Raw genomic sequence first — 57,671 nt, forward strand, 5'->3', positions numbered from 1 at the left:
CTAAAATCAATGGTGAACCCGTTACCAACGAGCATGCAAATATTTCCCATCCAAATCCCTCCTTTCATTCTAAAGTCCGTCCATACTTTACATGGTAAAGTATCAACATATGACTCACTTTTTAAACAGCAATGCTCCTGGCACTTCCTTTGTCGAAAATGAAAGAAAAGTATTCTAGTTCAAGTAGACCACTATCCTTTTTTTCGATAGAATAGAAGTATTGTAATTAAAGGAGAGAACGAGAATGCAGCAATCCAGACAGCTTAGAGGAATTATTATCATATCAACAATTGTTGCTATCATTTTTATACTAGTAATGATGTTTAAAATGAGGGATATCCTACACAGCACGAACGAAGCTGAAGATAATAGAACGATGGTCGCGATTATTACCTCCGATGAGGTGGTGGACCAAAGCTGGGGAAGTCTTGCCTATTTGGGCCAGTTAAAAATCGAGGAGCAGTTTCCCGTGATAGTGAGCTTTTCTAGTGAAAAAAATACGGAGGAACGGATGGAGATGGCAACTATGGAGGCTATCGATGCTGGGGCTGAGGTGATCATTGGTCACGGTCGAGAATTTTCTGGTGTGTTTACAGAAGTGGCTCCGTCCTACCCAGACATTCATTTCGTCACTATTCACGGTAACAGCGAACACCCGAATCAATCGGTTTATACGTACTGGCAAAATGAAATGGAGTATTTCCTCGGCTTGGCAGCGGCCCTAAAAACAGAAACGAATAAGGTTGGTGTACTTGACCCTATTCACCCGAGGGAGCAAGATCCCCAATTTGAAATAGGCTTACAGTTTTATAACCCTGATGCTTCCCTTTACTATAGTACTGTTGGGAGCAGGGAAGATGGGGAAAAAGCCGTGGAACTGTTTCAGGAGATGATCGACAATGGGGTTGACGTCATCTACACAAAGGGGAACGCGTACAATAGAGACGTCATTGAACATGCGAAAAAACATGGAATATATGTTATTGGTTATTTAGATGACCAGTCCTATATGGCGGAGAACCTCGTGTTAACCTCCATGTTAAATGATGTCTCCCAAGCCTATGTGGAGATTATGAATGATTTTTTCAGTGAAGCAGGTATACCTTCTGGAAAAAATATATTGGACGAGACACACGGAGTATATAGCTTAGCGCCATTTGGACCAATGTTTACTGAGGAAGAAAAAGAATTTATCCAAGGGGAAATGCAAAAATTTTCCCAAGGCAAATTAACCTTCCCCGAAACAAATTGAAGCAAACTGTTTTAGAAAATATAATGCTATTTTTTAAAAAGCTTGGAGAAGCGGAAGGCGTCCGCCTGAAGCCTATCCAAGCCAAATTATATCCTATAAATCTTGAATACACCGAAATAATAAAGGAGGAGAGGGTATGAAAAATTTTCTAAGAAACTTAACATTTCGAAGCAAGATCTTATCTGTCCTTCTCCTAGCTACGATACTTTTAAGTAGCTTCTCCCTCGTACTCATTACCTCTGTAGGGAAGATGAACGAGGTTAGTAATGAAATTATTTACAGCAATATTCCGGAATTAGTCTGGCTTTCCCATTGGGATGAGGACCTTAAGGCGAAGGAACAATTTGTGAATCGATCTATAAACAATGAATTTTGCTGTGACTTTATTGAAAACTATGAAGCTATCACAAGAAATTCTTTAACTGAGCTTTACGAGAAGTATGGGGAAGTCCCTCCTTCGTTAGAAAAAATCCAACGTGAAATAAACAGACTAGATTTTCTAATCATTAATAATGTACAGGGACTTCTTGATATGAATGATCAAGAAGCAGCAGCCCATTTTGTTAATAGGGAGTATATTCCCAATCTGCATCAAATAAAGGATGAAATGGGAGCTGTAAAAAATGGTGTTTTTGTGAGTCTGCATACCCATGCCGATTCCTTTACCGCGATTATTCGCGACGCATTGGGCATGCTATTGCTAGTTACCATATTGGTTATTGCCCTATCCATTTATTTTTCCTATCGAATTAGTGAGAATTTAACGTACCCAATAGAAAATATGGTGAAAAAGGTAGATCGTATTGCGAACGGGGATTATGGGTTAACGATTAAAGAAGCGTCACAGGTAGAATTAAATCTCTTAACGACCTCTATTAATGAAATGTCCGTCCGTTTAAAACAGTCCTTTCATACGATCATGAACGATAAAATGTATCGGGAGCAAATCTTAAATTCCATGCCTATAGGTATCGTCACCTATGATCAAGAAGGGACGGAGTTCTCCTTCAACACAGCGGCAAAAAATCTATTAGGGACGGAAAAAGCCGTTAAAGATTTACTTGAGAAGGGGGCTCCCCTTAAAGGGAATAATGTTTTCTGGGAGTATTTTCAATCCCAGGAAATCATGCAAAACGTGAAGGTTCCTTTTGTATACGGAGAAGAAAAGCGTGCACTTCTCCTTTCAAAATCAAAGTTATTGAACGAGCGTGGGGAAGTGATTGGGCGTATTTTGCAATTTATTGATATTACGGAAACAGAGGAGTTAGAACAGAAAATACATCAAAAGGACAAGCTTGCTCTCTTAGGGGAGTTGGCAGCGGGAGCCGCCCATGAAATTCGCAATCCATTAGCCGTTATTGACGGTTTCCTATCCTTAATGAATTATTCCTTTTCAGATAAGGAGAAGGATCAGTATCACCTCCCCCTTTTGAAAAAGGAGCTAGAACGAATTAACTCCATCATTGAGGAGATGCTCCTCCTTACGAAGCCAAGCGCACCGCATTTTAAAGAGGTTTATGTAGAAGATATCATAAATGACATCGTACCCCTTATGTCTGATTTGGTAGAGTACAAGGATATTTCTTTTCATGTTAACCTTCATCGAGAAGCATTGACTATCGATGAAAAACAGATGAAACAGGTCTTTCATAATTTAATACGCAATAGCGTGGAGGCTATGGAAGCAAAGGGAACGATCACCCTTACCTCTAAGGTGATTGGAGGATGGTATTTTATTTATTTGAAAGACGAAGGACCAGGCATCCCGGAGAGCGTGCAGTCCTCCATTTTCGACCCATTCTTAACATTAAAAGAGACGGGAACAGGATTAGGATTAACCATTGTTCAGCGAATTATAGAAAACCACAAAGGGAAAATCGAATTAAAAGCATCTTCACCGGAAGAGGGAACGACATTCGTCATCAGCCTTCCACGATCAACAGTAAAACCAGCAACCAAAGGAGCTTAGCCCGCCTGTAACGAGTTCGAGCGATAATCTATGCGAGTTAAACAACGTTTTCCATAATACAACTAAAGTACTATTAATCTATATCGTTGGGGCAATAGATTAGCGCTTTCCCCTGTTGCATAATAAAAGGGAACCTTTCATCCAGGGAAAGGTTCATCCCGACATTGGTTAGTGGAACCCCCATTAGACCAGTTCGGGATTTTTTTTCCTTTGAAAACCCACGATGGGAGTCTAACCTGAAAATACAAACTCCATGTTGCCGTTTGCCCTCTCAAAGGAGAGAAAGGCGGCGACTCCAGTGGGAAAAGCAATAGGCGAAGACACCGCAGGGTGCACTTCCCGAGGAGGCTGAGGCATTGCCCCGCGGAAAGCGTCCGCCTGAAACGGATTCGAGAGACAATGTACAATTTTCATTCTCCATGGTGCAAGCTTTCTATTGCATGAAGGTCTAACCTGAAATACAAATCAGGTTGTCATTCGCTACGGGCCACTCCCTTTCCGCGGACGACCTGTCAAGCCCCCACGGAATTTGCCCTGTGTGGTCTTGCCTGGCTCGTTCTCCCGCAGGAGTGTCGTGGACCTTCGCTCATTCCGGATAAATTAATTGTCATTTCCACATTTTTTTGCCACCATCAATAGGTTTACCATAGATTTCTAGTCAAATAAAATGGCAACTTTGTTTGTTTTTCTGTGGTTTACTAGTAAAATAAATATACGGAAAATTCAGTACAAATCAAATGGAGCGTAACCACCATGAATACTTCAAAACGAGAACAATTGGCAAAAGTTTATATGATGGGCCTTTCTATAGGAGGCTGGTGTGTGGTAGCGGGAAGCTTTTTTTATATGGAACTGCCTGCAACAAGTCAAATTCTTTTATACCTTATGCTTGTGGCATTTCTAGCGCTTACAGAGTATTTCCCCATTCCAGTGTGGAAGGGGAACAGTTCCATTAGTTTTCCAATCATCTACGCAATGGACCTTGTTTTCGGTCTGCCCGTGCTGCTCATGAGCTACGCGGTCATTGTTTTCCTTATTAACTATTTACATAGACGGCCAATAAGAATAATATTTTTTAACCCCGCACAGCTAGTGGTGAGCTATTTTCTAGCGAAAAACCTCACCGATTTTTTAACCAATGTTACAGCAAACTTTTCCCAGCCCGTTGGACATTTGCTTTTTGAACTGACGCTGCTCGTGTTTTTCTTCTATCTTATCAACAATATTATCGTGGATATCGTTTTATGGATTCGCCCGCAGCCCTATCGTCTCACCGTTTGGTTGCAAAAATGGGGATCGGAAGTTTTTAGCGCAGGCATTGCCTACTTTTACGTGGCGCTCATGATTTTTCTAGGGGCTCAAGGGAGGTCCCATCTCGATATATTCGCCGCCTTTTTCTTTTTCTCCCCATTAGTGGGCTTTTCTCTCCTGTCTTCTAGCATTGCAAGGTTGCGAAAGGAGAGAAATCGCCTGAAGGCCATGTTTGCCTTTACGAATGATCTCAACAAGACACTTCCTTCCCAGGAATGGATCTCTTCCTCCGCCCATCATTTGCAGGAGCTTCTGGATGTGCAGGCCATCATGCTACTCAGCCGCGACGGAGAATGGCAGCAGGAGTATAAGGAAGGCCTTGTCCTTGGGAAAAAAATAGATACGAGCCATCTGGAGCCATTAATGGAAACAGAACTCATTATGAATCGGCGAAAGAAATCAGGTCCCTTGGACACTTATTTTCACCCAAGTATTAACGCCTTGGTCTATGCTCCTCTGCTTCTAGACGAGGAGCCCGTTGGATTGCTTGTGGTTGGAAAAACCCGTACCTTCAGCTTTGACGATGAAGATGTGAGGTCGATTTCCACCCTCGCAAACCAGCTTGCTGTCGCTATTAAAACAAAGCTATTAATCTCTGAACAGAAGGAGAAAAGAGTGTTAGAAGAGCGGAATCGCATTGCTAGGGAGATTCACGATGGGGTAGCACAAACCCTTGCTGGAGCCGTCATGAACTTGGAAACGGCGCAAAAGAAGTTTTCCAAAAGCCCAAGTGATTCCTTGACTCTCGTTGAAAAAAGCTTAAGTGGACTCCGGAATGGGTTAAAGGAAATTCGCCAATCCATTTACGCCCTGCGGCCAAAGGGATCGGAAAGGGTAGGGCTGGAGCAAGCCATTAGAAAAAGAATTGAAATCATTCGACAAGCATCGTTAAACATTTCCTTTGAGGTCCGTGGAAAAATAAGGCTCCTCCCTGGTGAAGTGGAGAAGGTCATGTTTGAAACATTCCAAGAGAGTGTACAAAATACGATGAAACATGCGGAAGCTACGAAGGTGGATGTTTTATTAAGCTATCAAAGCAAACATGTGCTGTTAAAGGTGAAGGACAATGGTCGCGGTTTTTCCTTATATGATGCCCTGTTAAAGGCAAGGGAGGAACCCCATTTCGGCCTGTTGAGTATGAATGAAGAGGCAGAAAAGATTGATGCCTCTTTGCAGATCGACAGTAAACCTGGAGAAGGTACGGATATCATCTTGACGATACCACTGGAAAAAATAGAAGGGGATGATTTGGATGATTAAAATCATGCTAGTTGACGATCACGGCGTTTTACGGGACGGGCTGAAAAATATATTTGAGATGGAAGAGGATATGACTGTAGTGGGGGAGGCCGTGAGCGGTGCCGATGCCCGGAGGAAACTGAAGGATTCCAAGGCAGATATTATCGTTCTCGATATTAACCTCCCCGATGTAAATGGAGTGGATATGATTAAGGAGTTCAAGGAAAACAAGGAAGATATGAAAACCTTAATTTTGACGATGCACAGTCATAAAGAGTATTTTATGTCTGCCATCCGGGAAGGTGCCGATGGTTATTTATTGAAGGATTCCCCATCGGATCAAGTAGTGGAAGCAGTACGGACAATCATGCGAGGAGAATCGGTCATCCATCCAGTGATGACAAAAAAGCTCATTAGCTTCCACCATGAAGAAAATAACAAGGAAAAGGAAACGGTTTTGACAGAGAGGGAAAAGGAAGTCCTCGTCTGCCTTGTGGAGGGTCTCAGTAACAAGGAAATAGGGGAAAAACTATTTATCAGTGAAAAAACAGTAAAAATACATGTTAGTAAAATTTTTAAAAAATTAAAGGTGAAGTCCAGGTCCCAAGCAGTCATCCACGCCGTCCAGGAAAAGCTTGTGCCATTACCATAGATCCTGGTACCTTAAACAACCATTGTTGATAGATGTGTTTTGGGCTGTTCTCTAAAAATGTTGTTTTTAAGAGGATATAATTCGGCTTGGTTACGCTACAGGCGGATCAATACGCCTCAACGACAGAGCATAACTAGCAGAGGAAGAGACAGAGTCCTAGGACCATGTTTTTTCCTCTACAAGGAATAGCTTATGATGATTGGGATTTTTTATTAAAAAATACAAAAAACACCGCAAAATGCGGTGCAAAACGATTTTCATTCTATATTTGAATTTTACGTTTTTTGTGTGTTTTGCGATGGGAAACGGAACTTGTTAGCCATCACTCGCACCTTTTTTTAATTAATCATTTTCGTTCTGGCGTTTGATTTTTTTGTTTGCCAAATAGTAAAGGCAATGGACAATGCTGCAAGAATTAAAAAGGTTAATGAAATTGGTCTTGTCAAGAATAATGTCCAATCTGGATCAGACATAAATGCCCTTCTTAAATTTACTTCTGCTATAGGTCCTAAGATTACACCGATAATTGCAGGAGCTAAAGCAAAATCATACTTTGTAAAAAGATATCCAATTATCCCCATGATCAATAAGATGTATAAATCTGTCAAGCGGTTGTTTAACACGAACGTCCCAACTACACATAAGAATAAAATAATAGGGACTAACACATGTGTCGGGACAAGCGTTACTTTCATGAAGTAGCGAATTCCAAAAAATTGTGTAATTAACATCCAAAAGGAAGCAACGAAAAAGGCAAAAAAGATTCCACCTACTATATTAGGCTCATTAACAATTAATAAAGGTCCAGGGGAAATACCATGTACCATTAATGCGGAAAGCAATACGGCGGTAACTGCTGATCCTGGTATACCTAAAGCAACAGTTGGAATTAAATCTCCACCTACAGTAGAGTTATTTCCAGCTTCAGAGGCAATAACACCTTCTTCACAGCCAGTTCCGAATTTCTCTGGTTTCTTGGACCACTTTTTAGCTTGGTCATATGCAACAATATTAGCAATGCTTCCTCCTGCACCAGGAATTGCTCCGATTATGGAACCAATAGTGGAAGCCCCTATTAAGTTACCAGGCTTAGATAAAACAATACGCAATGTTTTTAATGGTTGAAGGACAAATTTCACACTTTCGAGCTTGTCCTTTTGCTTTTCAGCACTATCCTTCGTCAATTCTTTCTGTTCTAGTAATACTAGCAAGCGAGAAATGGCAAACATACCGATTAGGACGATTAAAAAAGGTATACCTGCTCTTAATGCTCGCAAATCAAAAGAAAAACGTGAGATTCCTGATATCGGATCCGCTCCAACGGTTGCAATTAACAGTCCGAATAGTCCTGCAATTAAACCTTTAATAATCGACTTCCCAGTCACACTAGCGATAATCGTTAATGAGGCAATAATAAGTGAAAACATTTCCCAAGGACCAAACATTAATGCAAACCTAGCTATTTGTGGTGCTATCGAAACTAATAAAAATAAACTAATAATAGAACTTAAAAATGAGGCCCAAATTCCGATAGAGAGTGCTTTACCTGGTTCTCCATTTTTAGCCATGGGATATGCGTCAAAGGTAGTGGCTATAGAGGAAGGGGTTCCCGGAATTCCTAGTAAGGCTGCACTTATAAGACCGCCTGACATACCACCAACAAATACACCGATCATTGCCGCTACACCTGCTATAGGGTCCATTCCAAAGGTAAGTGGTAATGTAAGTACAATCGCCATAGCTACTGTAAATCCAGGGATTAATCCTGCTAAAACTCCTACAATAACCCCTAAGAAAATAATAATTAATATTCTAAGTTGAAATATTTCCGAAAATCCTAGAATTAATAAATCAAACATGGTAATAACCTCCTTTCCTAGTTTCTAGAACAATACCCCTGTCGGGAATCTGACATGTAGTACATTTTGAAAGAATGCATAAACACTAAACGTAATAATCACAGACACAAGTGAAATAATCAACAGGTCTTTTTTTGATTTTGGACCAATTACGTACCCGGTTACAATAATGAATAGGATGGTTGTTACAATAAATCCTATATATTGCATAAGGAAGATATATCCTAAAAGACTGAACAAGGTAAAAAAAACTAGCTTGTATTCTTTTATTAATTTTTTCACGTACACTTTGACATCTACTTTTTCCAATTCGGCACGTTTACTAAGTAATTCCTTTACTTTTGAGATTACTAAGATGAGTGATAGAAACGCTAGTAATATGGCAATTAGCTTTGGAAATGACCCTGCATTTAAATGGACTTCATTAAAATAGGGAAAATCTCCAGATTGAAAGTAAATAATAATGCATAATATGATAATAACAATCCCAATAAGTATCTCTCCCATGTTTATCCTCCTTTCAGTAAGGCGCTCTTAAAGGAAAAAAAGGGGCCAGGTCTTGACCCCTTTAATGAAATAAAGCTAGTAGCTTTATTCTGAAATTTCTTGAATAATTTCTTTGATAATTGCATTTTGTCTATCTAAGTGCTCTTTATAAGCTTCAGGTCCCATAAAACTTACGGAAGCTCCAACATTTCCAATTGCTTCAAGGAATTCTGGGTTATTGGCAGCTTCTTCAAAAACTTTCCCTAATTTCTCGATAATTTCTTGTGGTGTACCTTTTGGAGCAACATATCCTCTGTGAAGACCAAGTGTAATATCATAGCCATTTTCTACAAATGTAGGTAAATCAGGTGCAATCTCAACTCTTTCTTCTGTACCAATTGCAATAAATTTCATATGACCTGCTTCAACAAAATCACTAGCAGACGCATAGTCAACGATAGCTGCATCAATATGGCCACCGGCAAGTGCTTGAATTGCTTCACCCAATCCTTCATAACCAACAAGATTATAATTAATGCCTAGTGCTTGTCCCATTTGCTCGACCCAAACACGAGGGATACCTGCAACAGTTCCACCAAATCGAACTTCTTCCGTCTGACCATATTCAACAAATTCTTCTAATGTATTGATATTAAGATGGCTAGCTACAGCTAAAATTTGATCGGTAGAGGACATAGCTGCAATTGGTTCGAAGCTGTCATAATTAATTGGTGTAATACCAGAGTGGTGTGCAACAATTAGTCCTTCATGAATTTGTCCGAGTGTGTATCCATCTGCTGTTTTCTCTTCAAGTTCTTCTAGACCAACTGTTCCCCCAACTCCAGGAAGGTTAATAGGAACAATATTACTTTCAAGGTGGTTTTGTACATGTTCAATTACAATTCTTCCTTCGATATCACTTCCGCCACCTGGTGCCCACGGAATAATCATTTCAATCTCTTTTGTTGGAAAATCATCAATGGATGCTTCTGAATTGTTACAAGCAACTAAGGATAATCCAATTAGTGAAGCAACAGATACTTTTGTGGCAGTTTTTATAAGTTTTTTAATCATTATTATTTCCCCTTTTTAGTAAATGTATATTTTTATAGGAAATTACCATTCGGTAATAAATCCACTTTGTTAATTTACAAACTTTTCCGATAATTTGTTGCGTTTAGTTCTTGGTAAGTAAAACATGGTGTTTTATTCCATTTCCTAATAATTGATCAAAAAAGTTCGTCTCTTTCTTAATGGCTATCCAGAAAATACGCATTAGCTATAGGCCGTGATTGAATAGGATAGAAAAATATAGTGTTTGTTAATCATTTGCTTCAGTCCACTTCGTTTTCTGCGGATATAGATTGGAATTAATAAATAATTAATTCGGTTTATAAATATAAAATATGTTTTTATCAGTATAATCCAATCCGAATTTTCAGTCAATATGAAATTTGTCAAAAATTCTTTCTAAAAGATATAAAAATTTATTAATAGGTTACAATATGTTTTATTTTATAATTCAAATAAACCATAATGCGTAACTCTAATAACTTATCTTTTTTTGAAAAATAAAGGAGAATTTATATTCTAGAATATTATTATCTTTATAATCAAGTAATAATTAAGCTCCAAGAAATATTGCCCCATATAGTAATGCACCGACAATAACGATGGATGGATGAACGTTCATTTTTTCTAATAGCATTAAGCTCACAATAGCGATAATAATAGTTTGAATGAGTCCCGTAGTATACCAAGAGGTAGAGAAAAATTGAAATGCAAGTACTCCTAATAATACAGCTATCGTTGGTTTAATTAGGGCGGTCATTCTCTTCACTCTAGGTGAGTCTTTAAATTTATATAATAGACCTAATAAAAACAACATGGCGATTAAAGAAGGAGCAACCGTTGCAAATAGAGCTACAAAAGATCCGAAAGCACCTCCAACTTCATAGCCAATATAGCCAGCCATTTTCGTAGCAATAGGTCCTGGGAGTGCATTTGCAATGGCTAATAGTTCCCCAAATTCTTCAACAGTTACCCATTCATATCGGTCAACTACTTCTGCTTGAATGAGTGGAATAGAAGCTGGTCCGCCACCGTAGCCCACAATTCCTGGTATGAAAAATGCAATGAAAATTTCAATGTAAAGCATTGTTTTACCTCCTAACTAGGTACTTTTTGTTTCTTTTCTTCGGATTTTATCGAATCTTTTTTCTTTGCTTCTCCCTTTGTAAGGTCGTAGATAATGAGGATTCCAATAACAATTGCTGGATGAATATTTAATAAAGAATAAGCAATGATACTGATGACTGTTAATAAAATTGTTTGAATCGAACCAAGCCCTTTTTTTGATTGTTTCAAAAACTGATAACATAAGACGATCATCATTATACCAACAACTGGTGTAATGGCTTGTGTCATGCCGATTACTATTCTTGAATCACGATAGGTTGATAAAATTCCAATTAATCCTATTAAAAAAAACACTGTTGGCAATATGGTTGCCAAAATGGCATTAACTAGTCCAAGCCATCCGCCGACCCTGTAGCCAATATAACCAGCCATTTTCGTAGCAATAGGACCTGGTAATGTATTCCCTAATGCAAGCACATCGGCAAATTCTTCATCGTTCATCCACTTAAACTGTTGTACAACTTCTTTATGAACTAATGGAATGGTTGACGGGCCACCTCCAAATCCGAGTATTCCAGATCGAAAAAAAGCAATAAAGATATTCCTCTGAGTTTTCCAAACCAAACTCACACACTCCCCTCTTACTAAATGTAATGAAAAATATAATAATAATATATTTATGATTGTATATAATCATGTTTGAATTTACAAATGAAATTTATTTTTGTTTTTATATTTCCTTTTGTAAAAGAGTAGAAAAAGAATCATATTTCTAATAATAAGGCTCTGTTAAAGGTCATTGTTGATTTTTAAACAAGGTTGATTGTAGCGAGCGTCCTGAAGCGAAAATCAACATCAAAGTTTAACAGAGCCAATAATAAAGATAACTTTTAGACTTAAATGATGTTTTACTTTTTTAGTAGGATAAAATTGGTTATAATTAAATTTAAATTCTATTTTATAAGTGGTGAATCTAATGGCAATTGATCAGACAGACAAGAAAATTCTTCAATTATTAATAGACAATGGCCGGATGTCATATGTGGATATTGCAAAAGAGCTTGGTTTATCCCGTGTGGCCATTCGCGAACGTATCAATCAGTTGATAGAAGAAGACGTAATTGAAAAATTTAGTGTTGTCGTTAACTCTGATAAAGTTGGAAAAAAAGTATCCGCTTTTTTTGAGGTCGACTGCGAACCTAAATCATTAGTCTCCGTGGCAGAAACCTTAGTGGAAAATCCTAGAGTAGCCAGCTGTTATCAAATGACTGGACCAAGTACACTACATATGCATGTTCTTGTTGAAGATTTCGAGGAATTAGAGTATTTTATTAACGAAGAGCTGTATGCTTTAAAAGGGATTACTCGAGTGGAAAGTCATATTCTCCTTCGGCGTTTTAAAAGTAGAAGTGGACTTAAACTATAAGGTCTGTTCAAAAAGAGGATGTTTCTCCCCCTTTGAACAGACCTTTTATAAGAAAACTTTGTTTTGGTACATAGTTGATTTTCAACTGAGTTGATTGGAGCGTAAGGCACGAGACTCCTGCGGGAAAAGCAACAGCTGAAGACACCGCAGGGTGGGTTTCCCGAGGAGGCTGAAGCGTTGCCCGCGGAAAGCGAGTGTCTGGAGCGTAAATCAACTTCCAATATTAGTATTAGTAAAACAAGTTTTCATTTATCGTGGTGTCTGTAAAGACATGGAAGATTTGACCACTCACTATAGAGGATGACTTAGAAGGTAAACGACCTTTTGAGTCATCATCAACATTAAGTGTATTTACAAAAATCAATTATCTTCGACTTACCATGCAGCGACTTCTCCGTCGGTGCGTGGTTCTGTAGCACCACAAAGGACTCCTGTTTTATTATTTCTCCAAATAATTTGGCCGCGACCAAAGCCACCCTCGTCTAGATTTCTCACTATATTATGTCCTTTTCTTTCCAATGCCCTTGCAATATGATCTGGGAAGTGAGGCTCAACAACCACTGTTTTCCCTTCCGTCCATAACCAACGTGGAGCATCCAAGGCTGCCTGTGGATTTAAATGAAAATCAATGGTATTCATTATTACTTGTACATGACCTTGAGGCTGCATAAAGCCGCCCATTACACCGAATGGTCCAATTGGCTCATTATCCTTTGTAAGGAAACCAGGAATAATCGTATGATAAGTCTTTTTCCCAGGCTCAAGATAATTGTCGTGCGTTGGGTCAAGTGAAAAGTTATTACCACGATTTTGAAGGGAGATCCCTGTATTAGGAATAACAATTCCTGAGCCAAAGCCCATATAATTACTTTGAATAAATGAAACCATATTTCCTTCACCATCGGCAGTGGAAAGATAAACCGTTCCACCTTTTGGCGGGATCCCAGGCTCTGGAGTAAGTGCCGTTTCACTAATTAGTGCACGACGAGTTTGAGCATAATCTTCAGATAAAATATCATCTACAGATACAGACATAGAGCTTGGTTGGGTAATATATTTTAGCCCATCTGTAAATGCTAGTTTCATTGCTTCAATTTGCTTATGGTATGTCTCAACCTCATCTTTGCTATTGAAGGTAAACCCTTTAAGTATATTCAATGCCTGTAACGCGATTAAACCTTGTCCATTCGGAGGGATTTCCCAAACGTTATAGCCACGGTAATTCACATTGATTGGTTTTACCCATTCTGGAGTATAGGCAGCCAAATCACTTTTTCGAATGAGACCGCCATACTCTTTTGAAAAGGCATCTATTTTATCGGCAAGTTCTCCTTTATAAAAGGCTTCCCCATTCGTTTCTGCGATGAGACGCAATGTATCTGCATGTCCTTGAGATTTCCACACATCGCCAGCTTTTGGAACTTTGCCCTCTGGAATAAAGGTGTCAAACCAAGAAGTAAACTCTTCTCCTTTTAGTACTTTGGAAAACTGTTCATACGCTTTTTTCCAATACTTGGCAAGGGTTGGGGAAAGGGGATATCCATTTTCAGCGTATTCAATAGCTGGAGCTAATACTTGTGTTAATGGGAGCTTTCCAAATTTTTTCGATAGTTCAGCCCATGCCCCAGGAGCTCCTGGCACCGTTACTGGAATTAATCCATATTTAGGCATTTCTTTTGTAAACCCTGCTTCATTTACTGCTTCAACGGTTAACTTTTCAGGAGCTTGTCCACTAGCATTTAATCCATGAAGCTCTCCTTTTACCCATACTAATGCAAATGCATCAGAACCAATTCCATTGGATGTTGGTTCTACTACTGTTAAGCATGCCGCTGTTGCAATCGCTGCATCAATAGCATTTCCGCCTTCTTTTAGTATTTGCAAACCAGCTTGAGCAGCTAATGGTTGAGAGGTTGCTACCATTCCCTTTTGACCATAAACAACATTCCGCTGAGAAGCATATGGGTAATAAAGTGAATCATTATTTAACAAATCAATCGCCTCCATAATTAAGTTATATTTTTAAATGTAAGTAAAAATGCATAATTACTTCCCTTTTAAGTGATAATAAGAAATAAATACATACATTTTGTATTGTTTTATTATAATTTATTATCTTTTTGTCGTCTAGTTAATTAACGTTATTTTGAGAATATTCATAAAAGACGTGTGAATTATAGTTAAGCCTATTTTTGGTCGAATTGAACTCAAACGAAGATATTATAAAGATCGAACAATAAGAGTAATGGCCTATATACGAAGAGCCAGGAGAAAAACGAAAAGGGTAGATAGATTAAGATAGCTAGTGTTCATCAAGGGTGGGAAGTCAATGGAAAACCGAAAAAAATGCCCACTAATGATTGACACAAACTCCAGTTTTTTATTTGTTGATTTTTCCGTAAATATCATGTACGATAAAAATAATTAAATATTTGCATCTATGTTACTGATCAGATCAGGCATGGTGGTATATGTGAGAGAAGGAGTAGTGTATTCTCTTGTGTACCCCCATGCCTTTTTGTATTGTCGAAAGAAGATGACTTGCTTCCTCAAATTTTAGACTAGTGGGCTCATAGTAAATCCCATTAGGCATCTACTTTTTTTGTGGACATATGAAATTAACACACCATCCTAAGGGGGGAATAAGAAGGTAAACATGACGATTTTACTGTTAAACTCTGCAAAGTGTATAAGACCATTTTTTATAAAAAATAATAGGTTCAAGTCGAATTAATAAGTCTTATTTATACAACGATTTTAAAGAAGTTAAAAGGACAGGTGAAACAACTTATGTTAAATAAGCTCTTTAAAAAAGCAAAGTTATTGAAAATATATGCCCCAATCAATGGGGAAATCGTTCCGTTGGAAAGCGTTCCTGACCCTGTATTCAGTCAAAAAATGATGGGAGAAGGAGTTGCGATCATCCCAAATAATGGTAACGTTTCTTCACCGGTTGAAGGAGAGGTTGTACAAGTAGCACCTACGAAGCATGCGGTGGGATTGCGGGCCGAAGATGGCACAGAAGTTTTAATTCATGTTGGTTTAGAAACGGTTGAATTAAAAGGAAACGGCTTTTCCTTAAATGTCAATGTGGGAGATAAGGTGTCAGTTGGGGATTCGCTTATGGAAGTTGACTTAAACTATATCCGGGAGAATGCGGAAAATATCATCACTCCGATTGTAATTACAAACAGTCAGGAAAGTGGGAAATCCTATGAAATAACTAATGAGAAAAGTGCTGCAGCTGGGGAAACCATAATTATCTCCTCAGGGAAGTAAGTAGTTAGTCACTATAACTACTAGATAAGGACGTGACTTTCTTATGAAGATAACAAAAATCTTAAATAATAATGCTGTTATTATTAAGGACGATGACCAGGAGAAAATCGCTATAGGGACCGGTGTCGGCTTTAATAAGAAGAAAAACGACATCGTTAATGTCAATAAAATAGATAAGATATTCGTATTAAGGGAGCATGAGCAATTACAGCAACTATTGCTTCGTATTCCGGAAGAACATTTTACACTTTCAAAGGAAATCATTTCCTATGCGGAAAAGCAGCTTGGAACAACACTGAACGACCGGATCCTATTAGTTTTAACAGATCACCTCTCATTTGCGATTGAGAGGGAAAAAGATGGGATTCAATTAAAAAATAAGTTACTGCAAGAAATAAAAATACTTTACAACCAGGAATTTCAAATTGGATTATGGGCGATCGAAGAGATCAAAAAGAAATTTGATATTGAAATGCCTGTTGATGAGGCTGCTTTTATTGCACTTCATATCCATACCATGAAAATGAAAGGGGGTGATTTACGGAGAACGGTCAGGCAGACAACGATTATAAGGGATATGGTAGAAACAATTAAGAGATTTTTAAACATTACGATTAATGAAGTCGATCTTTCTTACGAGCGCTTAATTACACACCTTCGCTTTTCGCTGACGAGAGCAGAACATTTTGAGACTCATTCCATGGATGAGGAAATGCTTGAAATGATTAAAAGGAAGTTTTCACTTTCTTTCCGCTGTGCTCAGGAAGTGGCAAGGGAGTTGTCTTCCAGCTATGGTATTGATCTGCCAGAAGAAGAGTTAGGCTATATTACACTTCATATTGAACGTTTGAGAAAATTTTAAATTTTGAAAAGGTTACCAACTTATTATTCTTGCTGCACAGTTCAATCATTTTTATTTAAATTGGTAGCGGATTCAAACAGGAATGATATATATAGTACTTTGTGTTTGACTGTATGATGTGTATCGAAAATATACTTTTCACTTAGAGGTTTCGACGTTCATTAGTAAAAAATCAGGAGGTTATTCAAAATGATGAAATATGTACAACGACTAGGTCGTTCCTTAATGCTTCCGGTAGCAGTTTTACCAGCAGCGGCCATTTTAATGGGGATCGGTTATTGGATCGATCCTACCGGATGGGGTGCTGATAATGCAATCGCTGCATTCTTAATAAGTGCAGGGGCTTCTATTATTGACCATATACCAATTTTATTTGCAGTTGGTGTAGCGTTAGGGATGTCAAAAGACAAGGACGGTTCCGCTGCATTGAGTGGTTTGGTGGCTTACCTTGTTATTACCACTCTATTATCAACCGATACGGTCGCAATGCTTCAAGGTACTGATCCTGAAAGCGTTAACATCGGATTTGGACAAATTGAGAACGCTTTTGTGGGTATTATTTCAGGTATTATCGCGTCTATGAACTACAACCGATTTAGTCATGTGAAGTTACCGGATGCGTTAGCATTCTTTAGTGGAAAACGTTTAGTTCCAATCATGTCAGCTGTTTCCATGCTGCTTATTTCAGCGGCTATGTTCTTTATCTGGCCAGTAGTTTATTCCGGATTAGTGGCATTTGGTACGTCCATTAGTAATCTAGGGGCAGCTGGTGCTGGATTGTATGGATTCTTTAACCGAATTTTAATTCCTACAGGTTTACACCATGCATTAAACGCTGTGTTCTGGTTTGATGTTGCAGGTATAAATGATATTGGTAAATTCTGGTCCGGACAAGGGGAAGTCGGTATTACTGGTAGGTACCAAGCCGGGTTCTTCCCGATCATGATGTTTGGACTTCCGGCAGCTGGTTTAGCAATGTATCATGCAGCTAAAACGCAGAAGAAAAAAGAAGTCGCATCATTAATGATGGCAGCAGGTTTCGCAGCATTTTTCACCGGTGTTACGGAGCCACTCGAATTTTCATTCATGTTTGTTGCTCCATTACTTTATGTTGTTCACGCAGTATTAACTGGACTTTCCTTGGCAATAGCTGCAACATTCCAGTGGACCGCTGGGTTTGGATTTAGTGCGGGTCTTGTCGACTTTGTATTAAGCTTTAACTTACCGATGGCGAATCAGCCGTATATGTTAATTATTCAGGGGTTAGTATTTGCGGTTATTTACTATTTTCTTTTCCGTTTTATCATTGCGAAGTTTAACTTAATGACGCCGGGACGTGAAGAAGATAAAGGTGGTGTTAGTGTAGAAACAGCCCCTGTAAAAGATAAGTTTGCGGATATGGCAGCTAAAATCTACGAAGGTCTTGGTGGAGATGACAATGTCGTTTCTGTTGATAATTGTGTTACTCGCTTACGTGTTGATGTGAAAGATATGGATGCTGTCGATCAGGATAAGATTAAAGCCACAGGTGTACCGGGAATCAAAATTGTCGGAAGCCAAAGCATTCAAGTTGTTGTCGGTACAAATGTACAGTTTGTTGCAGATGAAGTGGAGAAAATCCGAAACAACAAATAAAATGCTGCTGGGTTCATGTAATCTTGGTAAGAGGCAGTTGCAGTATGCAAAGGAAAAAGGTGCCTTTGTCATTGGAATTACGTCTCTTGAGTATTCACGAAGTCAACCTTCTAGACACAAAAGTGGAAAACACTTATATAGCTCGGTAGACATAGTAATTAACAACTTCTCCGTTAAAGGGGATGCCGTTCTTTCTTACGAAAAAGTAAAAGAGCCATTTGCACCGACATCCACCGTAATAGGTGCAACAATCCTTAATAGTATATTTGCGGAATCTATTAAGTTAATGACCGATCAGGAATTTGATCCACCGGTATTTTTGAGTGGAAATATGGAAGGATCTGACAGACATAATGAAGCATTAATTGAAAAGTATCATAAACGAATTCCTTTATTATCATTAAATGCGGAATAGTATAATATAGTAGCTACTGAAAAATTTAATAATGGTATTGGAGTCCACAGAATAATAGCTTCCTATACCAGGAAACAAGCAAACATGAAAAAAGGCATGAAGAACGGAACTCTTCGTGCCTTTTTACAATATGAATACGTCCATTCTTTTTTCAACGTCTACTACTTTCGTATTAGTTGAAAATACAACTTCCGGGCATAAGATTATACCTTCTGTTGAATAGAGAGTCCTACAATTACTTGGGATAATAAAGGTAATTGTTGAAATATTCAAATATGGGGGAGAGGTATGATGAAGAAGGTAGTTACGTTATTTTTAGCGATTGTGCTCGTATTTTCCTTGTTTTATCCTGCTGGGGTGATGAAGGGAACAGCAGAAGAGAAAAGTTTACTAGTTACTTTGGATGAGCAATTAACGGATATTTTAGCTACGGCTGCGACCAATCCGTTAGAAGTTGTTGTTACATTTACGGGAGATGGTGCTCCTACAGACGACAACATGAATCTACTAAAAAGTGTAGGAATTGATGTAGGAGTATCCTTTCAGAACTTCCCCATTGCAGGTGTCATTGCAACACCTGATCAAATCATTACCTTAACGGAATCGGATCAAATTCGATCCATTTACTTAAATCAAACCATTAGCTATGAAAATCATGTATCAACGGCTATCACAGGAGTAGATAGGGTTCGTACAGATGATGGATTCCGAAAAGCCAACGGCGGACTCCCTGTATCGGGGAAAGGTGTTGGTGTGGTGGTGAACGACAGTGGAGTGGACGGGACCCATGACGACCATAAATTAGGGGAAAACCTTGTCCAAAACGTTATGGCTGCAACGAATTTAAATGCATTAAGTGACTTACTCCCAATCACGTATGTGGAGAACGTTCCAAATACGGATTCCGATTCTGGACATGGTACCCATGTAGCCGGTACTGTCGGTGGAACGGGAGCAAAATCTGGTGGGAAATATGAAGGGGTAGCCCCTGGTGCAGATTTAATTGGTTATGGATCTGGAGCGGGTGTTGCTATTTTAGATACCATTGGTGGATTTGATTATGCTTTAACCCATCAGCATCGATATGGCATTCGTGTCATTACAAATTCATGGGGTACCACGGGAGACACGGGAAGTGACTTTAATCCAGATAACCCAATTAATGTGGCAACGAAAAAACTTTTTGACAGAGGAATTGTAACAATTTTTTCCGCTGGGAACTCAGGGCCTGGAGAATCTAGTATTACTGGAAACTATAAAAAGGCCCCGTGGGTCATTACGGTAGCTGCAGGAACAAAGGATGGGAAGTTAGCTAATTTCTCTTCAAGAGGTGTGGATGGAAAAGGTGGAACAGTAGTGGTCGATGGGGAAGAGTGGACGTGGGAGGACCGCCCAACAGTGACAGCTCCTGGAGTCAATATTATTTCTACTCGTACCCTTAACCCGTTAGATGCCTTATCGTTAGATAGGGATGCAGAACATATTGAATTGGCTTATTTACCTTATTACTCCATGAAGAGTGGAACATCCATGGCAGCGCCTCACGTGGCAGGAATTGTGGCATTAATGCTAGAAGCAGATCCAACTTTATCCCCTTTAGAGGTTAAAGAGATTATCCAAGCGACGGCTACAAACATGCCTGGTTATGAAGCATGGGAAGTTGGAGCAGGATACGTGAATGCTTATGCTGCTGTGGACCATATTTTTAATGGTACAGAATATGGCGCAACCTTAAATATGAACCGTGAATTTCACGCAAATGCAGAGGTAGAAGTGGAAAGAAAACCTGTTACGATCAATTATAGTCCTTTATCTTTAACTGGAAACTCTTATAAGTTCGAGGTGGAAGAGGGGTTAACGGAGCTTTTAGCAAGAATTAATGCCTATGGTGTAATAGGTTTAACAGGTAACCCAGTAAATCTAATATTAGTAGATCCAGATGGGAACGAATATCGATCTGGGATAAGTGCTTTGTTTACCTTGTTTACGGATCGGACGGTGCAAGTGTTATCTCCTCAGCCTGGAACGTGGGAGATGAAAATAGAAGGACTTTACGGTCTTGCTTCTCCGGAATCCATTAATGGAGAATTGACCTTTAAAACAGCTGGAAATTATACAGGACTAGATGATATTGCCGGACATGAAGCAGAGGATGCCATTCGAGTGGCGGTATTCCATCGACTTGTGGACAGCTTTAATGACAATCATTTCCGCCCAGACCATCGATTGACTAGGAAGGACTTAGCGAAGTATTTAACGATGGGTGCAGGGATTCGTCAAGCATCCGGGGGAAGCATACAGGATGCCCGTGGTGAATTTGCTCCTTATATTCATTCGGTAGTGGCCGACGGAGGAGCTTTGCGTGATGTTCATCAAGTACAAGATGGTGTTATGCTTCTTCGTGATAACGGCAAGTTCCGGCCTAACCAAGAGGTTACAAGAGAAGAACTGGCCTATAGCCTCGTTCAAAGCTTAGGGCTTCAGAAGGAAGCCCGGGAGCACACTGGTGATGTAACGGTTGTCTATAATGGAGAGCGTGTGAAATTGAAGGATTCAGATGACATCTCCTCGGAGTTTAGGGGATATGTGCAGCTGGCGTTAGATTTAAATATTATGAATGCCCAATTTAGCGTAACCCAAGGTCGCTTTGATTTAACACCGACTATTGAGGCTGTTTTCGAACCAGGTGAAACGATGACCCGTGCTGACTATGCGGTAGGAATTACAAGATTTTATGGAGCGTTTTTAGATTAATAGAAAAGAACGAGTTAGTTTTTCGGATGGTGCGGTAAAGCGTGCACCATCCGTTTTTGTCTGGTTTCATAAAGCGTTCATGGAACGCGTAACGAAACGGAAGCATGCCTTACCTGTCTCATAAAGCGTTCATGGAACGCGTAACGAAACGGAAGCTTGCCTTACCTGTCTCATAAAGCGTTCATGAAACGCGTAACGAACTGGAAATGCCACTTACCTGTTTCATAAAGCGTTCATGAAACGAGTAACGAAAAGGAAACGCCACTTACCTGCCTCATAAAGCGTTCATGGAACGCGTAACGAACTGGAAATGCCACTTACCTGTTTCATAAAGCGTTCATGGAACGCGTAACGAACTGGAAATGCCACTTACCTGTTTCATAAAGCGTTCATGAAACGCGTAACGAAAAGGAAACGCCACTTACCTGCCTCATAAAGCGTTCATGGAACGCGTAACGAACTGGAAATGCCACTTACCTGTCTCATAAAGCGTTCATGGAACGCGTAACGAACTGGAAATGCCACTTACCTGTCTCATAAAGCGTTCATGGAACGCGTAACGAAATGGGAAAACAACGAAATATTTTCCAGAAATGAACTAATACAAAAGGTACACCACCTACTACTTTAGTACACCCCCAGGTTAGTACCTCCAGACCCCATATTTATACCCTTTGCTCAATTGTTCCACCCCACAAAACAAAGGAAAATAGAGTTAGAAAACCAGCTAGTTTTTACAAAAACAACAACAATCAACAAAAGGAGTGGGTTATTAGTGAAACGTGTATTTATTGGGTTTCTTGCTGTGTTATTGATGGTACCGTATTTATTCACACAACCAGGCAATTCACAAGCGAGATTACTAGACAAAGTCTCCCTTGATCCTTTATTGGAGGAGACATTGAAAACTGTTTCCTCGAGTACTAGTCTCGAGGTCATCGTTACTTTCAAAGGGGACGGTCCGCCGACAGAAAACCAAATCAATTTATTAGAGGATTTAGGTATCTCTACCGGACTTTCCATGGAAAGCTTGCCAATTGCCGGTGTGGTTGCAACGAAATCACAAATTGAAAAGCTGCAGCAAAGTGATGAGGTCCTTTCTGTTTATAAAAACACTCCCCTAGAACTCCTGAACCAAGATTCAACGGAACTTACAGGAGTGCAAAAGGTTCGTACGGATGACGACTTCCGTAGAGCGAATGGGGGTCTGCCTGTTTCCGGAAAAGGCATCGGTGTTGTCGTGAACGACAGTGGTGTAGATGGGACGCACAATGACCACAAATTCGGGGAAAACCTTGTGCAAAATGTCCTTGCCACAACGAATCTTAATGCAGTTTCATCTCTGCTCCCAGTGACCTACACAGAAAACGTCATTAACACGGACACGAACTCTGGTCACGGTACGCATGTTGCCGGTACGATCGGGGGAACGGGTGCACAATCTGGAGGGAAATACGAAGGTGTTGCTCCTGGAGCAGACCTTATTGGCTACGGTTCCGGTGGTGTGCTCCTCATTCTCGATGGGATTGGCGGCTTTGACTATGCCATTACGAACCAAGCTAAATATGGTATTCGCGTCATTAACAATTCATGGGGATCTTCAGGAAGCTTTGATCCGTATCACCCTATCAATGTAGCTAGTAAGAAGGCGTATGACCGGGGAATTGTTACTGTTTTTGCGGCCGGAAATAGTGGGCCAGGGGAAAACACACACAATCCATATGCAAAGGCTCCATGGGTTATCTCCGTTGGTGCCGGTGTAAAGGATGGTTCCTTAGCTAACTTTTCTTCAAGGGGTACCCAAGGCAAAGGGGGGACCTTTGAAATGGATGGGGAAGAGTGGACATGGACGGACCGCCCTACGGTAACGGCTCCGGGAGTAGACATCATTTCTACGAGAGTCCTAGCACCTCTATCGGCCCTAGCAGTGGATAACGACGCAGAAATGATTGAAACAGCATATCTCCCTTACTATACAACTATGAGTGGAACTTCCATGGCAGCGCCGCATGTGGCAGGGATTGTGGCACTTATGCTAGAAGCAAATCCACTCCTTTCTCCATCGGAGGTAAAGGAAATTCTCGAGCAGACAGCGACGAACATGCCTGGGATGGAGCCTTGGGAAGTGGGAGCCGGCTACGTAAATGCCTATGCTGCAGTGGATGCAGCCATAAATGGAACGGAATATGGGCAAACATTAAACATGAATCAAACCTTTAACAGCTCTGTAAAAACACAAGTGGAGGAGTCTTCATTTGAGGTGGATTTCAATCCATTACTTTTTCTCTCTGACAACAGCTATGAATTCGAAGTAGCAGAGGGAGTGGCCAACATTACTGCCCAAGTAGATGGAAGGGGGTTAATGGAGGAAACGGGTAATCCAATTAACCTTGTTTTAATTGATCCAAATGGGGAAGAGTACAGTTCCGGTATTAGCCTGCTGTTTGCCATTGATTGGACGAGAACCGTATCCGTTAGCTCTCCAATCCCTGGGAAGTGGCAGGCGGAAATCCGCGGTCTTCGAGGAGATGAAATCAATCCATTCGGAACTGCACTCCCTGAAACCGTGAATGGAACGCTGCGGTTCACCACTGTTGGCGAGTATTCAGGTCTCGATGACATCGCAGGCCATGAGGCAGAAGGGGCTATCCAATTAGGAATCAGCGAACGACTTTTTGATGGGAAAGGGGACGGAACCTTTGCCCCTGATGAAAAACTAAGTCGTGCAGACTTAGCGAAATTTTTAGTCATGGGAGCAGGAATTCGTCAATCAAAGGGTCATTCCTTCAGCGATCTAAGAAAAATAGAGTCGTCCTATATTGAAGCTGTTACAGCTAAAGGCTCAGCCCTACGTGACATTTTCCATCAGCAAAACCCAGTGGTACTTCCTAAGGAAGAGGGTAAATTTGCACCAAATAGCAGCGTCACAAGAGAAGAATTAGCCTATTCCCTTGTCCAAAGCTTAGGGCTGCAGGAGCTAGCTTTAGAACATGAAGGGGACCTCACTGTTCAATACGGGAATGATAGAATTAAATTGGATGACGGGAATCAAGTTTCCGATCATTTGAAGGGCTATGTGCAGGTGGCACTAGATTTAAATATTTTGAATGCCCAGTTCTCCGTGACGCAAGGACGCTTTGACTTGCGCCCAACCGTTCACGCTTCCTTCTCACCACAGGAAGAAGTAACCCGCGGAGACTTTGCAGTAGCAATGACAAGATTTTATCAAGCTTATTTAAGATAAACAAAGCTTAGGCACACCAACAATCAGGGTGTGCCCTTTTCGTTGACAAACAAAACTTCCACTCTTTTCATTTAATACTATCTACCTCTAGTAATCTTCTCGTAAATCGCTAAAATGAAAGAAAGGGATAAATATGATGGGGGATCTTCAATGAGAAATCGAGTCATAATTGGATTAGTTTTAAGTGCGATCATGGTGATTGGTGGAGGAGTTATTTATTATGCTTACAAGGTTGATCCCCCGGTGTTTAGCACGATAGAGGCTGCGGATGATATTCTGGATACGCTGGAGTTCCCGTTAGGTCCGTTCCAATTAACGTGGTTGGGATCGGAGGCCCGCTTTGAAATAACACATGATGATATTCCGGATCATCTTATTTTTTCCACGCCAAAAAACCGGGGATTTCTTGCGGCGGGGTATGGGGTGATGGAGTCGGAGGAGAGTCGTGGGTATTTTACGATTGATGAGGAGCGGCGTTTTGTTTGTGAGGAGCAGTGGGTTTCGGGGATTGTGGAATCACCTGGGGCCGTTACGATAGTGGGGGATTTGGGTTGTGAGAATGGGGAGTCGGTGCCGTTTGAGTTTACGCTTACGGTGAAGTCGGACTTTCAGCTTCAATATGCGGTGAGCTTTGATCATCCGTTGGTTAATCGGACGTTTCTTAGCTGGCATTCGGATGGGGATGAGCATTTCTTTGGGTTTGGTGAGCAGTATTCTACCTTTGATATGAAGGGGAGGCGGCTGCCGATCCTTGTGCAGGAGCAGGGTGTTGGCCGGGGGTTGCAGCCGTTGACGTTTTTAGCGGATTTGACGAATAGGGCTGGTGGGACGTGGTACCATACTTATGCGCCGGTGCCACAATTCGTTAGCAGTAAGCTGAGGTCTCTCTTTAGTGAGAATAAGGAGTATCAGGTGTTTCATTTTACGGAGAAGGATGTGGCACAGCTGGAGGTTTACTCGGCAGAAGCCATTGGGAGGATTTATGCTGGGGCCTCTCCTGCCGATCTTGTCCGTGAGCATACGTCGGTGGTTGGGCGAATGGAGCCGTTGCCGGCATGGACGCAGGAGGGCTTGATCCTTGGGGCTCAAGGGGGAACGGCTGTGGTGTCGGAGAAGTTGGACTCCCTTTTGGAGGCGGAGGTCCCTGTAGTAGGGCTTTGGATTCAGGATTGGGTTGGTCAGCGTCGGACGTCCTTTGGAAAACAGCTTTGGTGGAATTGGGAGCTGGACCGGGATCATTATAATGATTGGGATGACTTCCTTGGAATGCTGGAGGAAGAGGAGATCCGCTTATTGGGATATGTGAATCCTTTCCTGGTGGACACGAGTGACAAAAGGAATGTTAGCAGGGACTTATATAGTGAAGCTCAGGCGAAGGGTTTTCTTGTGAAAAATGCGGATGGTGAGCCAAAAGATTTCCAGATTACTAGTTTTAGTGCTGCTCTCATAGATTTAACCATTCCAGAAGCAAGGGAGTGGTTAAAGGGGATTATAAAAGAAGAGCTAGTGGAAAATGGGTTCAGCGGCTGGATGGCTGACTTTGGGGAGGCCTTGCCGTTAGATGCGGAGATGGCCAGCGGGGAACTGGGAGATACGTTCCATCACCGTTACCCGGAGGAGTGGGCGAAGCTGAATCGGGAGGTCCTGGAAGAGGTGGGGCTTCTTGATGAAGGGATGTTCTTTGTCCGGGCTGCCTACAGTGAAAGTCCTCGGTATGCCAGTGCCTTCTGGCTGGGAGATCAGCTAGTGACCTGGGACGAGCATGATGGGATCAAAACGGCAGTGACGGGGCTGTTATCCAGTGGTTTGTCTGGATTCAGCTTGAACCATAGTGATATTGGAGGCTATACTTCTATTACGGATTTTCCGTTGAACTATGTTCGTTCAGAGGAACTCCTTTTGCGCTGGATCGAGTTGAATGCCTTTACTGCTCTGTTCCGTAGTCATGAAGGGAACCGGCCAGATGAAAATATTCAGTTGTATAGTAATGAGCGGATTATTGGGCATGTGAAGGAGTTTGGTGATATTTTTGCGGCATTGGCTCCTTATCGTCAGGAATTGATGGAAGAGGCAGCGACGACTGGGGCACCCGTTGTACGGCCGATGTTTTTCCATTATTTTGATGATCCTGAGACTTATAAAATCAACTATGAACAATTTATGCTTGGGCCGTATATGATTGTTGCTCCAGTGCTGGATGAGGGTGTAGAGGAAGTGAGTGTATACCTACCAGAAGGAGAATGGATTCACCACTGGAGCGGGGAAACTATTTCCGTTGACTCTATGGGGGAATATGTGGAGGTTTATGCACCAATAGGAGAGCCGGGAGTGTTTTACCGTCAAGGCGCAGAAGTTGCTCGTGTGATGGAAAGGGATTAAAGAATAGATCGCCGAAAGGGAGAGATAGAAGGTTAAAAACAGACCTTTTAACTCTCCCTTTCTTTTTATAGAGGTATGGGAACATGGTTGAAATATTATTTTAAATAAAATATAATTTAAATAAAATAAAATAACAGTTGCAACTGTAGAGTAATTAGATAGATGATCGATGCATCTGGCGACTTCTCTTCTAACGAATCGAGTCCATTTCGGCAGAGATGTAAATATAAATTATATTCACAAGGGATTCCATAATGTGGTATATGCTAGCTTAGTAGAATAGATTCTTGTCAAAAGGCTTGGTTTTCAACTTTTTGAAAGGAATCGATGCAATGAGTAGAGTCGCTGATCTTCTTCAAAGCTTTCTAGGAGTGTTTTTCTTCAAGAAAGCGCGCAGTACGGAGCCGTTGCAACACAATTTCTGCACACGCTCTAATAATATAGCTAAGGAGCTGGATTTATGTACATCATCGGGATTGACGGTGGAGGAACAAAAACGACTGGCGTTCTATGCCATGTCCGCAGCGGAGAAAATGCCCCCACCCCCTCTATTGAAATAGTAGCGAAAGAAACGGTAGGGGCAACGAACCCTACCCATGTGGAAAAAGAAACGATTCAGCAACGATTACAACACCTTATAAAAAAGTTGGCAAGCAAAAATGGTAACTTAACGGAGGTTACCTCTGTTTTTGCAGGAATGTCTGGAATGTCGAAGTTTACAGAAGAGGACATCCAGGCGCTAGAAGAAATAATTAGAGTTCACACGAGTGATTCAGTTGAAATCATCATTACCAATGATGCCATCACTGCCCTCTACTCTGCAACATTAGGTAGGCCGGGAATTGTTAACATTGCAGGTACCGGGGCAATTACCTTTGGCATTAACGGTAAAAACGAAATGGGAAGGGCTGGGGGATGGGGTTATTTAATTGATCATTCTGGGTGTGGATATGGTTTAGGTCTAGAAGGATTAAAGGTGTTATTTAAGGAATACGACGAGCAAATGGGGGACTCCATTCTTACAAAATTAATAAAACAGCGGTTAAAAATCAATGCTGCCCCTGAAGCCCTTAATCTAATTTATCACCCTTCTGAATTTCGTCATCATATTGCTTCCCTTGCCCCCGATGTTTTTCAAGCGGCAACGGAAGGGGACGTTCATGCTAAAAAAATTATTACCACAGCGAGTAAAGAGATTGCAGAGTCCGTGAAGGTGCTGTTAAATAGACTTTTTTCAGAAGAAAAGGAGCCAATTACGGTCGTTTGTACTGGGGGGTTGTTTCAACAGAGGGACGTACTCATTCCCCTAATGGAAAAGGAATTGGAGGGGGAGCATGACGTTCGGATTATCGTACCTGAACTTTCCCCAGTGGCAGGAGCAGTAGTTGGTGCATTAAAGGAAAAGGGGATAAACATTGTCCGTGATGATTGGACAAAACAGATGGGTTGGTGAAAACATGGTACGGACAGGTTTAGAAAAGGTTTTGGGAGAGAAAAGGGAGCTTTTAAAGGGGAAAAAATTAGGGTTAATCATTAACCATACTTCCGTTGATGCTTCACTACAGTTAAGTGTGGATCGGTTTTTAGAAGTGGGGTTAGATGTAAAAGCGATTTTTGCCCCGGAGCATGGGTTTCGTGGAAATGTTACTGCCGGCGAAGTGATAGAGGATCAAAAGGATCCAATAACAGGGCTTCCTGTCTATAGCTTATACGGTAAACAAAAGCGTCCATCAGAGAAAATGCTTCAAGAAATAGATACGTTGGTGTTCGATATCCAGGACTTAGGGGTTCGTTTCTATACGTACATTTATACGCTGGCCTATTGTATGGAAGAAGCACAAAAGGCAGGGGTAGAAGTATTTGTTTTAGATAGGCCTAACCCCATTAACGGTATAACCGTGGACGGAAATATAGTAGAGGAGTCCTTTCATTCCTTTGTAGGGCAGTACGGCTTGCCCATTCGTCACGGAATGACCGTTGGAGAGCTAGCACTATATTTTAATGAGCAATATAAAATGAATGTAGATTTAACGGTTGTCTCAATGGATGGTTGGGAGCGTCACTTTTGGTATGAAGAAACGGGCCTCCATTGGGTGATGCCATCCCCAAATGCCACTGGGAAAGGGATGGCCGCTTTATATCCTGGTACATGCTTTTTCGAGGGGACCAATGTTTCCGAAGGCAGGGGAACAACGGCACCCTTTGAATGGATAGGAGCACCTTGGATTCATTCCTACGAGCTCGTAGCTGAGTTGCGCCGGTACGACTTCCAAAGTGTAACCTTCCGCCCTATTACCTTTACCCCCTATACATCCAAACATAAAGGGGAGCTATGTGAGGGAATTCAAATACACGTGAATGATTTTGAAAAACTAGAGCCAATTGAGATTGCCATGGGGATCATCGATACGTTAAGAAAACTATATCCCGATCACTTTGAATGGTTGGCACCGATTAACAGTCGTTATTTTATTGATTTATTAAGCGGGACAAATGAGCTCAGAAAAGGAAGCGACCAAGGAGAAGCATCCCTAGAATGGATACGCCAGAAGAAAACAGAAGCAAAGAAATTCGCAGCATTAAGAAAGAAGTATCTTCTATATTAATGCCTGTTTTCTAATTAGTACAAGGTGCCATCAATGTTCATGTAAGTAGAAAGGCGAAGTATTATTATTGATTAGACAGAACTAAATGATTTTTATAAAAAATTCGGTTTTAAAATTTTATTTCAATATAAACAGTACGAAAAAAGCCTTCTATAACAGGCTTTTTTTTATGCGTAATTACTGGTTTCCAAACCTGTCGAATAAAAATTTTAAAAATATAACAAAATACTTGAAATAACATTTCATAAGTATTAAGATATACATGTAATGAAATTTTATTTTAATAGATTTAAACCTCTTATGAAATTTGGTGATAACAGAATGGAACTAAATCTATCAACTTTAATAACAGAACAAAGAAACGAAGCTACAAAACATATTGATCAAATGTCAACGGGGGAAATCCTCTCCGTAATGAATAAAGAGGATCAAACGGTGGCAATTGCAGTAAAACGGGCACTTCCGCAAATCGAGCGTTCAGTAGATATTATTTTTGAAACGCTAAAAAATAATGGTAGACTCTTTTATGTCGGAGCTGGTACAAGTGGCCGATTAGGTGTTTTAGATGCGTCTGAATGTCCTCCGACTTTCCGTACGCCGCCAGAAATGGTTCAAGCACTCATTGCAGGTGGTGAAAAAGCAATTTTTACGGCTGTGGAAGGAGCCGAAGACGATCCAGTCAAAGGAGCAACAGATTTAAAGAAAGCAGGCTTTAAACAGGAAGATGTAGTGGTTGGGATTGCCGCCAGTGGAAGGACGCCTTATGTAATAGGGGCATTAAAGTATGCAAGGACCCTTGGGGCTAAAACAATAGGCCTTTCCTGTAACAAGGAATCGGAGCTCAGCCAAGTTTCTCACGAAGCAATAGAAGTTGTAGTGGGTCCAGAAGTATTGACGGGATCCACACGATTAAAGGCAGCTACAGCTCACAAAATGGTTTTGAATATGCTGACGACAGCAACAATGATAAAGTTTGGAAAAGTCTATGAAAATCTCATGGTCGATGTTAATGCAAGTAATTATAAGTTGAAGGAAAGAGCGAAGAGAATAGTGACAACCGTTACTGGCGTTACAGCTGAAGAAGCGGAGAAAGTTTTATATACTGCAAATCACGATGTAAAATACGCTATTGTCATGATAAAGGCAGGGGTAAGTCTTCGAGAAGCCAAAAAGCTTTTGGAAAAGCACGATGGTTTCGTACGGCAGGCAATCGAAGAAGCGTTAAAATAATAGATAGGAAGACGGGAATTCCCCCAAGTGGGGGGATTACCAAATTAAATTTAAATCATTCTTTTTGGAAGTGTTTAATAAGGAAAGTTTAGGAGAAATTGGATCACATCAAGGTTTATTATATTCTATAAAAATCTTAATAGCAGGAAGGTCCAGTTGTTAAGGTTAATATATTTATAATTTTATTAAAATTATCTATATTTAAGGGGGATTTACAATGAAAAGCATGAAAAAGTTGATGGCGGCTGGAGTATTAACCATTGGTCTTACTGCATTAACTGCTTGTGGAGGGTCTTCTTCCGGTGGCTCAGAAGATATAGACAGCTGGGAAGATTGGACAGGTACCATCACCATTTGGGATGGACCAAGATGGGCAGATGAAGACGAAAATCAATACCACTGGATTGAAGAAAAAGCTGCAGAATTTGAAGAGATGTATCCTGGTGTTGAAATTGAGATTGTTCAACAGCCGTGGGCTGAGCTTGGCGATGCTTTAAGTATTGCTATCGCCGGTCAAACATGGCCTGATATTGCACCTGTCGATATTAGTGGTGGAGCCATTAGTATTAACCACATTGAAAGTGGTGTAATTGAATCAACGGATGATTTCTTTACGGAAGAAGAGTTGACAGATTTCTACCCTAATACATTAGAAGCATATGAGTATAACGGCAGCTTGTACGGTATTCCTTCAGGAGTTAGTGTTCAAACAATGCTATTAAATCTAGAAATCTTTGAAGAAAAAGGTGTGGAACCCCCTGTAGATGGTCGTTGGACATACGATGAGTTTGTGGAAACAATGATTGCTTTAACAGACGACGAGGTATACGGTTTCTCCACTTATATTTTAGATTCTTATTATGAAGCATGGCCGTTTCTATTTATGGATGGTGGATATCCATTAAATGAAGATATGACAGAATATACATTTGATTCCCCTGAGGCAATCAGCGGTTTACAGAAATTAATGGACCTTAAATTTGAATACGGAGTTGCACCGATGGAAATGGGTGGAGCAGATGTTGGTGGAACTTTCCAAGCCTTTGCTGCATTAGATCAACGTACGATTGCTGTTCAACCTTGGTCTACTTGGGCAATCAATACCCTTCAAACGGAAGAATACCAAATGAATTTCATGGTTGCAGAATATCCAATTGGGGACCTTGGTGAGCCAGTAACCATCGGTGGTGTCGGCGGTTACGTAATGTTCAAGCAAGAGGATGAATTTAAACGCCAAATGGTTGCTGAATTTATGAAGTATATCACATCTACAGAAGAGCAATATGTAACAGCGAAGAACTACGGAACATTCCCTGCACGTGAATCATCTGCAGAGATGAATCCACATGCTGAAAACCCACACATGGCTGCAGCGCAAGAATTAACGGAGCAAGTAATCTCCGTACCAATGCACCCAGATTGGGCAAGAATTGACGAGGTTATTCAAAGTGAATTACAACTTGCGTTAAATGGTGAAAAAACAGCCCAAGAAGCATTAGAAAGCGCAAGATCCGAAGTAGAAAGAATTTTAAACAACTAATATTGTAGAAGTCGAAGGCTCTTTCCTTCCACAAGTAAGGGGAGGAAAGGGCCTTTATTTAAAAAGGCTGATATTGTAAACTTTGGGCTTTTTTTTGAATAGCTTGAATAAGCTTCAGGCGGACGCTTTCCGCGGGCAACGCTTCAGCCGTTGCTTTTCCCACTGGAGTCGCCGCCTTCCGCTTATCGAAGCAATATACTATTCTTCCAAAACAACAATCAAACAGTCTTTAAATATATCTTCCTCAATAAAAAGTATGTGATGTGTTTATGTGTAAGGAGGAGTTAGGATGGCTGCACAGCAGAACTCAAACACAGTAAATAATACTGGAGAAAAAATTATAATACCGAAGAAAACTGTATGGATGAGGATGAAAGAGAATAAGGTTGCTTATCTATTCCTTTTGCCAAAGCTCATCTTCTTTACTGTTTTCATGTTAATACCAATACTATGGGCGTTTGTTATATCCTTCCAAGATCGAGGGGTATTTGACGTAGATTACGTGGGCTTTAAGCATTATTTCGAAGCATTTCAAAGCCCGATATTCAGAGCAGCACTGTGGAATACCTTACTTTATACGATTGTAACAGTACCTGCATTTATCATAACTGCATTAATTATTGCATCCTTCATTTATCCATTAGGTCAAGTTTCACAAGCATTCTTCCGTTCTGCATTTTATTTACCAACAGTAACCTCCATGGTAATTATTGCAATGGTTTGGCGTTGGATGTATAACTATCGTTTTGGATTATTTAACTACATCATAGGTTTCTTTGGATTTGAACCGGTCAACTGGCTGGGACAAACATCGACAGCTTTACCGTCTTTAATGATCATGGCGATACTTATACCGCCAGGTGCCGGAATTATCATTTATTTAGCGGCAATGAACAACATTAATCCATCCCTTTATGAAGCAGCAGATATTGATGGGGCGAATGCCTTCCAGAAGTGGATAAGAATCACCATTCCACTCTTAAAACCAACAACATTATATTTAGTTATTTTAAGTACGATTGGGTCATTCCAAGTATTTACTCAAATCATTATGATGACCGGCGGGGGACCGGGTTATTCCACGGAAACGCTGGTGCATGTTATTTATAAAACAGCCTTCAGGGACTTTAACTTTGGACTGGCATCTGCCCAATCCGTTATCTTATTCTTTATCATCATGGGATTTGCAATTGTTCAATTTAAATCCTTGCGAACAGAGAAATAAAGGAAGTTGGTGAGTTTTATGAAACAAAATTCAGTGTTAAGTAAAGTGAAAAAACCTATTATATACACGCTTTTACTTTCGTTTGCAATTGTGTCTTTGCTTCCTCTTTACTGGGTTTTTGTGACGGCTTTCCAACTTCCGAGTTATCAAAATGAAGAAATGGACCGTCCAGTTTCCTATGTGGAATCGAATCCGCCAGTTTTATATCCTAAGGGGATTCCAGAATATATCTCCCAGTGGCAAAAGAAGCGTGAAGCAGAACGAATGGGGGATTACGAACAAGCGGAAGTACATGCTAGTTTAATGACGGAAGTCCGTCAGAAGACCTTTGGTTCCTTTACAAGACTATTTGAACGAACAGACATTATGCGCTGGTTATTTAACAGCTTATATATCGCCCTTTTGACAACGGCATTAATTGTTCTTTTTGACACGATGGCAGGCTATGTCCTAGCGAAAAAAGATTTTCCAGGCAAGTGGATCATCTTTTGGGTCATTATCTCTACGATGATGATACCGGAGCAAGTGACCCTCGTGCCAACCTTTATTATCATTCAAAACTTAAACTTATTTGATAACCACTTAGCCCTAATTTTTCCAGGGTTAGCGTTGGCCTTTGGTGTGTTTTTAATGAGGCAGTTCCTATTGTCTATACCAGATGAATTGTTGGAAGCAGCCAAAATTGATGGGGCCTCAGAGTGGAAGATATTTAGATCTATTGTGCTCCCATTAGCTGCACCAGCCATGGCTGTTTTAGGGATCTTTACATTTGTACAAATGTGGAACTCCTTCCTATGGCCGATTATCGTCATTAACAGCACGGAGCTTATGACATTACCTGCAGGTTTAAAAACATTGCAGGATGCTAACTTAGCGGATTTCAAGCTATTAATGACAGGGGCAACCATTGCTGCCGTACCAATGATTATTTTCTTCCTTATCTTCCAACGCTACATTATTAAAGGCTTAACACTAGGCGGGGTGAAAGAATAAATGGATACACAAAAACTACGAAAAGAAATTGGACAAATGATGGTATTTGGCTTTAAAGGGGATCACCCAGCAAATATCTCAAAGGAAATGGAAGAGCTTATAGTAAACCATCACGTCGGGGGTATTATTCTCTTTGGCCGAAACATCGGTACCCCTGAAGAGATTTTAACGTTAACAACGAAGCTCCAAAAGCTAGCAAAGGAGTCGGGGCACGAAAAGCCCCTTCTCATTTGCATCGACCAGGAAAATGGTGTGGTAAGACGATTAGGAGAGGGGACTACTGTTTTTCCCGGAGCAATGTTACTAGGGGCAACTAGAAATCCGGAGAATGCCTATGTAACAGGTGTCGCAACAGGAAAAGAATTGAAGGCATTGGGGATTAATTGGAATTTAGCTCCCATTGTGGACGTAAATAATAATCCAGAAAACCCGGTAATCGGCGTTCGTTCCTTTGGTGAAAACCCAGATATGGTAGCTCAGTTCGGAAAAGCTTCTATGAAGGGGATGCAAGAGGCTGGAATCATAACGGCGTTGAAGCATTTCCCAGGACATGGGGATACAAATGTAGACTCCCATTTAGCCCTCCCCACTATTAAGCATTCCATGGAAAGATTAGAAGAGGTGGAATTAGTTCCTTTTAGGGCATGTATCGAAGAGGGAGCAGACGTGGTCATGACATCTCATGTGTATTTTCCCGCTATTGAAGAGCGAGAAGGAGTACCGGCTACCCTCTCCCATGGGGTCATTACAGGCCTATTGCGGGAAAAACTAGGTTACGATGGCGTTATTACGACAGATTGTATGGAAATGAACGCCATTGCCGATACAGTAGGAACCGCTAATGGTGCCGTCGAGGCAGTGAAAGCAGGTGTGGATTTAGTGATGATCTCTCACATGCCGAACCTGCAGCACGACGCCATTGAGGCTATTGTTCAAGCTGTTGAAGGGGGAGGTTTAGATGAACAGAGGGTCCATGAGTCTGCACAGAGAATTAATAAACTAAAGGATCGTTATCTATCCTGGGACGACCTAGATTTAGATCAAATTAGCGTTCCAGAGCTGGTAGGATGTGAAGAACATAGAAAAGAAGCCTTAGATATAATTGCTCAAGGAATAACAATCGTAGAAAATAACGGGAATACCCTCCCTTTATCAAGCACTTCGGATCATCGGGTCCTTGTTGTCTATCCGGAGAATACCTATTTAACCATGGCAGAAGATAAGCGCTACTCCTCCCACGCATTAGGGCAGGTTGTACAGGAAATTCACCCTGAAGCAGAACTAGGCCTATTAAAAGAAGATCCAGAAGTTCTCTCTAGAATACTAGAGAAAGGAAAATCTTTTGATACAATAATAGTAGGCACCATATCAGCAAGTGGATCCAAATGGCAGCAGTCCTTTATTCAGGACCTCACCCAGTTAGGAAAAAAACTAGTAGTCGTTGCCATGAGAAGTCCGTATGACAGCATGCACTTACCAAAATTAGACGCCTACGTTTGCAGCTATGAATTCACAACACCAGCACTGCGCGTAGCAGCACAAGCCATCTACGGAAAAAAACAAGTCACAGGAAAACTACCAGTCACCATTAGAAATAAATAACAAGATTATTGTTTTTGATAAGATAAGGAGGCTGAAGCGTTGCCCGCGGATAGCGAGTATCCTGAAGCGGAAATCAACATCAAAGTTTAACTACGCTTATTTTTAAAGTAGTAAAATATAAACAATAAACAATAGGAAAGAAGGGAAGGCCATGTCACCTACATCTGGAGCTTTAATGATATTATCAGAAATGCTTTCAAAACTCCCACCATCGGAGCGGAAAATTGCAGAATTTATTATAAAAAATCCTAATGAGACCATTTCTCTTACGGCAGCTAAGCTTGGGGAACAAAGCAATACGAGCAGTGCTGCTGTCATTCGGCTATGTAAATCCCTGGGATTTAAAGGTTTTCAACAATTAAAGCTACGTATAGCAGGAGATCTGCAGAAAAATGGTGGGGAAGGATATAGTGACATTCAGCCAGGGGAATCCCAATCAGAAGTTCTCACGAAGATGACGAATAATAGTATTCAAACCCTGAAGGAGACAATGGAAATTATTGATCAGGAAGAGCTTTCAAAGGCGGTAGACGCTATTGTTGAGGGGGAAAATCTCCACTTCTTTGGTGTAGGTGCTTCCAACATTATTGCACAAGATGCCCAATTAAAGTTTTCACGTATTAATAAGAGAGCAACAGCCAATTCCGATTTTCATTTAGCAGCAATGCAGGTAGCTAACGTATCGGAAAAGGATGTTGTATTCGGCATCTCCTTTTCCGGTAATACGTACGAAGTAGAACGCATATTAGCGCTCGCGAACAGCAAAGGGGCTACAACGGTCAGTATTTCCAAATTTGGGCCTTCTCCTGTTGCAGAAGCTGCTGACATATCTTTATATACATCGATTTCTAAGGAAGCAACCTTTAGAAGTGGTGCCACTTCCTCCAGGCTAGCCCAGCTCCACGTTATTGATATTCTATTTATTTGTGTAGCGAATAAATCCTACAATGAAGTGATGACACACCTAAGTGAAACACGTGAAGCAGTAAAGTTTATTCAAGGAAAAAGACACAAGTCTTCGAGAAGAGGGGAACGGATCGATGACTAAGCTTCATTTACCTCTGGAAAAAGAAAGTGTATTAGCCGTTGGTCTTATGTCAGGAACCTCTGTAGATGGTATTGATGCGGCTCTAGTGAAAATTAACGGTTCCGGATTTGAAACGGAAGTGGAGTTAATCCATTTTGAAACAGTGAATTATGATAATGCCTTGAAGGAAAGAATCTTTAAAGTTTGTGAACCGAAGACCTCTTCTGTGGATGAGGTTTGTAGGTTGAATGTGGTTTTAGGAGAAAAAATGGCTGAAGCTGCCATTAAGGTGGTGACAGAAGCTGGTTTATCTTTGGGGGATGTTGACTTTGTTAGCTCTCACGGACAAACCATTTATCATCTCCCAGATGAGGCTGCCACCCTTCAAATTGGAGAACTGGCTGTTATTGCAAAGAAGACAGGCTGTGTCACAGTAGGAGATTTCCGCCCAAGTGATATGGCCGTAGGTGGCCAAGGTGCGCCCCTCGTTCCCTTTGTAGATATGGTTTTGTTCACTAGTGCTAAAAAAGGACGAGTTCTCGTAAATATTGGTGGAATGGGTAACTTAACGGTTTTACCTAAAGGCTTGGAGCAAGGAGCCGATATTCTAGCCTTTGATACGGGCCCCGGAAATGTACTTATCGATGAAGTAGTCAGGTTAGGCACCAATGGAGCGAAGGCTTTCGACAACGGGGGTGAGCTGGCTGAAGCAGGTGAAATAAAAGAAAAGTGGTTAGCTGAGATGGTGAACGGAGACAGCTACTTAACCCAGCCATTCCCTAAGAGCACAGGTCGTGAATATTACAACAAAGGAATGGCAGAAAAACTGTGGAAGGAAGGCCAGGATAAGGGGTATTCCTTTGAAGATATTATTGCAACCGTAACCGCATATACGGTACGGTCGATTTCGTATACGATTGTGGAGCAGCTGGACCCTCACTTTAATGGCGAACTAGACGAAGTTCTCATTGGCGGAGGCGGAGTCCATAACCGTTTTCTCATGGAGCGGTTAGAAAAGGAATTGGGAAGACCCGTCATGTCCATGGAAGAGGTGGGCTTCTCAAGCGATGCTAAAGAAGCCATTGCATTTGCCATCCTAGGAAATGAATTCTTACGCCAGCAACCCAACAACGTCCCATCAGCAACCGGCGCTTCCAAACTCGTTTCCATGGGAAAACTAGTTTTACCCATTTAATGTTTGGAGGTTAATTTTGAAGGGGGAGGAAAGTGACCGAAACAGGGGTTACTATTGAATTTGGGTAACAAGAAGGCTGATTAAGTTACCGAAATGGAAGCAGAAAATGGATTTAGGTAACAATCTTATCGATTAAAAACTCCGCTTATATTAGCTTAAAAGATAGACATTTTACCCATAAAAAGAGCACCAACCATACGTTGTAAGAATATTATGAATTAACCGATCTAACAATGTTTTTGTATAAATATCCTCATTTTTCCACATACTACAAAAAAAGATTGAATGAGGTGGGTTAAAATGGGTCTATTAAATGCTCTGGCAGAGTGGAATAACCAAAGATATGAAAAGCGGTTAGCTCAGATGGAAGAGAAGGGATTATGCCCTGATTGCCATGGCCACGGTTACCATATGTTTGCGAGCGAGTACTTCTACATGTCCTCACACCAAGAGTGCCCAGGATGTGACGGCAGTGGAGCTTTCGACGACTGGAATAACTTACGGAATAAATAAATGGAAACACACACTTTTCTTTGCGCTCTTAATTGAGTGTATTTGGAAGTGTGTGTTTTTTTTTTGTGTGCGATGACGGATAGGGGTGAATAAAAAGAGCGCGAAGAGTCATCGGGAAAGGCATGGGATCGCGACAAGTTGGAAACGAAAAGGAAAACGAGTAATGAATCCCACACCATAAAAAAATAAAGGTCACAATTGTGCACCTTTTTAGTCAATACCGTTTCTATTCAACCCAGGGATACTTCTTTATAATCAATAAAGAAAGCGGTTACAAAACACAAGGTGGTGAGGACGAATTGAACACAAACACAAACACAAGCACAACTACAACTAAAACTACACCCGTAGGGGAAGGGCAACTGTCCCCCCACCCGCAACCAACGCCTATTACGAAATTAAGATCAGTTTCCAAACGTAGAGCGAAATTAAACAAAATCCTAACCTATGCGGCGTTTGTTGGACCGGCGTTATTGTTTTTTGTTGTCATTCAAATCATTCCTTTTTTCATGGGAATCTATTATTCTTTTACCTCCTGGAATGGGGTTAGCTCCACAGTGGAGTGGGTGGGCTTCGAAAACTTTAAGCGCATATTCACCAATGATGAGCGCTTCTTTAACTCCTTTCTATTTACAACAAAATTCATGTTTGCGGCCGTTATCATCAGTAACTTTATTGGATTTTCTTTAGCATTAATCCTCAACGCCGCATTAAAAACGAAGAACATTCTTAGAACGGTATTTTTCGTCCCTAATGTTATTGGGGGATTACTACTTGGATTCATCTGGCAATTTATTTTTGTAAGGGGATTTGCAGCGGTTGGGGACCTCACCAATATCGGGTTTTTCCAGCTTCCTTGGCTTGGTGATGCAACGACAGCCTTTTGGGGAATCGTTATTGTTTTCGCGTGGCAAATCAGCGGGTATATGATGGTCATTTACATAGCGGCATTACAGGGAGTAGATAATTCCTTGTTGGAAGCAGCAAAAATTGATGGGGCAACGGCATTCCAAACGTTGAAAAATATAATTATACCGCTAATTTTACCGGCGTTCACCATTTGCTTTTTCCTAACGATCGCCATGGCCTTTAAAATCTTCGACCTAAATCTATCATTAACGGGCGGTGGGCCATTTAACTCCACTCAGTCGGTGGCCATCAACATTTATCAAGAGGCGTTCACCAACAATAACTATGGAGTTGGCTCCGCGAAAGCGATTATCTTCTTTGTCATCGTAGCCATCTTCACAACAGCGCAAGTAATGTTTACGAAAAAACGGGAGGTGGAGGCGTAATGGGCAGCCGATATACGAAGAAAACCTTCGCCTTAGAAATAGTTGCTATTTTATTAGCTATCTTATTCATGGTTCCCTTTTATTTCGTCATCGTGAATTCTTTGAAAAGCTTTTCCGAGATTCTTGTTGATGCAGCAGCATTACCAAGTGAACTACTCTTTTCTAACTATGTGAAGGTTTGGGATATTCTCAATTTCCCAAGACCATTCATCAACTCCCTGATCATTACGGTGTTCAGTAATATTGGGATTGTCATCATCAGTTCCATGGCAGCGTGGAAGATGGTGAGAACGCCAGGCAATTTCAGCAAAATTCTATTTATCTTCTTTGTATCCGCGATGGTGATACCTTTCCAAACGGTGATGATTCCGTTAGTAAAGCTTGGTGGAATGTTAGGAATCATGAACAGTATTCCAGGAATTATCATTATGTACTTTGGCTTCGGGGTACCGCTTTCCTTGTTCCTGTACCACGGATTTGTGAAAACGGTCCCGGTGGAAGTGGAGGAATCAGCTAGAATTGACGGCTGTTCGCCATTCGGTGTGTTCTGGAGAATTGTGTTCCCATTGTTAAAACCGATTACAGTTACAGTAGTTATTCTCAACACATTATGGATTTGGAATGACTATCTACTTCCATTACTAGTTTTACAGGATGCATCCTTAAGGACAATCCCGCTAGCAACAAGCTCCTTCTTTGCCCAATACACGAAGCAGTGGGATATGGGGTTAGCAGCACTCGTAATGGGTATCACGCCGATAATCATCTTCTTCCTATTTTTACAAAAACACATCATTAAAGGAATCGCATCAGGATCTATCAAATAAGACAACTGAAATTTGCACCATGGAGTATGAGAATGTTTTAATCATGTCTCTCGAATCCGTTACAGGCGGACGCTTTCCACGGGCAATGCTTCAGCCTTCACGTCGCCGTCCACTTCTCCGAGAGTGCAAACGGCAACATGGATTATGAAAAGTACCGGCAATGGCTCCGCTCGCCGCGCGGTATCTATGAGAAGAGCGCTCATAGATACCTTTGTAAAGATTACGGCGGCTTCGCTCATTGCTTCGGTGGCACAAAAGATAAAGTGCGATCTTTTGTGCCACCTATTTTCAGGATAGACCTCCATGGAAATGATAATTCCCACCATGGAAAATGAAAATTTTAGTCTGCTTGGAATGAGCGAAGGTCCGTAGCGAATGACAACCAGATTCATATGTTTTCACGGTAGTTACAAAATAACTTGTTATCCACTTTTGCCAGCAAATTCCTGCTTGCAAATCTAAATAAAAAGTGTCTTAATCACTAAGAGGAGGTCAATTATCAAATGAAACGTTTATCTATTATGCTTCTTTCTTTGTTGTTCATTGTAGGGCTTTTATCAGGGTGTTCGTCCGGGGACTCAGAAACGAACACTGGAAACGAAGGTGGCAGTGGCGATTCTAACAATGGTGGAAGTGAAGGGCAGCAACAAGAAGAAGTGACCCTTAATTTCTTCCAATTTAAAGTGGAAATCGCCGATGATTTAGGGGAAATGTTAAAGGAATTCGAAGCTGAATACCCTCATATTAAAGTGAACTTGGAAACAGTTGGGGGAGGGGCGGATTACGGTGCGGCATTGAGAGCCAAGTTTGCATCCGGAGAAAGACCTGACATTTTTAACAACGGTGGATTCAATGAGTTGGAGCTTTGGAAAGAGCATTTAGCGGACCTTTCTGACGAGCCTTGGGTAGACCATTTACTTGAAATAGGGAAAGTACCGATGACAGATGAGGAGGGCACCCTGTACGGAATGCCAGTAAACCTAGAAGGCTATGGATTCATTTATAATAAAGATTTATTTGAAGAAGCAGGTATCACAGAGGCACCAACGAATTATTCGGAATTACTTGCGGCTGCGGAAAAATTAGAAGCGGCAGGCATTACAGCGTTCTCTGCAGGTTATGCGGAATGGTGGGTAATCGGGCAGCATTTATTAAACATTGCCTTTGCACAGCAAGATGATCCAGTTGCCTTTATTGAAGGCCTTAACGAAGGAACAGAATCTATCTTAGGAAACCCACGATTTGAAGAATTCCAACGTCTGATTGATTTAGAGATTAACTTCGGAAACGCAAATCCGTTAACGACAGATTACAATACACAAGTAACACAATTTGCTACAGGCCAAACGGCAATGTTACAACAAGGTAATTGGACGGAGAATATGATTTATGAAATCAATCCAGACATCAACATGGCATTTTTACCTATTGCACTAAATGACGATCCTGGTGCTAACCGTATCCCTGTTGGGGTACCAAACAACTACGTCCTTTATAAGAACTCACCGCATCTAGAAGAAGCGAAGCTTTTACTAGATTGGATGGTATCCTCTGAAACTGGTAAGCGCTATATGACAGAGGTATTTGCTTTCATTCCGGCATTTGACAACATTGAGCCTTCTGGGTTAGGAGCCCTTGGGGAGTCTATCTTAGAATACTCTGTTCAAGATAAGACGATTCCATGGACTTGGTTCCGTTGGCCAGACGGTGCGAACCAAGATTTTGCAGCAGCCATTCAAGAATATGCCGCCGGCCAAATCAGCTATGATGAGCTATTAGAGAAGTTCCAGGCCACTTGGGATAACCTCAAGTAAGTAGGTATAGGGGAAAACAGGTGCCTGCCTTCTATAAAATTTCATGAAAGCATGTCTATACGTAGGCATGCTTTCTATATATACTCAAGTATATAAAAAGATATTGGGGGGCGCCCAATTGTTTAATAAGATCAAGAAAAGCATTCGCAACAAACTAATCATTCTCCTATTATTAATTACAATCATTCCTTTTGGAACGTCCATTGTCGTCACGTTTCTCTATACGAAGGAGTCCCTCAAGGACCAATCCGTTCAAGAAAACGTAAACCTTCTCTATCACGGGAAAATCAATATGGAAACATACTTAAAAGAATTAAATCACCTCATTTTAACGAACTACAATAATTCAGAATATATGCAATTTCTTAAAAAAGCCAACCGGTCCGACGATCATTTATCTATGCGGCCAGTGAACCAAGTGTTGCATTCGATTTTGTATGGAGACGCCAGTGTTTCAAAGGTATCCATGTCCATCGTTGGAAATAATCGACTCGTGACCATTTCACGGCAATCCTCCATCATTTATTCAGAACAGGTAGCGGACACAGACACAGATTATTACAACACGGCGACGAACAGTTTCAGTAATCTGTATATTGAAACCATTCCCTATTCGGACCGTTTTAATTTGCACCGAGCCTTCAAGAACGTTCCCTCGGATGAGGTACTCGCCTATTTTTCGCTGGAAATAAGGCCGGATAAAGTACAAGAATTAAGCAACTATCTGTATAACGGCGCCACAGAGGAGTTTTATATCATTACCCCGGAAGGTCAGTTCATATATAGCTCCAGGAATGGTGCTCCTGAGGAGGAAGACTGGCCACGGGAACTGTTAGGGTCTGGGACTGACAGTGGTACGATGGAATGGCAGGATTCGTCGTTCCATGGGGTGATTGTTTATGATTCTGTTGCCCCTACTGCGGGTGGCTGGATGTTAGTGAAAAGGATTCCCTTCACTACTCTTTATGAGAGTGCTTATGATGTGGCTATTATCAACATTATTTACGGTGTGGTTGGACTGTTATTAGTGATTTTTGCGACACTCCTTGTATCGGTACGAATCACCACACCCATTCGAGAGCTTCTCGATAATATTAAAAAAGTGGAGCAAGGGAATATGGAAGTCAAGTTTCAGTCCCTAGGAAATGATGAAATTGGCATCCTTGGCCAACGGTTCAAGATGATGATTGATCGAATCAACCACCATATTAATAGGGAGTACAAGCTGGAAATAGAGAATAAAACCAATCAATTGAAGGTGCTCTATTCCCAGATCAATCCCCACTTTCTATACAATACGCTGCAATCCATTGGGACGATGGCCCTGAAGAAGGATGTTCCGGAAATCTATGGATCGCTCAATGATCTTTCCCAGATTATGAGATACTGCATGAATACGGAAGAGGATACGGTCCCGTTGGTGAAGGAAATCAATTATACGAAGGCCTATATGCTCTTGCAGAAGCAGCGTTTCGGTGATGAACTAGAGTATACGTTAAAAATCGATGAGGATACGCTCCACATTCATGTGCCGAAAATGATTTTGCAACCAATGATAGAAAACTATTTTAAACATGGTTTTGATAGGAGAGAATCTATTGGAATAATTAAACTAGAATGCAGAAAAGAAGAAGACTTTTTAACGATACATGTGACCGACAATGGCACTGGTGTCAGTGAAGAAAAGCTTCATAAGTTGAAGAAAAAACTAATTGACGGTGGTGTACGAAGGGCTAATGGCGAACAAATCGGACTGAAGAATGTGTACGAACGGTTACGACTCTACTATTCTGGTAAAGCCGAATTTGAGTTTGGGAATCTTCGTGAAAGGGGCTTTCGCGTGTCCATGAAACTTCCCGTAGAAATGGAGGGGATAAATCATGAAGGCAATGATTATTGATGATGAGCAACACGTTAGGGATGGCCTAAAGCTATTGGGTGATTGGGAAAAATATGGAATTACCTCTTTGTATGAAGCGGCCGATGGTCAGGAAGCGATGCAGTTGATTCGGGAGTACGAGCCGGAAATCATCTTCACGGATATGCGTATGCCAAGATGTGACGGGATTGATCTATTAAAATGGATCCATAACTCCGAGATCCATGCCAAAACTATAGTGGTAAGCGGGTATGATGATTTCAAATATACAAAAAACGCCATCACCTACGGCAGTTTCGACTACCTGTTAAAGCCCATTAATCCTGTGGAATTGAATGAAACCTTGGAGCGTGTGGTGGCGAAATGGAAGGAAGAGAATAGGGAGCGCGTAAACCAAGTGGAAACGGATCAACTCATTTGGGATCATCTCCTTTCCGATGTGTTACATGAGCAAACCCTTCCTCCTCGGGTCATGGAGCAAATAAGGGCGGCCTTTTCCCCGGATATTTCCTTTAATGAGTACACGATTGCCATTATCCCAGTGAAGAAGGCCATTGGGAAAAAAATTGCTGGGGATGGTGGCAAAGGTTTTTCCTCCCTATTGACCATGTTAAATAAAACGTTGTCCCATTGGAATTGTGGCGTGGCCTTTCGAAATATTACGAATGAAGATGAAATGGTGATTCTATTTTGGAAGAACATGAAGGAGATGCTACCGGAGCTTCATTGCAAACTAAAAAAGACTACGGGACTCCATTGTATATTCGTTTGTGGTAACCCATCGGACAGTCTCCAGGAAGCGTATCAATCGGCAAGAAGGTGTTTGAATCGTAAGAATTTGTTGTGTACCGAATCTGAAGGCTTTCAGCTGGAAGAGGTAATTAATGAAGGCAGACATTCTGTGGAGCTTGTACACCTTTTTGATTACTCGGAGGAAATAAAGTGGGCCATCCAGAGCAACAGTGTAAAGAATGTAGACGAGATTTTGGAGAGTATTTTCAAGGTTTTCCGCGAAAAACAATGGTTTAGCATGGAGCAACTGGAGCTTTGGGAGTCGCAATTCGAGATTCTCAAGGAGCATTGGCTAAAGGAGTACAACATTCCAAGGAATTCACCGTTGTGGAAGACAGGGAGCTATTGGGATGAGCAAGGTAATTTTTCTTTAACGGATTTTTTCCAGGAAAAAACAAAGGAATTCCACGAACTATTCGAAAGCGTTGTAAACGGCCAATATCAAAAGGAGAAAAATAGTGTGCAAATGATCGAGGAGTATATTCGGGCCAATTACCAGAAGGACATTAAGCTCCAAGACATTGCCGATCAATTTTTCCTAAGCAGGGAGTATATTTCGAGAAAGTTCAAACAGGAATATAACGAAACTATCACCGATTATCTAACTAGAATCAGGGTGGAAAAGGCGAAGGAGCTATTGAAGAATCCCTATTTAAAGGTATATGAAATTGCTAGTGTAGTAGGGTACCAAAATGACAAGTATTTCATTAAAGTTTTCAAGAAGGTAGAAGGGGTAACCCCCGCGGAGCTTAGGTCTGGAGTGGCAAAATGATAGAAAGGATAGTTCCAAATGATGGAGGAACTATCCTTATTTCTTTATGATCTAGCACCAAGGAAATCGGATCGTGAAAAGTTTGGAATAGAATAGGGACCAAAATGTCGCGAAAGCCATTCCACTGGCGACCACCAGACAGTATCTTCTTCTAAAACACCATAGATATGAACGTATTCAACAGTTCACTTTTCGTTTCCTCATACTTATTTCGAAAGGTCTCCGCTTTCGTTAATGAATGGCCGTTTGCAGCTAACTCCGACTCCAGCTCCGCATATTTCGTATAAAACCGCTCGTCGATTTGAGCTTCAATGTCTCGTGCTGTTCCATAGTAGGTTCGGTAGAAATACCATAGGGAGATGCCCTCATCATTAGCTGCTTTTTCCTGATAGTCAGCGATGGCTTCATCCACTAAGTCCCTAATGAGTGCGATGGCTTCTTCCTGCAGGTTGCTAAATTTTTCCTCATATTCGTCTTTAATTTGTGAGGCACTTGCAACTACAGCTTCTCCATCGCTGGTCATATCTTGAAAGTCATCGAAAGACTTCAAGCCCTCCAACAACGGCGTCCATTCAGAATCAAGCACATCCCCTTCAACTATAACGTCACTAACAGCTGCCTCATTTCCTTCAAAAGAAAGCTCCTTTTCCATTTGTTCCTTAAGGTTACCCCTATCCACAAATTGGCCCCCGATCACAGCGGTCAACCCTAGAACCACCATAACGGCAGATAAGACAATTCCGATTTTCACACGAAAAACCCCCTGCTATATTAAATATGATTACCTCACTCATCCTTACCAATTTTCCCAGGGGGTATTCCCTCAATTAGTCCAGAGGTTCTGCAGCACCTTTGTCCACGATCAACAAATACTTCAAGATAGCAGCCAATCCGCCGCCGTGCTTGAACTCTCCTGAACTAACTAAGTCTAGCACCTGTTGCCAATCCATCAAATGAACGTCGATTTCTTCGCTGGACTCCAAATGTTTTTCCGACTTTTTTTCAGCATCCATAGCGGTAAAGAGGTGGATGGTTTCCGATGTAGATCCAGGTGATGGGTGGAATTCCCCCAACGATATCCAACGGCCAGCTTCATAACCCGTTTCTTCCAGTAACTCTCGTTTGGCTGCCTCCCCTGGATCCTCCCCTTCCTCGATCATTCCCGATGGCAGCTGCCACTCCCATGTTTTCACCGCATGGCGGTATTCCTTTAATAGGACAACCTCCAACTCAGGCGTCAACGCCAGCACGCATATCCCGTGGTGGAAGTTGATGTAGGAGAAGGTAATCTCCTCCTCGTTCGGAAGCTCGATTTGCTCCTTTGTAATGTTAAACCGGTGGACATTAATTTCCTCTGATTGAAGCACCTTCCACGGACTAGATGTCATGTTTATTCTCCTCTCTTTTGGAAGACTGTTTTCTTAAATGATATTGCTTTTTTTAAAAAAGCTCTGTTAAAGGATAATGTTGAATTTTTTAACATAGTTGTTTGAAGAGTAAGATACGAGACTCCTGCGGGAAAAGCAACGGCTGAAGACCCCGCAGGGACGAGGGGGCTGAAGCGTTGCCCGCGGAAAGGGAGTATCTGAAGCGAAAATCAACATCAAAATTTAACAGAGCCTTAAAAAAAGCTTGATGAAGCGAAAGGCGGCGACTCCAGCGACAAGAGAGGATTCACGAAATAGCTACGAGTTGTCTTGACGCATAAAAACTTTCCTAAGGCTTTGACACTTCAGTGCGGTTCGAACACCGAAGTGTCAATACTTCCCTAAAGCTTTGACACTTCAAACGGATTACAACAACCAACTGTCAATACTTACTTCTTTTGATGAAGATCAGGGCTAAAGTATAGTAAAATAGTACGTAGCTTGAAAAAAAGAAAAGGGGCAATAAAATTGTTTACGAAAGAAAAAAGACGGTTACTTATTCACTATATATTACCATTCGCAGCATGGGTCGGATTAATACACTATTCTTCTTCCCAATCGTATGAGGACCAAAATGTTCAGCCAATCCTTCAAGGGCTCCCACTCGATTGGGTAGAGTCATTATTTTGGTGGGTCTCTTTTCAATACGGCGATTCCGTGGTGAGCTTACAAACACGATCCCCAGAGGCATTCATCGAATTTTTTATCCGAAAAGGGGCTCATTTATTTGTCTTTGCTGTATTAGGGATATTAGCCTACAGACTCCTTAATCAATTCCTAAAAAAGCGAGCACACTGTGCCATCTACGCTTGGCTTTTCGTCACCATTTACGCAGGTATTGATGAATTCCGCCAAATGCTTCATCCAAACCGTTCTGGAATGGTGGAAGACGTCATCCTGGATTCCATTGGTGGAGTCATCGGAATTTCCCTTTGGGTGTTTTGGAAATCAAGAAGGACATAAGGAAGCAACTCAAATCGCCCCTTGAGTTGCTTTTTAAATTGTCAAATTATTTCCACATAAGTAATTGTAATAATTGGAAGGATAATAGGAGTTTAGGAGGTGCGGAAAACGATGAAAAAATTACTTTACCTGATTCTTCTTTCGTTATCTTTCTTTATTACCATGCAAGGGACATTCGCTGAGGATTATGATTACGATGTGATTGTGGTTGGGGGGGAGCCGGAGGGGGTGGCTGCGGCTGTTTCGGCAGCGCGTAATGGGGCCAAGACCTTATTAATAGAGGAACGGAAAAACCTTGGTGGGCTCTTTACGTATGGTCATTTAAACTACTTAGATCTTAGTATGGACCAACACAAACAGTGGATCAATCAAGGGATATTTAAAGAGTGGCACGATAAAATCGGAGCACCTATAGCCTTCGATGTGAAAGAGGCCGAACAGGCTTTTTCCGAGATGGTGGAAGGGGAAGCTAATCTCACTCTTCTGATGGAAACGACCGTGAAGAAGGCTGTAAAATCTGGGTCTGCGTTAGAGGCTATCAAAGTGAAAACGCCGAGTGGTGAAAGGACCTATACTGCTAAAAGGTTCATTGATTCCACTGCTGATGCGGATCTTGCTGCCCTTGCCGGTGTACCCTATTACCTTGGACAGGAGGACATAGGGAAAAGGGGGCAGTTCATGTCCGCTACTATTGTCATGTTATTTGAAAATGTAGACTGGGACAGAGTAACGAAGGCGGCTCAACTTGGAGTGTTAGAAGGAGCGGAGCAATATAAGAACGTTATCTGGGGATTTTCTGGAACAATTAGACAGTATAAGCCAGTGGAAGAGAAGACTCGACTGCGGGGGTTAAACATATCCAGGCAGAAGGATGGCTTGGTGGCTATCAATGCATTACAAATTTTTGGTGTGGATCCCTTTGACGAAAAGTCCATTGAAGTGGGGCTAGAGCGAGGAAAACGGGAAACATACCATATATTAGAATTTTTACAGCGTGAGTTACCTGGTTTTGAAAAAGCAACGATTGCAGCATTTCCCGAGGAATTGTACATTAGGGAATCGAGACATATAAAGGCGGAGTATCAGCTGTCCATCGTGGATGTTTGGGAGAATCGGGACCAGTGGGATGCTATTGCACTAGGTTCCTACCCAGTAGATGTACAAGCTAGTAATAAAGGGGAAGGGGAATTAGTTGTGGTAAATCCCGTTCAATATGCCATTCCTTTTCGTAGTATTGTTCCACTGGAGGTGGATCGATTACTAGTGGCCAGTAAAGCAAGTGGATATTCCTCCCTTGCTGCGGGAAGTGCTCGAGTAGTACCGACTGGCGTATCTGTTGCAGAGGCGGCAGGGACAGCGGCAGCCCTCTCCATTGAAAAAAACGAGGAATTCCGTGATTTGTCAAAAAATAAGAAATTTATCGAAGAACTACAAACGGTATTAAAGGATCAGGGAGCTCTCCTCTATCCTTTTGATCTTTCTTACCCATATGAAGGGGAATGGTTTTATCCCGCACTAAGGGAGTTAATGGTCCTTGGGGTCGTGGAAGCAAGCTACGACAATGACTTTAACCCGGATAAGCAAATGAGTGTCAATGAATTTACAAAACTTATTGCAGACTCTTTGTCTAGATCGAATCAAAAAGAGTACGATAAGTTTGCCAAAAGAGTTCATGAGGAAGTCAGAGATTCCAAATACGATAAGAAGGTCACCAAAAGGAAAGCAGAAAAGCTGATTAGTTCAATACCTAAAGTGGGAGATAAATGGAACGAAATTTTCAAAAATGAGGAGTACGAGGTTCATTTTTCTCAAAGTCCTTATATCACAAAGGCAGAAGGGTACTACATCATTGCTACGCTTTTAAATAAATGAAAGTAGAGGCCATCAGGAGTCAGGTTAGTCTGGCTCTTGATGGCTTTTAAATTCCAATTAAATAAGTTTTTTTTAACAAACAATTTCCAAAATTAGTTATAATAAAACCAATGAATTCAAGTCGGAGGAGTGGTATGGATGAAGAAGCACTTATTTCTGTCGGTGTTTGTTATTATGAGTATTCTATTTATTGCAGCTTGTTCCGATGACGAGAGAGTCAACCCAGAGGATACCCTTGAAGCATACATACGGGCTTGGGAAAACTTTGCATTTGCCGAAATGTTAACGGTAATGAACGGAGAATCCATGGACGTTTTGGAAAACCAGGAGTGGACGCTTGAGGAAAGAATGGAGAAGGTTTACGGGGATCTTGGGGTGGATAACATTCAGGTAAGCTACGAACCTCGTGATTTTGAAGAAGAGGAGATAGATCTAGACGAGGTGGAAGAGCTTGTCTATCCGGTGCAAGTGACCATGCCTACCATCGCAGGGGAGTTAGATTACGACACGGAAATTAAGCTTGTGAAAGTGCTGGAGACAGATGAAAACGACAACGAAACGGAAAAGTGGCTTGTTCAATGGCTGCCGAATCATGTTTTTGCAGGAATGGAAAAGGCAACGGACCGCATCCGCATTTCAACAGAACAGCCTGTTCGAGGAGAAATTTATGACCGTAATGGGGAAGGGCTTGCCATTAACGGCCAAATTTATGATATTTGGATGGTTCCAGAAGTGATGGAAGATGTGGATGCCTATGCAGAGGCCTTTGCAGAACTGTTTGATATGGATGTAGAAGCGGTTCAAGAGATTGTTAACCAGTACCCAGACAATCCCGATTGGAGGGCACCGGCTTTCCAAGTTCCTGTGAATGATCCAAGGGTCCAGGAGCTCGCCAACCTTCCTAGAGGTACAGGATGGGAGAGCATGGAGGGCCGTGAATACCCATATGGAATCGAGCTTGCTCATCTTGTTGGACATATAGGCCCTATTACAGCAGAAGAACTGGAAAAGCACGAAGGAAAGGGATATAACGCTCAGTCCACCATTGGAAAAAGGGGGTTAGAGCTAGAGTATGAAGATCTTCTCCGTGGGGAAGCGGGGGTTAGTGTTACCATTTTAGATGAGGAGGGTAATACACGGCATGTGGTATTAAAAACAGAGCCTGTGCACGGGGAGGACATTCACCTTACAATCGATGCTCGGCTGCAGGCACAGCTTTCAGCCACCCTCGGGTCCGATGCTGGAACAGGTGTAGTCATGAACCCCATGACCGGGGAAGTGTTGGCATTGGTGAGCCAGCCATCCTTCGATTCAAACATACGATATTTAGGAATAAGGGACTCACGGGCCGACAACTTTGAGGATACGAGCATCCTTTACGACCGTCGCTTCCAAAACAGCTATTCACCCGGTTCCGTGTTCAAGCCGTTTACGGCCGCCATCGGTTTAGAAGAGGGCACATTAGACCCGAACGAGAGCCTATCCATTAATGGCAGGCAGTGGCAGCCGGACAGCAGCTGGGGAAGCTACCAAATTACCCGGGTGAACGAACATATAAGCAGTGTGGATTTAGAGACGGGAATGAAGTATTCCGATAACATTTATTTTGCCCAACAGGCACTGGCTATTGGGGATAGCACCTTTGAGGCCTGGGCGGAAAAACTAGGGTTTGGCTCCCCTATTCCATTTTCTTTCCCAATGTACGCCTCCACGATCGCAAATGAGGGGTTAAACTCTGACATTCTACTAGGGGACACTGGTTATGGGCAAGGGGAAGTATTGATGAATCCACTCCACTTAACGGCCCTATACACGATGTTTGTAAATGATGGAACAGTGGTACAGCCCGTTTTATTCAGTGATGAGGAAATGGGAGAAGCTTGGTTGGAAAACATTGTCTCTCCTGAAACAGCTGGTACCGTTTTAGACAGCCTGGTGCCCGTAGTGGAGGACACCAACGGAACCGCCTACCGTACAGACCCAGGGCACAACCGCTCTATTGCTGGAAAAACAGGAACAGCAGAGTTGAAGAAGTCCCAGCAAGCAGAAGACGGAGAACAGCTCGGCTGGTACGTAGCTTTGGACTATGAAAATAAGGACATTCTTGTTACAATGATGATAGAAAACGTAGAAGGCCGCGGGGGAAGCGGCTATGTCGTCAACAAAGTAAACGAGTTTTTATCAAGAGCTCAATAATGTGATAGAGTGAGGGGACAGTATGGGGAAATGGATTGGGATACTTTTCATTACAGCAGGACTGCTAGTCATCGGTTTTGCTGGTTATGAATTGTACGAAACAAACGCACAACAGAATGAAGCATTGAATGTAGCAAAGGATGTTGTTGGATCCGGTGAAAAAATTATCTTTGAAGACGAAGCCGGTGATTATACTGAGCTGTTGGCAGATTTCGACCCTGGCCAAGGGGACGTCATCGGTATTCTATCCATTCCCAGATTAGAAGCAGAGCTCCCGATCGTATCTGGCACCGATGAGGACGAACTTGCACGGGGAGTGGGGCATTTCACAGGAACGGCCTTCCCCACACAAGGAAGACAAATCCTATTATCGGGCCATCGGGACACGGTGTTCCGCAATTTAGGGGAGCTAGAGGTTGGAGATATTTTTGAAGTCCGAATGGGCTACGGTACCTTCCAATATGAGATTTTTGAGACGTTCATCGTGGATGCAGACGACCGAACGGTGATCGATTACACCATCGACGAGGAGCTCCTCACCGTATCCACCTGTTACCCATTCCGCTTTGTGGGCAACGCCCCGGAGCGCTATATATTAAATGCCCGACCAGTAGCAACAGAGACAGCAGTTAATCATTAATGGAAACGGAAATACCAATCGTTTAATGCGGTTGGTGTTTTCTTTTGTGTGAAAAAAGGTAATTTTGGTTTTCTTAAGGGGAGGGGGGGGTTGCAAGGAAGCCGCTTGACGTTTAAGGAACGCAATGGAGGCTGAACTTACCAAAACCCTCCTCAAGCTAGGACCTTGTTTCTTAATAAAAATGGGTGTAAGATAATAAGATATGATTTTTGGCATTAACCTAGCTGGGAGTTAATAAAAATTAAATTGAAATGCTCGAATTTTGTTGTGATTGATCTAAAACAAAATTTAGTAGAAATAGGTGGTAATATATGAAGACGGCTTTCATACGTACTTTTTGTTATATATTTGGTTTGGTGTTTTTATCCTTGGGAGTTATGTCCATGATTAAATCTGATTTAGGGGTTGGACCGTGGGATGCTTTTTTTGTTGGGTTGGCCTCAAGAGTAGGATTAACAACAGGAAGCTGGGTATTTATTATCGGATTTCTTCTTGTACTAATTAATAGCTTAATAGTTTGGAAGAGACCGGAATTAATTGGAATGTTAACCATGTTCATATTAGGATTACTCATTGACTTTTGGCAGCTCGTTGTTTTTTCCGAATTTGTATTATCATTGATGTATGTTAGGGTATTCTTTCTCCTAGGGGGAATCGTGATCATCGGATTAGGGGTGGCATTATATCTCCAAGCAAACTTTGCAAGAAATCCGATCGACGGGTTAATGCTAGCAGTACAAAAGCGCACTGGGAAAAGTATGACAATATCCAAAACAATTGTGGAAGTAACGGCACTCATCCTCGCCATTTTGGTGGGAGGGCCGATTGGTGTAGGTACAATTATCGTAGCCATATTCATCGGGCCAATCATTCAGATGTTTTACAATCCATTATCTGCAAAGCTGCAGCTTACAAAAGCAATATAATAAAAAGCCGATTCTAAGTTGAACCTTAAGAATCGGCTTTTTTGATTTTACTGGATCAGCAGCTTCATCCAGCCAAAGATGGACACCCATAATGGGATGCTGAAAATGACTCCCCACATGAGTCCTACAAAAAACTCGCCATTATCCTTCATTGAAATCATCCCCCGTATATATGTAGCAGTGTGGGCAAGATTCGGAGGTGTTAAACTTTTTCTTTGAAAGTTATATAGTTAAATACTAAGTAACTACATTTGGTAGTTGGAACCGGGCTGAAGTGTCAAAGGTTAAGAAGAGTATTGACATTTCGTAGTTGAAATCGTGTTGAAGTGTCAAAGGTTAAGAGGAGTATTGACATTTCGTTGTTCGACTCGTGTTGAAGTGTCAAAGGTTAGGAGGAGTATTGACACTTCGATGATCTAAACGTGCCGAAGTGTAAATGTAAAAGAAGAGTAATAAGTTTATCTGAGGAGTTTATCTACTCTATTTGTGTAATAGATTCTAGAATGTACTATAATTACAAGAAAGCATACTCTTTATGATGAAAGGGTGAGTGTATTGAGTTCACCGGAGAAAAGAAATTTGACAATGGATGAATTTTATAAGTTAAGAGATAACTCTGATAAAATGATTGAGTATATAGATGGGGTAATTTTTATGTCTCCTTCTCTATCCACAAAGCATCAAAGCATCAAAGGATATCTCATGCCCAACTCTTTCAATTATTAGAGGGTTCGGAATTTGAAGTGTTTCATGCCCCTATTGATGTTGCATGATATTGCAAACAATAATAACAGAATATATTGTGTATTTTGAAAAAATCTTCGCTTAGTGTAGTAAAAAAGCAGCCCAAAGGCTACTTTTTTTGCATGGATCTATAAATCTTATTTTACTTTAAACCCCAACAAATGTGCCGAATATCCGCAGTAACATTTCGGACATTGGAATGGAAAGGAGCTTTTTTTATCTGCTGCTGATCGGATGTCTGGACTGTGCTCCCCGTACGTTTTTATGACAATTTCATTCCACTCCTCAACGGTACTTTCTTCTCCACAAGTAGGACAAACGGCATGAGTACTATTTAAAACTTTGCTCTTTAACAGTAAAAACCCCATTATTGACACCTCGATCACAATTTTTCGACACGCTTCAACAATATACTCTATTATTATAAAGCTTTTAGGGAAAATGTTAAGCCTTTTTAACCATAAAAATAGGAAAGTCCCCTATTGTATAGGACTTTTTTTAGTCCCCCCTTTAACCGAATTGTGTAATGGAATCCCACAATTTAACCACAATTCCCATACTTTTAAAAAAGCTTATACTGTATTGAATCCCTTTATTACCAACGTTCCCCTTATTGTTCACAAACGGGAGGGTGTGATAAAATTCACACTTTCACACATTGTTTGATATTTTAGCTGTTTGCATTATAGATTTTTACACATTTTAGTTTGATAATGTAGGTAACAACTACTCACACAAAAAAGAGAAGTGAGACAGGGCGGTGTAAAGGATGAGTGAGAATGAAAGGAAAGAAACGGAGAAAGTTAGATTAAGAGATAAAATAAAAAATCTTTGGAGAAAAATAGACTGGCGCAATCCACTCCATAGGTGGCAATTAGCCTTCTTTATCATCGTGTTTTTAGTTCTTGCCTTTGGTGGGTCTTATGGAGCGTTGAAAGCTACGGGGACAAATCAATTTTGCGCAAGTTGCCATGTACATCCACCGGAAGCCATATCCCATGAACTAACAACGCACAAGGAATTATATTGTACGGACTGTCACGTTGAGCCAGGATTAGATAATTATTTAATGAGTAAGGTTGCCGCGTCACCTAAAATGTATAAAGTGACGCTGGGGGAAATACCGGATCCTATTTTTATGAAGAAGGAGCCTATTCCAAATGTCACTTGTCAAGAGTGTCACTCACAGAACAGGAATGTTACAGCATCAGGAGATTTAATTGTAAACCATAACGGTCATATAGACGAAGGCATCCTATGTGTCACGTGTCACTCGGGGGTAGCCCACGGGAAAGTAGTGGAGCGGGGGTTAAATGAATCGAAAGACTTTGATTATTGGACAGAGGAAAATGGAGAGGAAATAATTTCAACGGAATATACAAGACCTAACATGGGAACGTGTATCGACTGTCATATCCGATACAACGAAGGGGAAACCCCTTGGGAGGATAAGTATTACTCCTTGTCTTTTCCTCCAGATCATGAAAAAAATCAGTCCATGGCAATCTATGAGGTCTTTGAAAGAATCAAAGAGCAACGTGAAAATCCGAAAGAGAATCAAATTTCTATGGAGTGTGCAACTTGTCATTTAGAAATAGATATTCCTGAAAATCACTATAAAAAGAATTTTGTTAATAACCACGGGGATGATGCAGTGAATGCGTTTGACAGTTGTATGACTTGTCACGATCAAGGGAAATGGCAAAAAAATATCAATCAGCAAAGCTACACCATCCTTTTTGACTCTAAGCAACCGAACCTTGAACACTATACGCCTGATGTGTATGTGGTTCAAAGCTTATCGAAGGAAAACAGCTTCTGCTTCTCTTGCCATGAAGAACGTCCAGATAGTCACCAAACGAGTTCCTATTGGTTAACGGGGCACGCAAAGGAAGTCGATTCAAGACAGGATGTAAATCGCTGCTTAGTTTGTCACGACTTTGACGAAGCAGAGGATATTGTTATTGAAGAAACAGATTTAGTTAATTTAAATATTACGGCACCAACGAATGTGACGTGTGGGTACTGTCACCGCACGGGGTTAGATGTTGAGTAATTCTACTACGAAGGAGGGGAATGACAGATGGGGGAACAGATCTATAACCAACTTAAAAAATACCGTTTTCTGACATTCGCTCTCCTGTTTATTGTCATCGCATTTTTCGGAACTTACGGCACGATGAAAGCAACATCAACGAATGAGTTTTGCGCCAGCTGTCATAGTATGGCACCTCAATATTATACCTTTGAGGCGTCCTCCCACAGCAATATAGACTGCGTGTCGTGTCATATAGAACCTGGGTTTGTGAATTATGTGGAAGCTAAGCTGTTCGGCCTTAAGGAGCTTTATGTCACGGTTACAGGCACAGAGCGGCCGATTATTCACAGTCCCTATCCCATCTCAAACGATGCATGCAGCAGATGTCATAACATGAACAACCGGGAAGAGACCACTTCTGGTGACCTAATCATGGATCACCGAATCCATGAGGAAGAAGGGGTATCCTGTGTGACCTGTCATGACGGTGTAGCCCACGGAAAAGTAGTGGAGCGGGGAGCAGCTTATAAAACAGATTGGGAAAGATGGACAGGAGATTTAGGGCGATACATGATGGATACTCCATTAATCAAACCGCAAATGAAAGTGTGCATGGACTGTCACGAACTAAGGGATGGACCATTAGAATGTGCA

At 41.4% G+C, this 57,671-nt stretch carries 44 protein-coding genes and 1 pseudogene (2 of these 45 cut by a window edge); 34 read left to right on the plus strand and 11 right to left on the minus strand.

The genetic code is table 11. The annotated features are described in order from the left end of the window. Positions 1-50, minus strand: partial view of a hypothetical protein gene (locus J2S74_RS19720; RefSeq protein ID WP_307329047.1) — the 5' end (the start) only. It extends 835 nt beyond the left edge of the window; only the first 50 of its 885 coding nucleotides appear in the window; it begins with the start codon at positions 48-50; its stop codon lies beyond the left edge, outside the window. A 194-nt stretch (positions 51-244) separates the two neighbouring features. Here J2S74_RS19720 and J2S74_RS19725 point away from each other — a divergent pair, with 194 nt between their 5' ends. The 4 genes from J2S74_RS19725 (at position 245) to J2S74_RS19740 (ending at position 6,423) form a co-directional block, all read left to right on the plus strand. Next, the gene (locus J2S74_RS19725; RefSeq protein ID WP_307329050.1) at positions 245-1,252 is read left to right on the plus strand and encodes a BMP family ABC transporter substrate-binding protein; all 1,008 of its coding nucleotides are present in this window, start codon (positions 245-247) and stop codon (positions 1,250-1,252) included. A 136-nt stretch (positions 1,253-1,388) separates the two neighbouring features. Further along, on the plus strand, positions 1,389-3,221 hold the full coding sequence (locus J2S74_RS19730; protein ID WP_307329052.1) for a sensor histidine kinase: 1,833 nt from the start codon (positions 1,389-1,391) through the stop codon (positions 3,219-3,221). 753 nt (positions 3,222-3,974) lie between these two features. Beyond that, positions 3,975-5,792, plus strand: a complete 1,818-nt coding sequence (locus tag J2S74_RS19735) for a GAF domain-containing sensor histidine kinase (RefSeq protein WP_307329056.1) — start codon at positions 3,975-3,977, stop codon at positions 5,790-5,792. Continuing rightward, positions 5,785-6,423, plus strand: coding sequence for a response regulator (locus J2S74_RS19740; protein ID WP_307329059.1), 639 nt, complete (start codon positions 5,785-5,787; stop codon positions 6,421-6,423). Before J2S74_RS19735 ends, J2S74_RS19740 begins: the two co-directional genes overlap by 8 nt. A gap of 338 nt (positions 6,424-6,761) precedes the next feature. Here the strand turns inward: J2S74_RS19740 and J2S74_RS19745 are convergent, their stop codons facing one another. From J2S74_RS19745 to J2S74_RS19765, 5 genes are all read right to left on the minus strand, one after another. Further along, the gene (locus tag J2S74_RS19745) at positions 6,762-8,282 is read right to left on the minus strand and encodes a tripartite tricarboxylate transporter permease (RefSeq protein ID WP_307329062.1); all 1,521 of its coding nucleotides are present in this window, start codon (positions 8,280-8,282) and stop codon (positions 6,762-6,764) included. A 24-nt stretch (positions 8,283-8,306) separates the two neighbouring features. Further along, entirely contained in the window at positions 8,307-8,789 is a 483-nt protein-coding gene (locus J2S74_RS19750) for a tripartite tricarboxylate transporter TctB family protein (RefSeq protein WP_307329065.1), read from the minus strand. Between the two features lie 84 nt (positions 8,790-8,873). Then, complete coding sequence (locus tag J2S74_RS19755) at positions 8,874-9,842, minus strand: Bug family tripartite tricarboxylate transporter substrate binding protein (protein WP_307329068.1); 969 nt, start codon at positions 9,840-9,842, stop codon at positions 8,874-8,876. A gap of 550 nt (positions 9,843-10,392) precedes the next feature. Beyond that, positions 10,393-10,926 carry a chromate transporter gene (locus J2S74_RS19760; protein ID WP_307329070.1) on the minus strand — a complete coding sequence of 178 codons (534 nt, stop codon included), beginning with the start codon at positions 10,924-10,926 and terminating at the stop codon, positions 10,393-10,395. An 11-nt stretch (positions 10,927-10,937) separates the two neighbouring features. Then, positions 10,938-11,531 (minus strand): chromate transporter, encoded by a 594-nt coding sequence (locus J2S74_RS19765; RefSeq protein ID WP_307329073.1) that lies wholly within the window; start codon positions 11,529-11,531, stop codon positions 10,938-10,940. 352 nt (positions 11,532-11,883) lie between these two features. On the opposite strand from J2S74_RS19765, the gene J2S74_RS19770 reads away from it, so the two are divergent. Continuing rightward, the gene (locus tag J2S74_RS19770; RefSeq protein WP_307329074.1) at positions 11,884-12,333 is read left to right on the plus strand and encodes an Lrp/AsnC family transcriptional regulator; all 450 of its coding nucleotides are present in this window, start codon (positions 11,884-11,886) and stop codon (positions 12,331-12,333) included. Between the two features lie 375 nt (positions 12,334-12,708). On the opposite strand, the gene J2S74_RS19775 is transcribed toward J2S74_RS19770, so the two are convergent. Further along, complete coding sequence (locus J2S74_RS19775; RefSeq protein ID WP_370876043.1) at positions 12,709-14,256, minus strand: gamma-glutamyltransferase family protein; 1,548 nt, start codon at positions 14,254-14,256, stop codon at positions 12,709-12,711. 867 nt (positions 14,257-15,123) lie between these two features. Between J2S74_RS19775 and J2S74_RS19780 the strand changes: the two genes are divergently transcribed. The 19 genes and pseudogenes from J2S74_RS19780 to J2S74_RS19870 all read left to right on the plus strand — a co-directional run bounded on the left by J2S74_RS19780 (position 15,124) and on the right by J2S74_RS19870 (position 40,954). Next, positions 15,124-15,612: a PTS sugar transporter subunit IIA gene (locus J2S74_RS19780; protein WP_307329080.1), complete on the plus strand. Its 489-nt coding sequence runs from the start codon at positions 15,124-15,126 to the stop codon at positions 15,610-15,612. A 43-nt stretch (positions 15,613-15,655) separates the two neighbouring features. Continuing rightward, a complete protein-coding gene (locus J2S74_RS19785) occupies positions 15,656-16,474 on the plus strand; it encodes a PRD domain-containing protein (RefSeq protein WP_307329083.1) in 819 nt (272 codons plus the stop codon). A 189-nt stretch (positions 16,475-16,663) separates the two neighbouring features. Then, positions 16,664-18,109 (plus strand): N-acetylglucosamine-specific PTS transporter subunit IIBC, encoded by a 1,446-nt coding sequence (nagE, locus tag J2S74_RS19790; protein WP_307329088.1) that lies wholly within the window; start codon positions 16,664-16,666, stop codon positions 18,107-18,109. Between the two features lie 46 nt (positions 18,110-18,155). Beyond that, a pseudogene (locus J2S74_RS19795) lies at positions 18,156-18,524 on the plus strand (sugar isomerase domain-containing protein); the annotation flags it as partial. 291 nt (positions 18,525-18,815) lie between these two features. Beyond that, positions 18,816-21,278 (plus strand): S8 family serine peptidase, encoded by a 2,463-nt coding sequence (locus tag J2S74_RS19800; protein WP_307329092.1) that lies wholly within the window; start codon positions 18,816-18,818, stop codon positions 21,276-21,278. A 775-nt stretch (positions 21,279-22,053) separates the two neighbouring features. Beyond that, entirely contained in the window at positions 22,054-24,522 is a 2,469-nt protein-coding gene (locus tag J2S74_RS19805; protein WP_307329095.1) for a S8 family serine peptidase, read from the plus strand. 150 nt (positions 24,523-24,672) lie between these two features. Next, complete coding sequence (locus J2S74_RS19810) at positions 24,673-26,901, plus strand: alpha-glucosidase (RefSeq protein ID WP_307329098.1); 2,229 nt, start codon at positions 24,673-24,675, stop codon at positions 26,899-26,901. A 460-nt stretch (positions 26,902-27,361) separates the two neighbouring features. Next, the gene (locus J2S74_RS19815) at positions 27,362-28,354 is read left to right on the plus strand and encodes an N-acetylglucosamine kinase (protein WP_307329101.1); all 993 of its coding nucleotides are present in this window, start codon (positions 27,362-27,364) and stop codon (positions 28,352-28,354) included. Next, entirely contained in the window at positions 28,326-29,507 is a 1,182-nt protein-coding gene (locus J2S74_RS19820; RefSeq protein ID WP_307329195.1) for an exo-beta-N-acetylmuramidase NamZ family protein, read from the plus strand. The genes J2S74_RS19815 and J2S74_RS19820 overlap by 29 nt, the downstream gene beginning before the upstream one ends. Positions 29,508-29,828: 321 nt before the next feature. Next, entirely contained in the window at positions 29,829-30,737 is a 909-nt protein-coding gene (murQ, locus tag J2S74_RS19825; RefSeq protein WP_307329104.1) for an N-acetylmuramic acid 6-phosphate etherase, read from the plus strand. A 217-nt stretch (positions 30,738-30,954) separates the two neighbouring features. Further along, positions 30,955-32,277: an extracellular solute-binding protein gene (locus J2S74_RS19830; RefSeq protein WP_307329107.1), complete on the plus strand. Its 1,323-nt coding sequence runs from the start codon at positions 30,955-30,957 to the stop codon at positions 32,275-32,277. Positions 32,278-32,566: 289 nt separating this feature from the next. Then, positions 32,567-33,502: a carbohydrate ABC transporter permease gene (locus tag J2S74_RS19835; protein ID WP_307329110.1), complete on the plus strand. Its 936-nt coding sequence runs from the start codon at positions 32,567-32,569 to the stop codon at positions 33,500-33,502. 18 nt (positions 33,503-33,520) lie between these two features. Further along, on the plus strand, positions 33,521-34,495 hold the full coding sequence (locus J2S74_RS19840; protein ID WP_307329112.1) for a carbohydrate ABC transporter permease: 975 nt from the start codon (positions 33,521-33,523) through the stop codon (positions 34,493-34,495). Further along, positions 34,496-36,097: a beta-N-acetylhexosaminidase gene (gene nagZ / locus J2S74_RS19845; protein ID WP_307329115.1), complete on the plus strand. Its 1,602-nt coding sequence runs from the start codon at positions 34,496-34,498 to the stop codon at positions 36,095-36,097. It abuts the gene before it with no gap. A gap of 151 nt (positions 36,098-36,248) precedes the next feature. Next, positions 36,249-37,145, plus strand: a complete 897-nt coding sequence (locus tag J2S74_RS19850; protein WP_307329117.1) for a MurR/RpiR family transcriptional regulator — start codon at positions 36,249-36,251, stop codon at positions 37,143-37,145. Beyond that, positions 37,138-38,319 (plus strand): anhydro-N-acetylmuramic acid kinase, encoded by a 1,182-nt coding sequence (locus tag J2S74_RS19855; RefSeq protein WP_307329120.1) that lies wholly within the window; start codon positions 37,138-37,140, stop codon positions 38,317-38,319. The genes J2S74_RS19850 and J2S74_RS19855 overlap by 8 nt, the downstream gene beginning before the upstream one ends. A gap of 300 nt (positions 38,320-38,619) precedes the next feature. Further along, positions 38,620-38,832, plus strand: a complete 213-nt coding sequence (locus J2S74_RS19860; protein WP_307329122.1) for a DnaJ-like cysteine-rich domain-containing protein — start codon at positions 38,620-38,622, stop codon at positions 38,830-38,832. Positions 38,833-39,221: 389 nt separating this feature from the next. Beyond that, the gene (locus J2S74_RS19865; protein ID WP_370876044.1) at positions 39,222-40,127 is read left to right on the plus strand and encodes a carbohydrate ABC transporter permease; all 906 of its coding nucleotides are present in this window, start codon (positions 39,222-39,224) and stop codon (positions 40,125-40,127) included. After that, positions 40,127-40,954 carry a carbohydrate ABC transporter permease gene (locus tag J2S74_RS19870; RefSeq protein ID WP_307329125.1) on the plus strand — a complete coding sequence of 276 codons (828 nt, stop codon included), beginning with the start codon at positions 40,127-40,129 and terminating at the stop codon, positions 40,952-40,954. Before J2S74_RS19865 ends, J2S74_RS19870 begins: the two co-directional genes overlap by 1 nt. A 59-nt stretch (positions 40,955-41,013) precedes the next feature. Here J2S74_RS19870 and J2S74_RS19875 read toward each other — a convergent pair whose 3' ends face one another. Beyond that, complete coding sequence (locus J2S74_RS19875) at positions 41,014-41,346, minus strand: hypothetical protein (RefSeq protein ID WP_307329127.1); 333 nt, start codon at positions 41,344-41,346, stop codon at positions 41,014-41,016. A 111-nt stretch (positions 41,347-41,457) separates the two neighbouring features. Between J2S74_RS19875 and J2S74_RS19880 the strand changes: the two genes are divergently transcribed. From J2S74_RS19880 to J2S74_RS19890, 3 genes are all read left to right on the plus strand, one after another. After that, positions 41,458-42,768 carry an ABC transporter substrate-binding protein gene (locus J2S74_RS19880; RefSeq protein WP_307329130.1) on the plus strand — a complete coding sequence of 437 codons (1,311 nt, stop codon included), beginning with the start codon at positions 41,458-41,460 and terminating at the stop codon, positions 42,766-42,768. Positions 42,769-42,886: 118 nt separating this feature from the next. Further along, entirely contained in the window at positions 42,887-44,668 is a 1,782-nt protein-coding gene (locus J2S74_RS19885) for a sensor histidine kinase (RefSeq protein WP_307329133.1), read from the plus strand. Next, positions 44,649-46,211, plus strand: coding sequence for a response regulator transcription factor (locus J2S74_RS19890; protein ID WP_307329135.1), 1,563 nt, complete (start codon positions 44,649-44,651; stop codon positions 46,209-46,211). The genes J2S74_RS19885 and J2S74_RS19890 overlap by 20 nt, the downstream gene beginning before the upstream one ends. Positions 46,212-46,362: 151 nt before the next feature. On the opposite strand, the gene J2S74_RS19895 is transcribed toward J2S74_RS19890, so the two are convergent. Continuing rightward, positions 46,363-46,962: a hypothetical protein gene (locus J2S74_RS19895; protein ID WP_307329136.1), complete on the minus strand. Its 600-nt coding sequence runs from the start codon at positions 46,960-46,962 to the stop codon at positions 46,363-46,365. A 76-nt stretch (positions 46,963-47,038) separates the two neighbouring features. Further along, positions 47,039-47,599, minus strand: a complete 561-nt coding sequence (locus J2S74_RS19900; RefSeq protein WP_307329139.1) for an NUDIX hydrolase — start codon at positions 47,597-47,599, stop codon at positions 47,039-47,041. Between the two features lie 507 nt (positions 47,600-48,106). Between J2S74_RS19900 and J2S74_RS19905 the strand changes: the two genes are divergently transcribed. The 5 genes from J2S74_RS19905 to J2S74_RS19925 all read left to right on the plus strand — a co-directional run bounded on the left by J2S74_RS19905 (position 48,107) and on the right by J2S74_RS19925 (position 54,235). Then, positions 48,107-48,601: a VanZ family protein gene (locus J2S74_RS19905; protein WP_307329142.1), complete on the plus strand. Its 495-nt coding sequence runs from the start codon at positions 48,107-48,109 to the stop codon at positions 48,599-48,601. A 111-nt stretch (positions 48,602-48,712) separates the two neighbouring features. Continuing rightward, positions 48,713-50,473, plus strand: a complete 1,761-nt coding sequence (locus J2S74_RS19910) for an FAD-dependent oxidoreductase (protein WP_307329144.1) — start codon at positions 48,713-48,715, stop codon at positions 50,471-50,473. Positions 50,474-50,611: 138 nt separating this feature from the next. Continuing rightward, positions 50,612-52,669: a penicillin-binding transpeptidase domain-containing protein gene (locus tag J2S74_RS19915; protein ID WP_307329146.1), complete on the plus strand. Its 2,058-nt coding sequence runs from the start codon at positions 50,612-50,614 to the stop codon at positions 52,667-52,669. Positions 52,670-52,691: 22 nt separating this feature from the next. Further along, the gene (gene srtD, locus J2S74_RS19920) at positions 52,692-53,309 is read left to right on the plus strand and encodes a class D sortase, LPxTATN-specific (protein ID WP_307329149.1); all 618 of its coding nucleotides are present in this window, start codon (positions 52,692-52,694) and stop codon (positions 53,307-53,309) included. A 311-nt stretch (positions 53,310-53,620) separates the two neighbouring features. Next, positions 53,621-54,235, plus strand: coding sequence for a YczE/YyaS/YitT family protein (locus tag J2S74_RS19925; RefSeq protein ID WP_503128591.1), 615 nt, complete (start codon positions 53,621-53,623; stop codon positions 54,233-54,235). A gap of 881 nt (positions 54,236-55,116) precedes the next feature. Here the strand turns inward: J2S74_RS19925 and J2S74_RS19930 are convergent. Then, positions 55,117-55,347: a CpXC domain-containing protein gene (locus J2S74_RS19930; RefSeq protein ID WP_307329152.1), complete on the minus strand. Its 231-nt coding sequence runs from the start codon at positions 55,345-55,347 to the stop codon at positions 55,117-55,119. Positions 55,348-55,748: 401 nt separating this feature from the next. Here J2S74_RS19930 and J2S74_RS19935 point away from each other — a divergent pair, with 401 nt between their 5' ends. Beyond that, positions 55,749-57,035, plus strand: coding sequence for a cytochrome c3 family protein (locus J2S74_RS19935; RefSeq protein ID WP_307329155.1), 1,287 nt, complete (start codon positions 55,749-55,751; stop codon positions 57,033-57,035). 27 nt (positions 57,036-57,062) lie between these two features. After that, a protein-coding gene (locus J2S74_RS19940; protein WP_307329157.1) for a cytochrome c3 family protein crosses the window boundary here: on the plus strand, positions 57,063-57,671 show its start. It continues 618 nt past the right edge of the window; only the first 609 of its 1,227 coding nucleotides appear in the window; it begins with the start codon at positions 57,063-57,065; the stop codon falls past the right edge of the window.

The sequence above is a fragment of the Evansella vedderi genome (assembly GCF_030813435.1).
GTDB lineage: Bacteria > Bacillota > Bacilli > Bacillales > Salisediminibacteriaceae > Evansella > Evansella vedderi.

Coding starts and splice junctions, on each gene's coding strand:
- J2S74_RS19875 (WP_307329127.1), bottom strand. CDS start 41,346: ATGAATCTGGTTGTCATTCGCTACGGACCTTCGCTCATTCCAAGCAGA.
- J2S74_RS19780 (WP_307329080.1), top strand. CDS start 15,124: ATGTTAAATAAGCTCTTTAAAAAAGCAAAGTTATTGAAAATATATGCC.
- J2S74_RS19910 (WP_307329144.1), top strand. CDS start 48,713: ATGAAAAAATTACTTTACCTGATTCTTCTTTCGTTATCTTTCTTTATT.
- J2S74_RS19750 (WP_307329065.1), bottom strand. CDS start 8,789: ATGGGAGAGATACTTATTGGGATTGTTATTATCATATTATGCATTATT.
- J2S74_RS19830 (WP_307329107.1), top strand. CDS start 30,955: ATGAAAAGCATGAAAAAGTTGATGGCGGCTGGAGTATTAACCATTGGT.
- J2S74_RS19815 (WP_307329101.1), top strand. CDS start 27,362: ATGTACATCATCGGGATTGACGGTGGAGGAACAAAAACGACTGGCGTT.
- J2S74_RS19850 (WP_307329117.1), top strand. CDS start 36,249: ATGTCACCTACATCTGGAGCTTTAATGATATTATCAGAAATGCTTTCA.
- J2S74_RS19755 (WP_307329068.1), bottom strand. CDS start 9,842: ATGATTAAAAAACTTATAAAAACTGCCACAAAAGTATCTGTTGCTTCA.
- J2S74_RS19785 (WP_307329083.1), top strand. CDS start 15,656: ATGAAGATAACAAAAATCTTAAATAATAATGCTGTTATTATTAAGGAC.
- J2S74_RS19800 (WP_307329092.1), top strand. CDS start 18,816: ATGAAGAAGGTAGTTACGTTATTTTTAGCGATTGTGCTCGTATTTTCC.
- J2S74_RS19810 (WP_307329098.1), top strand. CDS start 24,673: ATGAGAAATCGAGTCATAATTGGATTAGTTTTAAGTGCGATCATGGTG.
- J2S74_RS19770 (WP_307329074.1), top strand. CDS start 11,884: ATGGCAATTGATCAGACAGACAAGAAAATTCTTCAATTATTAATAGAC.
- J2S74_RS19840 (WP_307329112.1), top strand. CDS start 33,521: ATGAAACAAAATTCAGTGTTAAGTAAAGTGAAAAAACCTATTATATAC.
- nagE (WP_307329088.1), top strand. CDS start 16,664: ATGATGAAATATGTACAACGACTAGGTCGTTCCTTAATGCTTCCGGTA.
- J2S74_RS19735 (WP_307329056.1), top strand. CDS start 3,975: ATGAATACTTCAAAACGAGAACAATTGGCAAAAGTTTATATGATGGGC.
- J2S74_RS19925 (WP_503128591.1), top strand. CDS start 53,621: ATGAAGACGGCTTTCATACGTACTTTTTGTTATATATTTGGTTTGGTG.
- J2S74_RS19860 (WP_307329122.1), top strand. CDS start 38,620: ATGGGTCTATTAAATGCTCTGGCAGAGTGGAATAACCAAAGATATGAA.
- J2S74_RS19880 (WP_307329130.1), top strand. CDS start 41,458: ATGAAACGTTTATCTATTATGCTTCTTTCTTTGTTGTTCATTGTAGGG.
- J2S74_RS19855 (WP_307329120.1), top strand. CDS start 37,138: ATGACTAAGCTTCATTTACCTCTGGAAAAAGAAAGTGTATTAGCCGTT.
- J2S74_RS19890 (WP_307329135.1), top strand. CDS start 44,649: ATGAAGGCAATGATTATTGATGATGAGCAACACGTTAGGGATGGCCTA.
- murQ (WP_307329104.1), top strand. CDS start 29,829: ATGGAACTAAATCTATCAACTTTAATAACAGAACAAAGAAACGAAGCT.
- J2S74_RS19930 (WP_307329152.1), bottom strand. CDS start 55,347: ATGGGGTTTTTACTGTTAAAGAGCAAAGTTTTAAATAGTACTCATGCC.
- J2S74_RS19730 (WP_307329052.1), top strand. CDS start 1,389: ATGAAAAATTTTCTAAGAAACTTAACATTTCGAAGCAAGATCTTATCT.
- J2S74_RS19820 (WP_307329195.1), top strand. CDS start 28,326: ATGATTGGACAAAACAGATGGGTTGGTGAAAACATGGTACGGACAGGT.
- J2S74_RS19775 (WP_370876043.1), bottom strand. CDS start 14,256: ATGGTAGCAACCTCTCAACCATTAGCTGCTCAAGCTGGTTTGCAAATA.
- srtD (WP_307329149.1), top strand. CDS start 52,692: ATGGGGAAATGGATTGGGATACTTTTCATTACAGCAGGACTGCTAGTC.
- J2S74_RS19725 (WP_307329050.1), top strand. CDS start 245: ATGCAGCAATCCAGACAGCTTAGAGGAATTATTATCATATCAACAATT.
- J2S74_RS19760 (WP_307329070.1), bottom strand. CDS start 10,926: ATGCTTTACATTGAAATTTTCATTGCATTTTTCATACCAGGAATTGTG.
- J2S74_RS19745 (WP_307329062.1), bottom strand. CDS start 8,282: ATGTTTGATTTATTAATTCTAGGATTTTCGGAAATATTTCAACTTAGA.
- J2S74_RS19900 (WP_307329139.1), bottom strand. CDS start 47,599: ATGACATCTAGTCCGTGGAAGGTGCTTCAATCAGAGGAAATTAATGTC.
- J2S74_RS19870 (WP_307329125.1), top strand. CDS start 40,127: ATGGGCAGCCGATATACGAAGAAAACCTTCGCCTTAGAAATAGTTGCT.
- J2S74_RS19935 (WP_307329155.1), top strand. CDS start 55,749: ATGAGTGAGAATGAAAGGAAAGAAACGGAGAAAGTTAGATTAAGAGAT.
- nagZ (WP_307329115.1), top strand. CDS start 34,496: ATGGATACACAAAAACTACGAAAAGAAATTGGACAAATGATGGTATTT.
- J2S74_RS19915 (WP_307329146.1), top strand. CDS start 50,612: ATGAAGAAGCACTTATTTCTGTCGGTGTTTGTTATTATGAGTATTCTA.
- J2S74_RS19835 (WP_307329110.1), top strand. CDS start 32,567: ATGGCTGCACAGCAGAACTCAAACACAGTAAATAATACTGGAGAAAAA.
- J2S74_RS19740 (WP_307329059.1), top strand. CDS start 5,785: ATGATTAAAATCATGCTAGTTGACGATCACGGCGTTTTACGGGACGGG.